The organism is Candidatus Pelagibacter sp. PS_31, assembly GCF_059417865.1.
The window spans coordinates 748,739-805,367 of the sequence record NZ_CM182069.1 but is presented as its reverse complement, the minus strand read 5'-3'; the positions used below and the strand labels follow the sequence as shown (position 1 = coordinate 805,367).

Below are 56,629 nucleotides of genomic sequence, written 5' to 3'. Positions count from 1 at the left end.
ATCTTTTACTGACACCCTCGTTAATTTTTTTAACAAAATTAGTATTATTTTCTTTTGAAATGACCTTAGGTTTGCTTTGCTCAGTAATAATATCTATTTTTTTAGTTTCGGTTACTTTATTATTTGCATCTAAACTTTTTGTTTTTCTTGTATCAAGTTTAACGTCTAAAACTTCAAATTTTCCATCGTCCCGTTTTTCAAGATTTGCCAACTCTGTTTCATTAATATCATCCAGATAATGATTAACTTTAAAGCTACAAGTATAATAAGTTTCTACTAAATATTTTGCCATTTTTCCTTTAATTAATTTTTTATTTTGAATCGTAAGATAATTAATTTATATACAAATCCTTACTTTAGTCTAATTTAAATAATACAATTTAGGATTGAAGAATTAATAAAATAATATGTTGACACTTTTAAAAAAAATTTTCATTTGGTGGAACCAAGAAACTCTAGGTACAAAATTAAAAACTATTTTTTACGGAAAACTTGCTGGAAAAGATTCTAGTGGCAACAAATATTACGAAAGTAAATCTGGAAAACGATGGGTGATTTACAATGATGAAATTGATGCATCGAAAATCCCTAATGAATGGTACTCGTGGATGCATTTCACTAATAATAGAATTGAAAACAATCATGAATTGAAAAAGTATGATTGGCAAAAACCGCATCAATCAAATCAAACGGGTACTGAGAATGCCTATCATCCTAATAAAAATAATGATCCTATTAAAAAAAAATATACAATCTGGAAAAGTTAGCTTCTTATTCCTTTTAATTTATTTTTTTTTAACAAGCATATCATCACCCTTATTAGCTAATGAAAATATTGAGGGAAAATTTGTAGAAATAAAGATTTTAGATAAAGTAAGCTCAAAGACTGATCTTTTAAAATTAAAGATAGGAGAGAAGACAAGATTTAAAAGTTTATTAATAAAAAGTCTCAAATGTAAAAATTCTGAATTTGATGACAACCCAGAAATAACAGCTTATATTCAGGTTAAAGATACGATTAATAAAGATAACAACGAAGTGTTTATATTTAATGGGTGGACCTTTTCATCTAGTCCTGCAGTAAATCCTTTTGATCACCCAGTATATGATATTTGGTTAACAAGATGTTATTAGAATACCTTTTCATTATCTAGCCAGCTAACATTAAAGTCTGACTCAATAAATTTTTTATGATTTAGTAAAATTTTATGAAGAGGTATTGTTGTTGTTATTCCTTCAATGACAAATTCATCTAAAGATCGATTCATTCTTTGTATTGCTTCAGTTCTATTTCTTCCGTGTGTGATAACTTTACAAATCATACTATCGTAAAATGGTGTAACTTTATAACCTTGAAAAATTGCACCATCTACTCTTGTTCTAAAACCTGATGGTTGGTGACACATTCCTATAGTTCCAGGCGAAGGTTGAAAATTTTTACTCGCATCCTCTGCATTAATTCTACATTCTATGGCATGCCCTCTAGGATTAATGTCACTTTGTTTTAAAGCTGTTTCACCAGTGTAAGCTATCCAAATTTGCTCTTTAATAATATCAATACCAGTTACCATTTCAGTTACAGGATGCTCTACTTGTACTCGGGTATTCATTTCTAGAAAATAAAATTTTCCATCTTCATATATAAATTCAACAGTTCCAGCCCCCTCATAACCAATTTTACTAACCATATTTACAGTTCTTTCAAAAAGATCTTTTCTGATCTGATCTGTTAAAACTGGACTAGGAGTTTCTTCTATTAATTTTTGATGTCTTCTTTGAACTGAGCAGTCTCTTTCATGTAAATGTACTGTTCTATTTTTTCCAGATAATACCTGAACTTCAATGTGTCTTGGATTTTGGAAAAATTTCTCAATATAAATTTCATCATTGCCAAAATATTTTTGTGCTTCAGACTTTGCTGTTGAAAACAATGTTTCAAATTCTTCTTCTTTACGAACGATTTTCATTCCCTTGCCACCACCACCTGCGGATGCTTTAATCAGAACTGGAAAGCCTATTTTTTTACAAAGTTCTTTGGCTTCCTTTATGTCTGTTATTCCGCCTTCAGAACCTTCAATAACAGGTAGACCATGTTCTTTAGCAATTTTTTTTGCTTGAATTTTATCTCCCATCATCTCTATAAGTTTTGAAGAAGCACCAATAAATTTAATGTTATTTTCCTCTAGTACTTTAGCAAAATTTGCATTTTCAGATAAAAAACCATATCCAGGGTGAACTGCTTCTGCTTTTGTAAGTTCTATTGCTGACATCAAAGCTGGGATATTTAAATAACTATTTGCAGGTTGGTGTGAGCCAATGCATACACTTTCATCCGCCAGTCTTACATGCATACTATCTTTATCAACATCAGAATGAACAGCAACAGTTGCTATACCCCATTCTTTGCAAGCTCTTATAACTCTGACTGCAATTTCCCCTCGGTTTGCAATTAGAATTTTTTTAAACATTACTCGACGATGATAATAGTTTGCCCGTATTCAACAGGTTGGCCATCTTCTACACAGATTTCTTTTATAATTCCATCTGTTGTTGATGGAACATGGTTCATAGTTTTCATAGCCTCAACTATCATAACCGTTTCACCTTTTTTAATTTTTTTACCAACTTCTACAAACTTTTTACCACCAGGTTCTGCCGCAAGATAAGCTGTACCAATAATAGGAGATTTAACTTCAGTTCCAGACACAACAGTCGACTTAACCGTATCAAGGGTTGGTGTTGAAGCAGCAACACTTACAGTTTGATTTGAACTAGATGGATTCGATTTTGATACTTTGATCTTAGTATCTTTATCAGTGTATTCAATTTCAGTTAAATTGAATTCATTTAAGTAGTCGGTTAATTCTTTAATGATATTTTTATCTATTTTCATTTCTGTAACATGTTTTGCATTGCAATTATGGCTAAAATATAACCATTATCACCTAAACCAAAAATTCCACCAGTAGCAATATCGCTGATTAAAGATTTGTGTCTAAATTCTTCCCTTTTATATATATTTGATATGTGAAGTTCAATAATTGGTTTTTTATAAATATCTAAAGCATCCCTGATAGCTACAGATGTATGTGTAAAACCTGCAGCATTAATAATTATACCATCAAATTTACTTTTAGCCTCTTGGATGGTTGTAACTATTTCACCTTCTATATTTGACTGGGAAAATTCTAAATTAATATTTAAATCTTTAGCTTTACCTAAACAATTTTCTTTTAACTTATCAAAAGTTATTGATCCATATTGTGATTGTTCTCTTTCACCTAATAGATTAAGATTAGGACCATTAATAATTATAATATTATTACTCATCAAATTCTTATACATTATGAAAAAAATAAAAAAAATAAAAATTAAATTAAATGGTAAATTTTCAACAATAAATGAAAATTTAAGCCTCTTAATTTTTTTAAAAGAACTAAAAATACCTCTTAAAAAAGTAGCAATTGAATTAAATCAAGAAATAATAGATAAAAATAATTTAAAAACTATAAAACTAAAAAATAATGACAAAATAGAAATTGTTCATTTTATTGGAGGTGGATAAAATTGGTTAATGATAAATTAATAATTGATAAAAAAAGATTTAATTCCAGATTAATAGTTGGAACTGGAAAATATAAAAGTATGGCAGAATGTGCAAAAGCTATTAAATTATCTGGAGCAGAAATTGTTACTGTTGCTGTGAGAAGAGTAAACATTTCTGATAAAAAAAAACCTTTATTGATGGACTACATTGATCCAAAAAAAATAACTTACTTACCAAACACTGCTGGCTGCTTTAATTCTGAAGAAGCTCTTAGAACTTTACGTTTAGCAAGAGAAATTGGTGGATGGAAACTGGTAAAACTTGAGGTCTTAGGAGATAAAAAAAATTTATTTCCAGATATGATTGAAACATTAAAATCTACAGAAGTTTTAACTAGAGAAGGATTTAGAGTAATGGTTTACTGTAATGATGATCCTTTAATGGCTAAAAGATTAGAGAATGTAGGAGCTTGTGCAATTATGCCTCTCGCAGCACCTATAGGATCTGGACTTGGAATTCAAAATACAACAAATATAAAAATAATAAGAAGCCAAACAAAACTTCCTTTGATAATTGATGCTGGCTTAGGACAAGCGTCAGACGCAGCTATTGCCATGGAGTTAGGTTGTGATGGAGTATTGGCTAATACTGCAATTGCTAAAGCTAAAAAACCATTTCAAATGGCATTGGCATTTAAAAATGGAGTAATTGCAGGAAGACAATCTTATTTAGCAGGTCGTATAGAAAAATCTATTTACGGTAGCGCATCTTCTCCAAAAACTGGAATTATTTAGGCTACTGGTTTTTTAAAAAATTTCTTTTTAAAAAAAGGTTTTTTTTTATAAGGCTTTTTTTTAATAGGACTTTCAAAAGAATTAACTTCTTTTTTTTGCTCTTCTAGATTTTTTAACTTTTCTATATGTTGAACTATTTCTATTGTTTTTTTAGTTTTGTTTTGAAGATCAATTATGTATTCAGGAATAATAAGACTATTATCTGCAATTATATCGATCTTAATTAAGTTTTTTTCTTCAAAATACTTTAAATCTTCAATAAAGTTTTCTTTCATAAAGTCCGATATCTTTTCACAAATCTTAAGTTCTACAAATTTTGCTTTTGTTAAAACAGCTTTAACCTCGACTAATTTAAGAATCTTCATTGCAAAAGACTCATCTGTAAGAGTAACTTTCCATTTTACAGCACTTTCTCTTAATCTTTGTCTGGACATTTCTAAAAGTCCAAATGTACTAATTCTTCCAATTTGAATTCTTGCCCTATCAGTTCTGCATTGTTCTTTAAGTTTTCTCTCAACCAACCTTCTATTTCCAAAACTCAACATATCAATAAAATCAATAATAATTAGACCAGACAGATCTCTTATTTTTATTTGTCGAGATATCTCTTCTGCTGCCTCAAGATTAGTGTCTAAAGCAGTACTTTCTACATTTTTTTGTTTAATAGAGCTTCCTGAATTTATATCAATTGAAACTAGTGCTTCAGTTGGATTTATAACTAGGTAACCTCCTGATTTTAGTTTTATTTCTGAGTCATAAATTTGATTTAATTTTTCTTCAATGTTCTCTTTAAAAAATAAAGGAACTTTTTCTCTATATTTTTTTATTTTTTTTACATGAGAGGGCATCATTAACTTCATAAAGTTTTGGGCTTTTTTGTAACCTTCATTACCTTCAATGACGATACTATTTGTACTTTCATCATACATATCTCTCAAAGTTCTTTTTATAATATCACTTTCTTGATGGATTAATGATGGAGCTATAGAGTTTAATGCATTTTCTTTAATTTCATTCCAAGTTTTAATCAAAGTTTGAAGATCATGATCAATATCATTTTTTGTTTTGTTTGATCCTGCAGTTCTTACAATAAGCCCCATTTCTTTCGGAATAACTATATCGTTTAAAATAGTTCTAATTTTTTTTCTTTCTCCTGGGTTAAATATTTTACGAGATATGCCACCACCTTTTGGTGTATTGGGCATTAGGACAATATATTTACCTGCTATAGAAATAAAAGTACTCAACGCAGCACCTTTTTGTCCTCTTTCATCTTTTAAAACTTGTATTAAAATTACTTGATTAGGTTTTATAACTTCTTGAATCTTATATCTTCTAGATCTAAATCTTGTTTCAGATTTTCTACCGTGTAATACAGGCGAAGGTTGCTCTTTATCTTCATCTACTTGAGTGGTATCTGTAATTGGAGTATCACTCCCTTCTGTTATCTGATCATTTGTTTCAAATTCAGACTCAAGTTTTACTTCAACTGGATCATTAATATCAAGATTACCCTCGTTAATATTTTTTTGTTCTTCTAGCTCACTTTTTTTTAATAGTTCTTCTCTGGCTTTTTCTTCTTCTTCTTTTATTTTTGCTAAATCACTCTGAGGTATTTGATAATAGTCAGATTGAATATCGTTAAAGGATAGAAAACCGTGTCTATCTCTTCCAAAATCAATAAATGCAGCTTGTAAAGATGGCTCTACTCGGCTTACCTTGCCAAGGTAGATATTATTTTTTATTAAATTGTTTTTTAAGCCTTCGTACTCGTAGTCTTCAATGTTTTCACCTGACTTAAGTACAACTCTTGTTTCATTTGGATGCGAAGCATCAATGTATAAATTTTTTTCCATATATTTTTGATTAATTGTTTCATTTTATATTTAAATAATTTTAAATTTTGTTTGAATTCTGATGCCTTAACTTTAACAAATTCTTATATATATTAAACTAAAATGCATCGAATAATTAAAAATATATTTATAGTAGTTTTAAGTGTTGGTTTGTTATCTGCATTTTCTGTATTAGCTGTTTTGTGGGCTTTTTCTAACAATTTACCAGATTATAAATTCCTCAAAAATTATAAACCATCAGTTTCTAGTAAAGTTTACTCAGGGGATGGTGAGTTGGTGAATGATTTTTCATCAGAAAAACGAATATTTGTACCCTATAAATCAATACCAGAAAAAGTGATTAATGCTTTCTTGTCTGCAGAAGATAAAAATTTCTATTCGCATCCAGGAGTAGATGCCAAAGGAGTATTAAGAGCAATAATTAATAACATTTCCAATGTAGTTGCATCAAGAAGATTGGAAGGCGCATCAACGATAACTCAACAAGTGGCAAAAAATTTTTTATTAACAAACGAAGTAAGTTTAAATAGAAAAATTAAAGAGGCAATTCTTGCCTTTAGAATAGAAAGAGCTCTTTCAAAAGAAAGAATATTAGAACTATACTTAAATCAAATATATCTGGGTGAAGGCACTTATGGTGTTGCATCTGCTAGCTTAGAATATTTTGACAAATCAATTAGTGAATTGAATTATGAAGAATCAGCTTTATTAGCAGCTCTGCCAAAGGCTCCAAGTAGATATAACCCGTATAAAAATATAGAACTCGCAAAATTTAGAAGAGATCTCGTTATAAACAATTTGTTTGAAAATAATTATATAAGCAAACAAAATCAAAAAGAACTTTTGTCAAAAAAAATAATATTAAAAAAAAGAAAAAAAATTTTTACAGAAGATACGAGTTACTACGTAGAAGATATTAGAAAAAATGTGGTTGAAAAATTAGGATTTGATAAAGTCTACAAACAAGGATTAAATATAAGTACACCTATTAATATTAGCTTGCAAAAAATTGCAACTGACTCATTGAGACAAGGTCTTATTGAATACGATAAACGAAAAGGGTGGCGTGGTCCATTGACTAACATTAAAAATTTAAAAAAATGGAATAAAGATTTAGATAAATTTAGATTAGAAAGATCAATTAATTGGGGTTTAGCAATAGTTAAAAAGATAGATAAATTTTCAATAGAAATTGAAACGGAATATGAAAAAAAAGGAATTATTAAGTACGAAAACATCTCGTGGATAAAAAAAGATTTTGATGAAATATTGAAAATTGGAGATGTTATTTATACTGAAAACATAAATAAAAATATATTTGCCTTAAGGCAACTGCCAGAAGTTAATGGAGGGATTGTTGTTATGGACCCTTTTACTGGACGGGTATTAGCTCTAAGCGGAGGATTTAGCTTTAAAAAAAGTGAATTTAATAGAGCCACACAAGCACTAAGACAGCCAGGTTCTGCTTTCAAACCTTTTGTTTATGCTTTAGCTCTTGAGAATGGATATACACCATCAACTTTAATTTTAGATGCACCACTAGTTTTAGAGCAAGGATCTGATTTAAAAATGTGGAAACCTGAAAACTACGGTAAAAAATTTTATGGACCATCAACACTTAGAATGGGGTTAGAAAAATCTAGAAACTTGATGACTGTCAGAATTGCACAAGATCTTGGAGTTAAAAAAATTGTTAATTTTTCAAAAAAACTCGGTATTTATGAAAATCCTAGTGAGCTTTTGTCAATTTCATTAGGCTCTGCAGAGACGACTTTATTGAAACTAACATCTGCATACTCTTCATTTATTAATGGAGGAAAATTAGTTAAACCAATAATGATAGATAGAATTCAAGACAGTGAAGGGATTACAATTTTTAATAATGAAATGAGAGAGTGTATAAATTGTGATCAAATATCTCACTTAAGTAACAATTATCCAAATATAAAGGACAGTTTTGAGCAAATATTTTCCCCAGAAACAGCATATCAAATGACCTCGATATTGGAGGGAACTGTTCAAAATGGGACAGGAAAAAATTTAAAAGATTTAAATTTGGATTTGGCCGGAAAAACAGGCACAACAAATGGAAATACAGATACATGGTTTATAGGATTTACTTCAAAATTAGTAATAGGAGTTTATGTAGGTTCAGATAATCCAAGATCACTTGGAAGGTATGAAACAGGAGCAAAAACAGCATTACCAATTTTTAAAAGTTTTGTAAAAAAAGCTGTAAAAAAAGAAGATGCAAGACCGTTTAAAGTTGCAAAAAATATTTTAATGAAAGTTATTAATCCTGTTACAGGAGAAAAAGCTGAAATTGGTACAAGAAGAACAATTATTGAAGCTTATAAAGAAGTGAAAGTAGAAAATTTATCAAATAAAGATATTAATAATAGATTAAAAAATAATAATATATTAAGGTTCTACTAATGGACAACGAATATTTAAATTATAAATCTGAAATAGAAAAAATCAATCAAAGAGTTAAGGAGTACCTTTGAAAAAAATGATATTCATAAAAAATTAGAAAAGAATAACCAAAAAATATTAGAAGCTAATTTTTGGCAAGATAAAGCAAATTCTCAGAAAGTTATTAAAGAAAAAAAATTATATGAAGAATTAATAAATTCATATGAAAATTCATCTAAATCAATAATTGATCTTGATGAATTGAACGAACTTGCTTTAGAAGAAAAAAATCAATCTGTCATAAACGAAGTTCTTGAGAGTATTAAAAATTTAAAAAAATTAGCTAAAAAAAATGAAACTAAATGTTTTTTGTCAAATGAAACTGACAGTTTAGATTGCTATATAGAAATTCATGCCGGTGCTGGTGGAACAGAGAGCCAGGATTGGGCAGAAATGTTAAGAAGAATGTATTTAAAATGGTCAGATATTAAGAATTTTAAATCAGAATTAATTAGCGAACATAAGGGAGAGGAAGCAGGCATAAAATCATCAACTATTAAAATTGAGGGTGATTATGTTTTCGGATGGTTAAAAGCCGAGTCCGGAATTCATAGGTTGGTTAGAATATCTCCTTTTGATTCTGGAGCTAGACGACATACCAGTTTTGCAAGTATCTGGATTTATCCAGTCATAGATGAAAATATTGAAATAGAAATTAATGAAAAAGATTTACGTATTGACACCTATCGATCAAGTGGAGCAGGAGGACAGCATGTGAATACTACAGATAGTGCGGTAAGAATAACCCATCTACCTTCTAAAATAGTAGTTCAATGTCAAAATGAAAGATCTCAACATAAAAATAAAGATACCTGTATGAATATGCTTAAGGCAAGACTATATGATTTTGAATTAAAAAAAAAAGAACAAGAAAGCCAAACAATAGAGTCTTCCAAGTCAGAAATTGGTTGGGGTCATCAAATTAGATCTTATGTACTTCACCCATACAGAATGGTAAAAGATAATAGAACTAACTTTGAAAGCTCAAATCCTGATAAAATCTTAGATGGTGAGATTGATGATTTTTTAGAAAGTTCTTTATATAAAGTGAAATAATGAAAAGAATAGTTAAAATTCTTGCAATATTAATAATAACCCTTGCGGCAATTGTTATTTACTTGAGCATCTATGGAGTAAAAACTGACAAGTTTAATAAAGAAATTATAAAGAATGTTTCAAAAATTAATAAAAAAATTAATCTTTCATTAAATGAGGTTAATTATCTATTAAACCCACTGAATTTTAGTATCAATATTTCAACAAAAAACCCCAAAATATTATTGGAAGATAAAAGTCTAGATTTAAAAGAGATTACTAGCAATATTTCATTAAAATCTTTTATAAGTAATCAGTTTTCTATTGATGATTTAAAAATTTCAACAAAAGAAATTAAAATCAAAGATTTAATCTCATTAACAAGAGCAGTTGAAGGCTCACCACAACTTTTTGTTTTAGATAATATCACTAAAGAGGGATTAATTTCTGCAGATATAAATCTTAAATTTGATTTAGATGGAGAAATAAAAAACAACTATCAAATAACTGGGACTGTCAAAAAAGCAAAATTTAATATTTTTAACAAGGTTGAAATTGATAATTTAAACCTTTCATTTAATATAAGCAACAATCAGCTAACATTAAAAAAGATAGAAACAAATCTTAATAGTATAAAATTAAAATCACCCTTAATCACAATTGAAAAAAAGAAAGATATATTTTTTGTTGATGGAGAGGTGGCAAATAAAGAACAAAATTTTGATATAAACAAATTAAAACCTATACTTGGTAATTTACCAAACAATATAGAGATAGAAAAAATTGACTTTAATTCTGTAAATATTTTTTCTTTCAATGTTAGCAAAAAATTAAGATTAAAAGATTTAAAACTAGAGACCAACTTAAACTTAGAAAATTTTCAAATAGTTAAAAATCCCCTTAATTTAAAAATTTTTTTACCTAATTATGCAGAACAAATTAAATTTAAAGATCATAAAATTAAAATTAAATTAATTAAAGGTATATTGGATATTGTGGGAGATGGAGATATCTATATTGGCAACGAGTTTGAACAATTATCTTACAGCGTTATTAAAGATGCGGGAGAAATAACATTTGATACAAACCTTAATATTAAAAATAATCCATTAACAATAAATTTTTTAGATTATAAGAAGAAAAAAGAAAACAGTTCAGAAATTTTATTAAAAGGTATTTACAAAAAAAATAAAGAATTGATATTAAAAGATATTTCTATAACAGAAAAAAATAATCAAATTTTAATTAAAGATTTAATATTTAGTAAAAATTTTAAAGTTAAAGATTTAAGTTACATTAAACTTAATTATCGAAATAAAAATGATCTTCTTAACAATTTAGAGCTAAAAAAAAATAAATCTAATTTTTCCATAAATGGTAAAAGTTTTGATGCAACACAGTTAATTAGCAACAGCATGAGTGATGATGAAAGTACTACAATTTTTGAAAATTTTAATTCTAAATTTAATATTAAAATAGGCACAACTTATATAAATAAAAACGATTATACTAAAAACTTAGCTGGATACTTCACTTTTAAAAATAATAAATTAGATAAATTAAATCTAGCATCTACTTTTTCTAACAATAAAAAAATGAACTTATCTATTGAAACTAATAACCAAAATGAAACTATTACAAAATTCTTTTCAAACTACCCAAAACCTTTGATTAAAAGATATGATTTCATTAAAGGATTTGAAGAAGGTTATCTAAATTTTAATTCTATAAAAAAAGATGGTGTTTCTAATTCTGTATTAATTATTGATAACTTTAAAGTTAAAGAGGTACCTGTTTTCGCTAAGCTTTTAAGCCTAGCGTCACTTCAAGGTATTGCAGATCTTTTAACGGGTGAGGGAATAAGATTTACCGATTTTGAAATGAGATATTCAAGTCAAAAAGATTTTACTAATATTGAAGAAATGTATGCAATTGGACCTGCTATTTCTATATTAATGGATGGTTATATTGAATCAAAGAAATTGGTTAGCTTGAGAGGAACATTGGTTCCAGCAACAACTATAAATAGATCTATAGCCTCAATTCCACTACTGGGTAAAATACTAATAGGAGAAAAAACGGGTGAAGGTGTTTTTGGTGTAAGTTTTAAAATAAAAGGACCTCCAAAGAATTTATCAACAACAGTTAATCCAATTAAAACACTAACACCTAGATTTATAACAAGAACTTTAGAAAAAATTAAAAAAAACTAAATTAACTCAACTTTAATATGTTTTTTCTTACCAAGTGAGAGTTTAATTAAATTACCCTTAAATAAATCCTCAGTAATTAAAAACTTTTCATCAGAAATAGCCTTACCATTTATTTTAATTCCATTCCCTTTAATTAATCTTCTAATTTCACTTTTAGAAGCTTCTAATTTTGATAAAATTACCAAATCTAGAATACTTATATTATCATCTAACATTTTTTTATTAATTTGAGTGATTGGTAGATTATCACCTAATGAATTTTCAGAAAATGTTCGTTTGGCTGTTTCTTGGCATTTACTTGCTTCATCTTCTCCATGCAACATAGAAGTAGCTTTGTTGGCAAGTAAAATTTTTAACTCATTAATATTGTCATCTTTAATATTTTCAATTTCATCAACATTAATATCTGTAAAAATTTTTAAAAACTTTAAGACATCTCGATCATCAATATTTCTCCAAAATTGCCAGTAGTCATATGATGAAAGAAATTTTTTATCTAGCCAAACAGCTCCAGATTCAGTTTTACCCATTTTTGCACCTGATGCCAATGTAATAAGAGGTGTCGTTAAACCGTAAACATGATTATTTGAATATCTTTTTATAAGATCAACTCCATTAACAATATTACCCCATTGATCAGAGCCACCAATTTGAAGCATACATTTTTCTTTTTTGTTTAATTCTAAAAAATCATATGCTTGTAAAATCATATAGTTAAATTCCATATAACTTAATGACTGCTCTCTCTCTAATCTAATTTTGACACTATCAAAACTCAACATTTTGTTAATTGTAAAATGTTTTCCAACATCTCTTAGAAAAGAAATATAATTTAAATTTTTAAGCCATGTGTAGTTATTAACAAATATAGGTTTTGTCTCTGGATCTTTATCATCTAAAAAATTTTTTAGAATTTTTTCAATATTATTTATATTTTTTTCTATTTCTTTTTCAGATAAAATTGTCCTAGTTTTATCTTTTCCGGATGGATCACCTATTCTAGTAGTACCCCCTCCTAATAAAACAATTGGTTGGTGGCCATGTTTTTGGAGCAATCTAAGACACATAATTTGAAGTAAACTACCAACGTGAAGACTTTCAGCTGTACAATCAAAACCAATATAAGCTCTGATTTTTTCTTTATCTAATAATTGAGATAGATTTTCTTCACCTGTACACTGGTAAAAGAAACCACGATCTTTAAATTCTTTTAAAAATTTATTCATAAATATGCTATCTAGAATATACAATATTTACTTTAAAAATAAGAATGGAAAAATTTTATACTTCTTTAGGGTTAATGAGTGGCACATCTATGGATGGGGTTGATGCGTCAATTATTAAATCAGATGGTGAAAGTAACTATGAGCCTATATTTGATAAATATTTTGAGTATGATGCGGTAATTTATTCAAACTTACTAAATCTCAGAGATAAAATAAATTCAATAAAAGATATAAAAGCTAATTCTTATCAAATTAACGAGCTCGAGAGAAACATTACCTTATTTCATGCAAAAATTAGCAAAGAAATTATAAAGAATGCAGGAGTAGATGTAGATATAGTTGGGTTTCACGGTCAAACAATTTTTCACAATGCTCAGGAAAAAATATCAAAACAAATAGGAGATGGCAATTTACTATCAAGTCTTTTAAAAAAAAATGTAGTTTATAACTTTAGAGAAAATGACATTCATAATGGAGGCCAAGGAGCTCCATTAGCTCCAATCTTTCATAACTTACTTATAAACCAGAATAAAATAGAGAAACCTGCTTGTGTTTTAAACATAGGAGGTATCGCAAATATTACTCTTGTTATCTCAAAAAATAATAAAGATTTAAAAAGTTTTGATGTAGGTCCTGGTAATTGTCTTTTAGATGAATGGGTTAGAAGACACACACAAATGAAATATGATGAAAATGGAAAAGCATCAAATATAGGAAAAACAAGTGAAGTTATTCTAAATCAAGCGATTGATAATTTTGACAATATAAGCAATCAAAAAAAACTTTCATTTGATATAAAAGATTTTGATTTAAGTTTTGTAAAAGGTCTCACATATGAGGATGGCTTATCTACATTAGTAGATTTTACAGCAATAATAATTTATCAATCAATTTTAAAATCAATTAACAGTGAAGAAAATAAAAAGTTATTAATAATAGTTTGTGGTGGTGGAAGAAAAAACCTTTCATTAATGGAGAGCATAAGAAAAAGACTACCAAAAAATATTTCTTTAAAAATAATTGATGATTATAAAATTGATGGTGATTTCATCGAGTCCCAAGCATTTGCTTATCTTGCAATTAGGTCTGCACTTAAAAAAGTAATTTCATTCCCCAATACTACAAATGTCAAAAAACCATCAATAGGTGGAGTTTTAGTTAAAAACTATTAAGATTAAAATAAAGCAGATTCTTTTTTGATATATTTATCTAAACATTTTACTAATACGTCTTCTGTTTTAGTAAAAAAATGATTAGCATCATTTATAGCCTGAAAGTCAACTTTAATACCTTTTTGGGCACTCAATCTTTTATCTAGATCTGCAATATGTTCTAAGGGAACTAACTCATCCTTTTTTCCATAAATCATTAAACCTGAAGTAGGACATGGAGATAAGAATGAAAAGTCATAAACATTTGGTTGTGGCGAAATTGCAATAAATCTATTTATTTCTGGTCTTCTCATTAATAATTGCATTGCAATTAAAGACCCAAAGGAAAATCCTGAAACCCAACATTGTGAGTTATCAAAATTTTCACGCTCTAACCAATCTAGTGCTGCAGCAGCATCAGCCAGTTCACCTTGACCATTATCAAACTCACCATCACTTTTTCCAACACCTCTAAAATTTACTCTACATACAGAAAATCCATTTTCCATAAAAGTATGAAATGTATCAACTACAACTTTATTATTCATTGTTCCTCCATATTGAGGATGAGGTTGTAATACTAACGCTATTGGTGATGTAATTTTTTCACTTTTGTAATACTTGGCCTCCATTCTTCCAGCAGGCCCAGGTATAAAAACTTCAACTATTTTATTGTCCATAAATGATATTGATTATTATTCTCAAAAAAAAATACACATATCATAACTAAGCGACAATATGTTATCTTTTTTATGTATTGTATACTTGACTAATTTAGTCAGGTTTGTATAAAAAGCCCACTTAAATAAGGATAATATGAAATTAACTTCAAAAGGTAGATACGCAGTAATGGCTTTAGCTGATCTTGCTAAGTTCAATAGTGTTAATCCAGTATCTTTAAGAGATATATCGTTAAGACAAGGTATTTCTTTGGATTTTTTAGAACAAATTTTTTCTAAGTTAAAAAAATATAATATCGTAAAAAGTATTAGGGGTACTAATGGAGGTTATATCTTAAACAAAGAACCAGAAGAAATTAAATTAGCAAACATACTTAGTGCCGTAGATGAAGAAGTTAAAACTGTTCAATGCAAGAAGGAATCTAAAAAAGGATGCAATAGTAAGACTACGAAATGTATCACTCATAATTTATGGGACGAACTTGAAGTTCATATCAATCATTTTTTCGAACAAAAAAATTTAAAAGATCTTATAAGCAATTCTTCAGAAAGTAGAAATTAAAATGGATGCAAGAGAAAAAGAAATAGAAAAATTAAAAGATTATAAATATGGATTTTCAACTGATATTGAAAATACTAGAGCACCCAAGGGTTTAAATGAAGAAGTAATTAAGTTTATTTCAAATATTAAAAAAGAACCACAATGGATGCTTGATTGGAGATTGAATGCCTTTGAAAGATTAAAGCAATTAAAAGAACCTAATTGGCAAAAACCTAAATATCCCAAAATAGATTATCAAGACCTTTATTATTATTCAGCACCAAAAAGCATGGATGACAAACCAAAAAGTTTAGACGAGTTAGATCCAAAATTATTAGAAACTTATAATAAACTTGGAATACCTCTTCAAGAACAAGCAAGACTTAATGGAATAGCAGTTGATGCTGTATTTGATTCTGTTTCTGTTGCAACCACGTTTAAGGGTGAGCTAAATAAAAAAGGAATTATTTTTTGTTCTATGTCTGAAGCTATACAAGATCATCCCGAATTAGTAAAAAAATATTTAGGGTCTGTAATTCCAATATCAGATCATTATTTTGCAACACTTAATTCTGCAGTATTTACTGATGGGTCATTTGTATATATTCCTGAAGGTGTAAGATGCCCGATGGAACTCTCAACTTATTTTAGAATTAATGCTACTGAAACAGGTCAATTTGAAAGAACTTTAATCATAGCAGATAAAGGAAGTTATGTAAGTTATCTAGAAGGATGCACAGCACCAATGAGAGATGAAAATCAATTACATGCAGCAAATGTAGAATTAGTTGCACTAGATGATGCTGAAATAAAATATTCAACTGTACAAAATTGGTATCCTGGAGACAAAGATGGAAAAGGTGGAATTTATAATTTTGTAACAAAAAGAGGTTTGTGCAAAGGAAAAAATTCAAAAATATCTTGGACACAAGTTGAAACAGGTTCAGCAATTACATGGAAATATCCAAGCTGTATATTGATGGGTGATAATTCTGTAGGAGAATTTTACTCAATAGCAATAACAAACAATCATCAAAAAGCAGATACAGGTACTAAAATGATTCATTTGGGTAAAAATACAAAAAGCAAAATAATATCAAAAGGTATTTCAGCTGGATTTGCAGATAATACTTATAGAGGCTTAGTGGATATTGCAAAAAATGCTGACAATGCAAGAAATTTTACTCAATGCGACTCTCTTTTGATGGGTAATAAGTGTGGAGCGCATACTGTTCCATACATAAAGAATAAAAATTCTAGCTCAAATATTGAGCATGAAGCAACCACATCTAAAATTAGTGATGAACAATTGTTCTATTGTAATCAAAGAGGTTTAAATCAAGAAGAGGCTGTGAGTTTAATTGTTAATGGTTTTTGTAAAGAGGTTCTTCAACAATTACCAATGGAATTTGCTGTTGAAGCTCAAAAATTAGTAGGAATTAGTTTAGAAGGGAGTGTTGGTTAATGTTAACAATTAAAGATCTTAAAGCGAATATTGATAATAAAGAAATTTTAAAAGGTTTAAATTTAGAAATTAAACCAGGAGAGGTACATGCAATCATGGGACCTAATGGATCTGGAAAAAGCACTCTATCAAATGTTCTTTCAGGGAAAAAAGGATACACTGTAACTGGTGAAGTAAAGTATTTTAATGAAAATCTTTTAGATTTAGAAATTGAAGAAAGAGCTCATAAAGGAATATTTTTAGCATTCCAATATCCATTAGAAATACCAGGGGTTAATACCAATATATTCTTAAAAACATCTTTAAATGCAATTAAAAAAGCTAAAGGTGAAAAAGAATTAGATGCTATTGAATTCTTAAAATTAGTTAAACAAAAAGCTGGAGAATTAAAATTTGATGAAAAAATATTAAGTAGACAATTGAATGTAGGTTTTTCTGGTGGAGAAAAGAAAAAAAATGAAATACTTCAAATGTCTATACTAAATCCTAAGCTATCTATTTTAGATGAAACAGATTCAGGACTTGATATTGATGCTTTAAAAATAGTATCTGAAGGTGTGAATGCATTAAGAAGTAAAGACAGTTCTTTTTTAATTATTACCCACTATCAAAGATTACTTGATTATATTAAACCAGATTTTGTTCATGTTTTAATTGATGGTCAAATTGTTAAATCTGGAGGATCTGAATTGGCAATGGAATTAGAAAGCAAAGGTTACGAAACTCTTAGTTAAATGATTGAACAATTAAAATCAGATTTCAATAAGATGACAGAAAATTTAAAATTATCTGAAAATAATGTTGAGTTTAGAAAAAAAAATTTAACAAGTTTTATTGATAAAGGCTTTCCAAATAAAAGAATTGAAGATTGGAAATTTTCTGATTTAAATCAAATTATCTCATCGAATATTGAAAATTTAATTTTTTATGATGATAAGACTTACGAGACTAAAGATCAAATATCATTAATTAATAAGTTTGAACATAATAAGATAATTTTTATTAATGGAGTTATTTCAAAAGTAGACATCAAGTATGAGGATGACACTAAAGTTTTAATTAATAATGATTTAGATTTAAGCAACAATACTAATGAAATTAATCCATTAGTATCCTTAAATCATGCTCTAGCTAGTGCACATATTGGTATTATTGTTAAGGAGAATTATTCATTAAATAAGCCATTAATTTTATACAATATTACTACTGAGGATGTTAATTCAACAGCACTCAATTTAAGAACAGATATTAAGTTAGAAAAAAATAGTAGCTTGAAATTAGTTACTATATTTGATGATCACTCTCAAAATAATTTCATTAATATTAATCAAAATTTTGATATTGCTCAAGATTCAATCCTTAAAAGCTATAAAATTGATCATAAAACTAATTCTAATATTAAATATTTTTATAATAATATTAATCTTGAAAAAAATAGTATCTCTGAAAATTTTATTTTTTCAACAGGATCTAAATTTATCAAAAATGAAGTAAATTGTAATTTAAATGATCAATACAGTTCAGCATTTATTAATGGTGTGATAAATTTAAAAAACTCACAACATCATGAAATTAAAACGAACATAAATCATTTGGCAGAAAATACAAAAAGCTATCAATTAATCAAAACGGTTTTAAATGATAAATCCAAAGGTATTTATCAAGGTAAAATTTTTGTTGATCAAAAAGCACAGAAAACAAATGGGTACCAACTAAGTAAAGCTTTACTTTTAAATGAAAATACAGAATTCGATGGTAAACCTGAACTTGAAATTTATGCAGATGATGTAAAATGCTCGCATGGATCGACTTCGGGTAACTTAGACGAAGACTCAATATTTTATCTAATGTCTCGAGGTCTAAGTCATCAGCAATCAAAAGAATTATTGATTAATGGTTTTCTAATGGATGCAGTTGAAACAATTACAGATTTAGAAATCAAAAATTTAATCAAAGATATGATGGGAGTTGTAGAGTGAGTATAGAAAATATTAAAAAAGAATTTCCAATATTTAATAATAAAGTTCATAATAATGATCTTGTATATCTTGATAGCGCTAACTCATCTCAAAAACCACAATCTGTAATTGATAGAGTTAATGATTTTTATACAAATGAATTTTCAAACACAGGAAGAAGCGTTCATTACTTAGCAGTAGCTGCAACTAATCTTTATGAAAATACAAGATCTTCTGTTCAAAAATATATTAACGCTAAAGATAAAAATGAAATTGTATTCACTAAAGGCGCAACTGAGGCAATTAATCTTGTAGCTAATACCTATGGTCAAAAATTTTTAAAAGAAGGGGATGAAATACTTATAACAGAACTTGAACATCATTCTAATTACGTACCTTGGCATTTTTTGAGGCAATCTAAAGGTATAAAGATTGAGTTTGCTGAAATTAATGATGATGGAGAAATTACTTTAGAAAGTATTGAAAAAAAAATTACATCAAAAACAAAATTAATTGCTATTACACACTTATCAAATGTAACAGGATCAGTTTTACCAGTTAAAGAAATAACAGAATTTGCTCATTCAAAAGGTATTGCGGTTTTAGTTGATGGATGCCAAGGTGCTCCTCATTTAAAACTTGATATGCAAGACATAGACTGTGATTTTTATGCTATTTCTTGTCACAAAATGTATGGGCCTACTGGTCTTGGTGTTTTATATGCAAAGAAAAAGTGGTTAGAAGAATTACCACCCTATCAAGGTGGAGGTGGAATGATTCAAGATGTAAAAAAAGATTGCATTTCATATGGTGATTTACCTAATAAATATGAAGCTGGCACGATGGCTACAGCACAAGTCATAGCATTTGATCAATCTATAAAATTTTTAGAAAAAATCGGAATTGAAAACATGATTAAACATGAGCAAGAATTAATCCAGTATGGTCAAGAAATTTTAAGAAAAAATAATTCAGTTAAATTAATTGGTAACCCAAAACATAGATCAGCAGTTTTATCTTTTACTATAGAGGGTGTTCATCCACATGATATAGCTACAATATTGGATGAAGATGGTGTCGCTATTAGAGCGGGTCATCATTGTTGTCAAATCCTACATGACAAATTAGGTATACCTGCAAGCGCTCGTGCCTCATTAGGTGTTTACAATACAAAAGATGATTTAGATCAACTTAATAATTCTATCAATAACTGTAAGAAAATTTTTAATATCTAATGAATATAAAAGAACTTTATCAAGAAATAATTTTAGAGCATGGTAAAAACCCGCGCAACTTAAGAAAAACAGAAAATTTTAATAAAGATGCAATGGGCAAGAATCCATTATGTGGTGATAATGTACATGTATTTTTAAAACTTGATGAAAATAAAAAAGTAGAAGATATTTCATTTGAAGGTAGTGGCTGTGCAATTTCAATGGCCTCAGCATCAATTATGACTGATTTAATTAAAGGAAAAGAAGAAGTTGAAGTTAAAGAAATTGTAAATGACTTCTTAGGTATGATTAAGGAAAATCCTGAATTAAAATCAAAAAACCTAGAAGAAGATGAAAAAACTAAATTAATGTGCTTGTCTGGAGTAAAACAATATCCAATGAGAGTAAAATGTGCGACTTTATCATGGCATACTTTAATTTCTGCAATTGACAATACTCAAGAAGAAATTAATACTGAAAAATTAGATTAAATTATGGATTTAAGAGAACAAGTAATAGCTGAAATTAGAAAAATTTATGACCCAGAGATACCGGTCAATATTTATGAATTAGGTTTAATTTATGATGTTAAGGTAAACGAGTCTAAAGCTAAAATAATAATGACCTTGACTACACCAAATTGTCCTGTTGCAGAAAGTTTACCTCAGGAAGTTAAGGATAGTGCAATGCAAGTAGAAGGCATTGAAGAGGTTGATCTAGATTTAGTTTTTGAACCGCCTTGGGAAAAATCAATGATGTCGGAAGCTGCTAAATTGGAGTTAAATCTATAATGAGTCCTATCATTAAATTAAGTGATAATGCTGCAAGTCGTATTAAAGAAATTATGTCTGGAGTTGAGTCGAATTCAATTGGCGTTAGAGTTGCAGTTAAGTCTGGTGGTTGTGCTGGCATGTCTTATGTAATGGAATATGCAAAAGAAATAAATCCTTCAGACGAAATAATTGAAGACAAAGGTGTTAAGGTTTTTGTTGATGCTGCAGCTGTTATGTACTTATTAGGCACTGAAATGGACTATAAAAAAGAGGAATTTTCATCATCATTTGTATTCAATAACCCCAATGAATCTGAACGTTGTGGTTGTGGTGAGTCATTTAAAGTATAACATTACTTAAACGCATATCAGTATTGCAAATATCACATATCTATGGTATTAAATAGTCATGAATAAATTTGAATTTAAAAATCTTGTTAAATCTTTAGAAAAGTCACTTAAAGAAAGAACTTTTTTTAAAACTCTTAGAAAAGAAGTAAACACTGGTGCTAATGGCACACAGGATTACGTTGTTAAAAAAGGAATTAACAAAGATACAATCGCAACAACTAGACAATAATTAGTTTTAGCTGCTGTAATACATCTCAAACTCTACAGGATGAGGTGCGTGTTCAAATCTATGTATCTCTTCAAATTTTAATGCAATGTAAGCATCAATTTGATCGTCAGTAAATACACCACCTTCAGTTAAAAATTCTCTATCTTTATCTAAACTTTCCATTGCTTCTCTTAAGGATCCACAAACAGTTGGAATGTTTTTAACTTCTTCTGGAGGCAATTCATAAAGATCTTTATCAAAAGATTCGCCTGGATGTATTTTATTTTTAATTCCATCTAAACCAGCCATAAGCATAGCAGCAAAAGTTAAATATGGATTTCCTGAAGCATCAGGAAATCTTATTTCACATCTTGCACCATTTTTACTTAATGAAATTGGTATACGACATGAAGCAGATCTATTTCTTGCAGAGTAAGCAAGTAGAACAGGGGCTTCAAAACCTGGAATTAATCTTTTGTAACTATTTGTTGTAGCATTTGAAAAAGCATTAATTGCTTTTGCATGTTTTAAAATACCACCAATATAGTGAAGTGCTGTTTCAGATAACCCTGCATAAGCATCACCAGAAAAAACTGGTTTGTCGTCTTTCCAAATTGATTGATGAATGTGCATACCTGAACCGTTATCTCCCGCAATCGGCTTTGGCATAAAAGTTGCTGTTTTTCCAAATGAATGTGTAACCATTTGAACTACATATTTATATAATTGAACATTATCAGCTTGATCAACAAGCGTTCCAAAGTACATACCAAGCTCATGTTGACTTGGTGCTACTTCGTGGTGATGTTTTTCAACTTTAATACCTACTTCTTTTAAACTTTTTAAATATTCACTTCTCATGTCTTGTTCGCTATCAACTGGAGGAACTGGAAAGTAACCACCTTTTACTGGAGGTCTATGACCCATATTTCCATTTGCATACTCCGTTCCAGAATTATAAGGACCTTCTTTACTATCTATTTTAAAACCAGTATTGTTTGGGTCATTATTAATTCTAACATCGTCAAAAACAAAAAATTCAGGTTCAGGACCAAAAAAAGCTTTATCACCAATGCCAGATTTTTTTAAATATGCCTCTGCCTTTTTAGCTGTTCCTCTTGGGTCTCTCTCATAAGGAGATCTTTTAACGGCATCTAGAATATCACAAAAAAGGATTAGGGTATTATGAGATGTAAAAGGGTCCATAATCATTCTAGAAGTATCAGGTATTAAAATCATGTCAGACTCGTTAATTGCCTTCCAACCGGCAATAGATGAACCATCAAAAAATACACCTTCATTTAACATATCTTCATCAACAATAGTGTGATCCATTGTTAAATGTTGAAGTTTTCCTCGAGGGTCAGTAAACCTTAAATCAACAAACTCAACTTCTTTTTCCTTCATGAATTTTAAAACATTGGCAGCAGTCATAGTTTCTCCTTTTTTAAATTTTGTGGTCAATTAATAACAAATGTTTCTTTAATAATATTGCTTGAATAATAAATATCACCTATGCGTTTTTTACATATGAATTACAACATTATTTGTTAAATTATCAATCAATTATTAGTTGAAATATGAGCTTATTAGATAAAGAACCCGTTAAAAGAGCTGAAAAATTTCTTAAAAACTTCGACCAATCCCTAGAGGTTATAGTTTTAAAAAATTCAGCAAGAACTGCACAGGATGCAGCAACAGCTTTAGCTTGTGATGTAGGTGCAATTGTCAAAAGCTTATTATTTAGAACAGAAAATACCTTCATATTATGTTTAGTGGCAGGTGATAAGAGGTGCTCATTAAATAAATTAAAAAAGATTAAAGATAAAAAAGACATTTCAATGGCATCACCAGAAGAAGTTAAGACACAAACTGGCTATACAATAGGTGGTGTATCGCCCGTTGGTCATTTAGAGAAAATTGAAATTATAATAGACAATTCTTTAGAAAGGTTTAATGAATTGTTTGCAGCAGCAGGACATCCAAACTGTGTATTTAAAACAAACTATAACGATATTCAAAAGATTACGAATGGAAAAGTTGAAGATATAATTGAATGAGACAACCTAGATTAATTGATTATACATTATTAGTAATCTTAGCTTTAATATGGGCATCAGCTTTTTTTAATATCAAAATTGCAACTGAATCTTTTGGACCAATTACAATAGCATTCTTGAGAGTTTTTTTCGGATCTATTCCAGTATTGTTATTATGTTTTTACAAAAAAATAAAAATAGAAGCATTTTCTAAAGATTGGTATTGGTTTGCTATAATAGGATTTGTCAATTTGGTATTACCTTTTTTCTTAATAGCTTACGGTGTAAAATCTGTACAAAGTAATTTAGCTGCAATATTAATGTCTACAACACCATTAAGCTCAACTGTATTAGGTCATTTTTACACAAAAAATGAAAAATTTAATGCCCTTAAAACATTTGGAATTTTAATTGGTTTTTCAGGAATTATTTATCTGTTTTCAGATAATATATTAATCAATGACAATAATTTTATTTCTGCGTTATTAATATTACTTGGGTCAACTTGTTATGTTGTTGGTGGTGTTTTAACTCTTAAAATTAGTAAGAAAAAAAATGAAAACGTAACAGGATCTATATTAATTTGGGCTGTTATAATTTTATTACCATTAGTTTGTTTTATTGAAAAACCATGGAACTCAACTCCTAGTATTCAATCTTCAATCTCTGTTGTATATTTAGGAATGGTTTCAACTGGTATCGCTTGGTTGTTAAGGTTTAAAATTTTAAAAGATAATGGGTTAATATTTCAATCACAAGTTTCTTACTTGATACCTATTTTTGGAATTATTTTAAGTTATATATTTTTAGATGAACTAATCACAGACAAAGTTTTAGTTTCATTATTTGCAGTACTAGTTGGACTTTATTTTGTAAAAAAAGCTGGATTAAAAAAGTCATGAATGAAGATGACCTGAGTAAAATCAAAGAAAATTTTGAAGAAATTGATAATTTCTGTGAAGAATGTAAAAAAGAAGATGAAAGTGTTTCTCAAAATTTAATTTTAACAGGATTTAAAACCTGTAACTCTTGTAAACTTTCAAAAACTATATTTCCAATTTAACTAATATTGCTAATGGGTAGAGCATTCATTTTACTCATCACAAATGATATTGAAAGAAAAGCAATTATTAAAAAAGCTAAAAAGACTATTCCAAAAGATTTAAAATTAGACTTTAGATTTAAAACTTGTTTTGTTGAAATGATTAATCCAGCAAATATCCAAAACTGAGTTAAAAATATTATTGGGATCATTAAATCTGGTGTGACAGCAAAAAATCTTAAAAGCCCCGGTGCATGAGCAAACCCAACAGCTGTTAATACTTTTTTAAATGAAACTTTAGTGTCTTTATCTGGAAATAATTTTACACCGATCACATAAATAAATAATCCCCATACAAACCAAGTAAGAATGGCAGTTAAACCAGACATTGCAATAGCAGTTTTAATAACAGTGTTTGCAGCAACTGCTCCTGCTAACCCGTCTAATATCATGATAAGCCCTGCAAAATATATTGCAGCTTCACCAAAGTTTTTATTATCTTTGTAAAGAGATTTATCTAATTTAATAGACCGAACAACTATATTTAAAAATTGACCAAACATTATTTATTTTTTTTACTATTTTTCTGTGCTTTGTAAGAAACAAATAGTGGAAAGAGTATTAAAGCAATTACTATTATTATGCAAATTACGATTAGGAATGATTTTGTCATTATTAGTGGGGGAGAATTAACCTCCCCCAAATAATTAATTTAACCTTTAACGACTTCTCTTGTGTTTGCGTTAAAAGATTCTGTAAATGGAATATCTACTACCACAGCATCAACAGGCGTTCCTGGTGTGTCAGAATATTTAGCGGGTAAGTGAACTTTGTACTTAGTTCCAACTTTACCTTTAGGGAAACCATTAGCATTTAATGTTCCATCAAATGGCACATATCCCATTGCTATATTTTGACCTTTTTCAGGGTGATACCAAGGTGATGTGATAAATCCTACAGGATCTCCACCACTCTCAGGTGACACTAACCAAAAGTCAGGAGCATATTCTTCAATTGGTTTTCCACCCAACTCAAGACCTACTAACTGAAGTTTGTAAGGTTTTTGACCAGCCTTAAGATCCGCACCCATTTTCTCTAATGCAGCTTTTCCAACATAGTCAGCTTTTTTATTCCACTCACCTTTGCCAGATAGTGAAACTTGGTAACCAAGGTTACACTGGAAAGGATTGTGTTGATGATCCATATCTTGTCCCCAAGAAAGAATTCCAGCTTGAATTCTTCTGTGGTGAGCAGGGGCGATAACCATTAGGCTATGTTTTTTTCCAGCTTCAAGAACAGCATTCCACATATCATCAGCGTATTTAGTTGCTTCTCTTAAGTAGATTTCATACCCAGCTTCACCTGAGAAACCAGATTGTGAAATAACACAACTTCTGCCACCAACTTTTGCTTCAGCTAAACCATAGAAAGGCATGTTATCTAGATCCACTTGATCTCCAATAAGATCCTTCATTAAAGCTTTTGATTTAGGTCCTTGAATTTGCACTGGGCAAACATCAATTTCCTCAATAGCACAATCAAATCTTCTATCAGCGTTAACACCTTGAAGATACATTCCAATATCAGAGTCCGATAGTGAGAACCAAAATTCATCTTTTGAAATTCTAAGAAGAATAGGATCATTTAAAACACCACCATAAGCATTACATAAAATTACATATCTTGCTCTCATGGGTGAGATTTTAGTTGCATCTCTAGTTATAACGTAGTCAGTAAACTTTTCTGCATCCGGACCTTTAACTCTAATTTGTCTTTCAACAGCAACGTTCCACATTGTAACGTGATTTTTAATTGCCTCATATTCAACCATCGCTCCACCATCTTCGGGTTTTACATATCCTCTTGGGTGATAAATACGATTGTATACAGTTGCTCTCCAACAACCTGCTTGCATTGATAAATGCCAATACGGAGATTTTCTTACTCTTGTTGAAATTAACATTTCAACTTTTGTAGGCCCACTCTGTCTTAAGTTGTATGGTACTTCACGATCTGATTGATCAACTGAAGTTACATGATTTAGTTTAGTATAGTCAAATTCATTAGACATAACCGTTCTCCTTCAACCACTTGTTTGTTTCCTTCAAGCCGCCGAATGTATAAATGTGGAAGTTACCAGTAAACTCTTTCACTTTCCCAATTAATTCATTAGGGTCTTTAGGTTTCAATAAATCTAATGCCTTACTAAAATTAGACTTAAGAAAATTTATAGAATTTTTCGCCCCGACAATATTAGCAAATTTAATTAAGCTAGTTATTTTCATTGGCCCAGTAATTCCTACATGCACTGGTACTGACTGCTTAGAAATGAAATCTACGATAGGTTGACTTTCTAATAACCACTGGGTCACTATATAGTCGGCGTAAGGTTTTTTATCTATCATAGCCTTTTCTAATTCTTTATCAGAAATATCCTGACTTCCCTCTGGATGTCCTGCTATTCCTATTTTAATTCCATCAAAAAATCCTGTTTCTAAAATTTGAATTGAACTATCAAATTTTCCAACTGGCTCTCTACTTCCTCCAATAACTAAAGCTTGTTTAGCACCCACATCTTTACATCTTGCAATGTAATCTTTAAGCTGAGCATCATCCGTAATTGATCTTGCTGGAAAATGTGGAACTGGATTAAATCCTTTTTTAACTAACGCCGCTGTTTGGTTAGCTGTCTCTTTATAGTCTCCTCCTGGGAGCATAGTTACATAAACATCCTTAACAGGTGGCAGTGTATCAAGATCTGTTTGAGGCCCAACCTCAAGTGAAAAATTCATTTTTTCTGATGATTATCTTTTTTGTATATGCTGTCAAAGAAATTCATCTTGTGGATAAAAATATTTGTTGCCAAAAATTGTGCTGGTGATAATTTTTTTTAATGTCTGAAAATCTTAAAAATCCTGAACTTTCAAAAATCTTGGACTTGGAAAAAATTAGAGTGGTTGGGAACCCCATCGATAAAGCCCATGGCCTACCAAATGAGTGCTACACTAGCTTCGACTATCTAAACATTGAAAGAGAGAGGATTTTCAAGGATAAATGGACGGTGATTGGCGTTGGAAGTTCTGTACCAAATGTAGGAGACGCTCAACCTTATAATTTACTAGGCATCCCTCTTATTATTTTAAGAGATAAAGAGAAAAAAATAAGGGTATTTCACAATGTCTGCAGCCATAGAGGCTTCAAGCTTTTAGATGAGCCTTGTGCTTTGAAAAATGTCTTAAGATGTCCATACCACTCCTGGTCCTACGATTTTGATGGAAAGTTAGTTGCGACACCTCACATAGGAGGCCTAAATATTCATGAGACAGAAAAATTCGATAAATCATCAAGTAATTTAAAAGAGGTTAAAACCAAAATTTGGATGGATATAATATTTATCAATATAAATGGTAATGAATTAGAGTTTGATGAATATATTAAGCCTCTCGAAGAAAGATGGTCAAAATTTATATCTAAGGAAGATCAAAAATTACTTAAGCACTCAAAAGATCATGGATACTTCAGTCTTGATGTTAAGTGTAATTGGAAGTTTGCAATAGAGAATTACTGTGAAAGTTATCACTTGCCTTGGATACATCCTGAATTAAATAAAGTTTCAAATATTAGTGATCATTACCATATTCAAGGTTTACCAAATAGATTTGCTGGCCAAGGAACAAATAAATATGATCAACCTGTTAAAGGAAATCAAAGTTTCAATAATTTTCCAAATTGGCCTAAAGACTTATTCAAAAAGGCTGAGTATATTGCTTTATTTCCAAACGTAATGATTGGTCTTCATGTAGACCATTTTTATGTTTTTTGGTTAGAGCCAAAGTCTATTAGTGAGACTAAAGAGCATTTAATGATGTATTATGTTGGCGATGATAGTGCAAATGGATCTGAGTTTGCTGAGATGAGAAAAAAAAATTCAGAATTTTGGAAAGAAGTAATGATTGAGGATATAAAAGCTATTGAGGGTATGCAAGAAGGTAGAAATTCACCAGTATATAATGGCGGGAATTTTTCACCCATAATGGATAACCCTACACATGAATTTCATAAATGGGTTGCAACAAACTTAGTTTAAAATGAAAATAATATTAATTATGGGTCTTCCAGGATCTGGCAAAACAACTTTAGCAAATGAAATTGCTCCATTACTAAATGCTAAAAGACTTAATGCTGATGAAGTTAGAAAAGAAGCTAATGATTGGGATTTTTCAGAAGAAGGCAGAACAAGACAAGCAAGTAGAATGGCAGATTTTGCAAAAAAATTAAAAGATGATGGAAATTATGTTGTAGCAGACTTTGTTTGCCCAACACCAGAGGCAAGAAACTTGTTTCCTGCAGATTATATAGTTTGGGTAAATACAATAAAAGAAGGACGTTTTGACGATACTAACAAGATGTTTGTAAAGCCTGAAAAATTTGATTGTCAGGTTACAACTCAAGATGCTAAACATTGGGCACCGATAATAATAAAGGAGATAAAATAATGGTTTACGAATGGGATAATAAAAAACCAACAGCACAAATGCTTGGCAGATGGCAACCATTTCATGATGGTCACTATGCTTTATTTCAAGAAATTATTAAAAAAACAGGTCAAGTTTGCATTCAAATAAGAGACGTTCAAGGTGTTGACGATAATCCATTTGATTTTGACACAGTTAAAAAAAATATTGAAGAAAAGTTAAACTCAGAATTTGAAGGAAGATTTAAAATAATGATGGTTCCTAATATTACTAATATTTGTTACGGAAGAGGAGTTGGTTACAAAATAGAAGAAGTTGTTTTGTCAGAAGAAATTCAACAAATCTCTGCAACAAAAATTAGAGCCAAAATGAGAGAAGATGGCAAACTTAAGTAATATTAAAATTAAACTTTTAAATAAAGATATTGCCTCAATCATAATTAGTGAGCCGAAAACATATAATGCTCTTTCATTAAAAAATTTAGGAGATTTAATTAAAGCTTTTAAAAAATTATATGAAGACAAAAATATTAAGGTAATAATTATTGAAGGGTCTGGAAAAGGTTTTAGTGCGGGTCACAATTTAAAAGAAGTAAGTGGATTAAAGAAAAGAGAAAAATATCAAAAACTTTTTAATCTTTGTTCAAAGTTGATGCTTCAAATAGTTGAAGGAAAAAAACCAGTTATTGCAAAAGTTCATGGAGCAGCATTTGCAGCAGGTTGCCAGTTAGTTGCAAGTTGTGATCTAGCTTATAGTTCTAATGATGCAATTTTTGCAACACCAGGTGTAAATATCGGTTTATTTTGCAGCACGCCGATGGTTGCTGTTAGTAGAAAGGTTAATAGAAAAAGAATGATGCATATGCTGTTAACGGGAGATCCTATTAAAGCAAATTATGCAAAAGAAATTGGACTAATTAATAATCATTTTTCTAAATCAAAATTAAACAATGAAGTGCTAAAAGTTGCAAAAACTATTGCTTCAAAATCAAGTCTTACAATTAAAATTGGAAAACAAACTTTTTATAATCAATTAGAAATGCCATTGAGAAAAGCTTACGCGTACACTAGTAAAATGATGACTAAAAATATGATGGCAATGGATGCTAAAGAAGGCATATCAGCGTTTCTACAAAAGAGAAAACCTAAGTGGAAACATAAGTAGTGAACGATAAAATAAAAGAAATTCTCTCAAAGTATAAAACAATAGCGATGGTGGGTGTTAGTAAAGATGATAAAAAGCCATCAACAATAGTGATGAAGTACATGCAAAAATATGGCTTTAAAGTTATTCCAGTTAATCCAAGTGCAAAAGGTCAAAAGATTTTAGGAGAAGAAGTTTTTGAAAAACTTGAAGATATTAATATACCTATTGATATCGTAGATGTATTTAGACCATCTGCAGAAGCTAACAAGTATGCTGAAGAGAGTGTTAAAATTGGAGCTAAAGTTCTTTGGTTACAACTTGGAATTAGAAGCATTGATGCTAAAGAATTAGTGGAGAGTAATGATATTGAGTATATTGAAAATAGATGTACAAAAATGGAATATCAAAAGCTTTTTTTAAATATAAACCCAGCTTTTCCAGTATTACAAAGTTAAATGAATATAGTTAATTTTACTCCAATCTCTGCATTTCTAGGTGGATCCTTAATTGGTTTAGCAGTAGTTATTTTTTTTGTATTTAATGGTCGATTAATTGGAATAAGTGGAATTGCCAGTAATTTTTTAACTTCAAAAGATAATAGATTTGATAATTTTTTATTTTTAATTGGATTAATTATCGGACCTATTGTTTATAAAATATTTACTCAACAGGAAATCAATATCACAATTTCAAACTCATTTTATTTATTAACAATTGCAGGCTTATTGGTTGGAGCTGGTACAAGAATAGGGGGAGGCTGTACTAGTGGACACGGCATCAGTGGAATTGGAAGATTTTCTTTAAGATCAATTATTGCAACAGTAACATTTATGATTGTTGGAATTTTAACTGTTTTGCTAAAAAATTTAATATGAATAAGATTATGTCTTTAATTTGTGGAATAATTTTTGGAATAGGTCTTACTGTTTCACAGATGATAGATCCCGCTAAAGTCTTAGGTTTTTTAAATATTTTTGGAGAATGGGACCCATCACTAGCATTTGTTATGATTGGAGCTTTAATAATATCTTCACCATTTTTTCATTTATTTAAAAATAATAAGAAACCAATTTTTGCTGATAAATTTTCTTATTCAGATAATAAAGAACTAAATAAGAAATTAATTATAGGTTCATCACTTTTTGGTGCAGGCTGGGGCTTAGCTGGATTATGTCCAGGACCTGCAATAGCTTCACTGGCTTTATTAAATTTAAATTCTGTAAGTTTTGTAATCTTTATGTTTGTTGGGTTTTATTTGGTTAAATTATTAGATTTAACAACCCAAGCACGATGATAAAAATCATCTATATTTTTTTGAATTAAACTCTTAGCTAAATTATTAGCTTCAATCTCCTCAAAAGGTCCAAATTTTTTTTCTGTATCTTTAATGATAGTTTCAATTTTATTTGGATCTTTATGAATACCAGCAACTACGTAAAAATTTTTCATAGATTTTTAATTTTTCTAGTCTATACACCCTTAATGTAATGAAAAAAATATTTCTTTTATATGGGCACTATAATGAAAAGTCTTTTAATGCAGCTATTAGAGATACATTTATTAAAACAGCAGAAAAAAACGGTAATACAGTTGATTGTGTAGATTTATATAAAGATAGATTCAACCCAGTTTTTGCTGGTGAACAAGCTGGAGAAGACGTTCTAGATCATAGAAGACGTATTGAGAAATGTGATACTATTGTTCTAATTGCACCTATTTGGAACTTTAGAATGCCAGCTATTGTAGAAGGCTGGATAGATAAAGTTTTGTCACCCCCATGGGCTTACACATTTAAAAAATTAGTTGGAAATTATGGTTATCCAATGGGAAACTTAAAAGATAAAAAAGCTATAATCTTTTGTACCTATGGATCCCCAAGGTTAGCGGTTACAACATTTTTTTTAAATTTACCTATTAGAAGGCTAAAAAGAGGTGTGTTTCATATGTGTGGCATTTATAATATTGTATACAGAAGATATTTTGCAGTACCGTTTGTAACAGATGAAAAACGAAAAGAATTTCTTGAGGACGTTAAAAAGACAGCAAATAATATATAAAACCTTATTAATTTACTTTCTAAGTCTTACAATTTCACAAGCAGAATTAATAAAGCCTAATAGTAATATTGAGCCATACCAGGTTGTGGAAATTCAGTTGAAAAGTTTACAAAAAAACAACTCTCCCACCATAGATAATGGCATTGAACAAACCTGGGAATTTGCTCATCCTAGTAATAGAAAAAGCACAGGACCTTTAGATAGATTTAAGACCATGCTGAAGGGCAAGTCATATAAAATATTATTAGATCATTTAGATCATGAAATTGTTCAAGAAAACCTTAACAATTCAGTAGCCTTGTTTGAAGTTAGTGTTCTTGGAAAAGACAAATCCTATTACAAATTTAAATGGCAGGTTGAAAAGTATAAAATAGATGGTCCCTTCAAAGATTGCTGGTTGACCACAATGGTGTCCGCTCCAATGCCCCTAGGATCTTCAATTTAATTTAGAGGGTAAACGAATTTTGTTTCGTTCGTAATGAAAATTTAGTAGGAATCGTGTTAATGAAATCTAAAGCTAAAGTTGTTGTAGTTGGTGGTGGTGTAGTAGGAGTTAGTGCTCTTTATCACTTAGCAAAAAAAGGCTGGTCTGATGTTGTTTTAATTGAGAGAAAAGAATTAACATCTGGATCTACTTGGCATGCAGCAGGTCTACTTCCATTATTTAATATGAGTTATTCGGTTGGACAGCTTCATAAGTATGCAGTGGATCTTTATAAAAAATTAGAAGAAGAGACAGGACAAAATGTTGGTTTCAGTGTCGTATCAAATATTCGTTTAGCAAGCACTAAAGATAGAATGGATGAGTATCATCAATATGCAGGTGTTGCTCAAACAATTGGTGTGGATGTAAAATTTTTAACACCAGATCAAGTAAAAGAAATTTGGCCATTGTGCCGTACAGAAGATTTACTTGGAGCAATCCAACACCCTGAAGATGGATACATTCAGCCAGCTGACTTAACACAAGCAATGGCAACAGGTGCTAGAAATTTAGGTGCAGAGATTTATAGAAACACAGCTGTAGTTGGAATGAAACAAACTAAAGATGGCTGGATTGTTGAAACAGATAAAGGTGCTATTGAATGCGAACATGTAATTTCTTGTTCTGGAAACTTTGCTAGACAAACTGGAAAAATGGTTGGATTAGATATTCCAGTAATACCAGTTGAACACCAATATATTGTAACAGAACCTCATCCAGATATCGTAAAAAGAAAAAAAGATGGCTTACCTGAAATGGGAGTTTTAAGAGATAGCGACAGCAGATGGTATATGAGAGAAGAAGCAGGTGGATTAATATTAGGACCATACGAAGATGGTGCACCAGCTTGTTATGTTGATGGGCCATCAAAAGATTCAGAGTATGAATTATTTCAAGAAGATTTAGATAGATTAGCACCGCATATAGAAGGAGCTATTCACCGTGTACCAGCTTTTGGAGAAGTTGGAGTTAAGAAAGTTTATAATGGTGCAATTTGTTATACACCAGATGGAAACCCAATTGTTGGACCTGCATGGGGATTGAAAAATTTTTGGATTAATGAAGGACATAGTTTTGGAATAACTGCAGCAGGAGGAGCGGGTTGGCAACTTGCAGAATGGATAATTGATGGTGAGCCTACAATAGATATGCTTGGTGTTGAACCAAGAAGGTTTGGTGATTATGCAACAAAATCTTATTTAAAAGAAAAAAACGAAGAAGCTTACAATCATGTATTTAAAGTTCACTATCCAGATGAAGAAAGAGAGGCTGCTAGAGAATTAAGAACATCACCTTGTTATGATAGAATGAAAGCATTAGGCGCAGTATTTGGTCAAAAATTTGGTTGGGAAAGACCCAACTTCTTCGCAATTGACGGGATGGAGCAAAAAGATGACTGGTCATTTAGAAGATCAAAATGGTTTAAAGCAATTGAGCAAGAATGCAAAAATGTAAAAGAGAATGTTGGTCTTTTAGATATGACGGCATTTGCTAAATGTAGAATTAAAGGACCTGGTGCTGAAGAGTTTTTAGATTATTTAGTTGCAAACAAACTTCCTAAAAAAATTGGAAGAATTGGATTATGTCATGCACTTAATACTAAGGGTGGAGTGCACTCTGAATTTACAATCATGAAAGAAGCTGAGGGAAGTTACTATTTAGTTTCTGCAGGAGCAAACCAAAGATTAGATCATGACTGGATTCAAAAGTGGATGCCAACTGATGGTAGTGTTCAATTTGAAAATTTAACAAACAGTATGGGAGTTCTAGTTGTATCTGGTCCTAAAGCTAGAGAACTAATGAAAAGAGTTTCAAGAGATGATTTTTCAAATGAAAATTTTAAATGGTTGAGTGCAAAAAATATTGATGTTGGTAATGCACCAGTTAACGCTATGAGAGTAAACTTTGTAGGTGAGCTTGGCTGGGAATTGCATCATCCAATTGAATATCAAAATCACATCTTTGATAGATTAATGGAAGCTGGAAAAGATTTAGGTCTTAAGCCTTATGGAATTAGAGCAATGAATAGTTTGAGACTTGAAAAATCTTATAAACTTGTTGGCACAGAATTATCAATTGAATATTCACCTTACGAATCTGGGTTAGATAGATTTATTCATCCCAACAAAGGAAATTTTATAGGACTAGATGCTTTGAATAAATGGAGAGAAAAAGGATTTTCAAATCAATTGGTTACCTTAGAAGTTCACAATATAGAAGATGCAGATGTTTTAGGAAATAATCCAATTTATAATAGTGGAAAAGTTATAGGACGTGCAACTGGTGGAGATTTTGGATTTAGACTTGGAAAATCAATCGCATTAGGAATGGTCAAACCAGAGATTGCGACACCAGGGCAAAAATTGAAAATTGATATTCTTGGTAAAATGTACGATTGTACAATTTTAGAAGAAAGCCCATATGATCCTGAAAACAACTTATTAAGAGCATAATGAAAATATTAGTCGCTGTAAAAAGAGTTATTGATTACAATGTTCAAATCAGAGTTAAAGAAGATGGCACAGGAATTGTTACGGATAATGTTAAGATGTCAACCAACCCACCTGATGATAATGCAATTGAAGAGGCTGTAAAAATTAAAGAAGCAGGTAAAGCAACAGAAATAGTTGCGGTTACTATTGGTGAAGAAAAAGCACAAGAAACAGTTAGAAAAGCATTAGCTGTTGGTGCTGATCGAGGAATTCATGTTAAAGTAGATGGCGTAGTCGAACCCTTAGCAGTAGCTAAAATATTACAAAAAATTGTTGATAAAGAAAAACCTGATCTAGTATTTATGGGTAAACAAGCAATTGATGATGATTGCAACCAAACAGGACAAATGTTGAGTGCTTTATTGAACTGGCCTCAAGCAACTTTTGCATCAAAAATTGACATTAAAGACAATAAATTAGAAATAATTAGAGAAATTGATGAAGGCTTAGAAACTATTGAAGTTAATGTTCCAGCGGTAGTTACTTGTGATTTAAGATTAAATGAACCGCGTTATGCATCTCTACCAAATATTATGAAAGCTAAGAAGAAACCAATAGATCAAATGACAACTGCAGATTTAGGTGTTGATGCAACACCAAGAGTTCAACAAATTAAAGTTGAAGAGCCACCAAAAAGAAAAGCTGGAATTAAAGTATCAAGTGTAGCTGAACTTGTGCAAAAGCTTAAAAATGAGGCGAAAGTTATATAATGTCAATTTTATTAATTGCTGAACATAATAATAAAGAATTAAGACCTTTTACTCTTAACGCTATTACAGCCGCATCACAAATTGATGGTGATGTTCATGCATTACTAATAGGAAACAATTGCTCTGATGTTGCAAAAGTTTTATCTGAAATACCCTTGGTTAAAAAAGTAATACAAGTTGAAGCCACTCATTATGAAAATTTTCTACCCGAAAATTTTGCACCATTGATTGTTAAAGTTTCTGAAAATTATTCACATGTAATTAGTTCGGCTAATACATTTGGTAAAAACTTAATGCCAAGAATAGCAGCTTTAATGGACACATCACAAGTTAGTGACATAATCAAAGTGGTATCTCCAGATACATTTATCAGACCTATTTATGCGGGAAATGCATTTGCAACTGTAAAAAGCACTGATAAAAAAAAATGTGTAACTATTAGACCAACTTCATTTGAACCTTGTGAAACTTCAGGTGGATCAGCACCCATTGAAGAAATGGATTCGATAAAAGAGTTTACGTTATCTAAATTTATTAAAAGAGAAGAAGTTAAATCAGACAGACCAGAACTTGGAACTGCAAGAATTGTGATCTCAGGTGGAAGAGGTATGCAAAATGGTGACAATTTTAAATTAATTACTGATATTGCAGATAAATTAAATGCTGCAATAGGAGCTTCGCGTGCAGCAGTGGATGCAGGTTACATAAGTAACGAACATCAAGTTGGTCAAACGGGTAAAGTTGTAGTGCCAGATCTATATATTGCAGTTGGTATTTCTGGAGCAATTCAACATTTAGCTGGTATGAAAGAAAGTAAAATTATTGTCGCAATAAACAAAGATGGAGAGGCACCTATTTTTAGTGTTGCTGATTACGGTTTAGAGGCTGATTTGTTTGAAGCTCTCCCTCAATTCCTAGAAGAATTGAATAAATTAAACACTATACAAAAATAACAAATAATATAAAAAATTACCATATGCCTAGAGAAGCAATGGAGTATGACGTGGTAATTGTTGGTGGTGGCCCATCAGGACTATCGACTGCTATTAAACTCAAACAATTAGATCCAGAATTAAATATTTGCCTACTTGAAAAAGCATCCGAAATAGGAGCTCATATTTTAAGTGGCAATGTTTTTGAAACTAGAGCTTTAGATGAGCTATTACCAAACTGGAAAGAACTTAATTCACCTATAAAAACTAAGGTTTCTAAAGAAAAATTCTTATTTTTAGGAAAATCTAAATCATTAAGCTGGCCGACATGGCTACTGCCATCAGTTCAACAAAATCATAATAATTATATAATCAGTTTAGCAAACTTATGTAGATGGCTTGCAGAACAAGCAGAAGCCTTAGGTGTTGAAATATTTCCAGGCTTTCCTGCAAGTGAAATTTTATACAATGAAGAGGGGTCAGTTAAGGGAGTTGCAACTCAAGACATGGGAGTTGATAAAAATGGCAACAAAAAAGATGGCTTTGAACCAGGCATAGAACTTTTAGGAAAAGTTACGGTTTTTGCAGAAGGATGCAGAGGACATCTTGGAAAACAATTAATTGAAAAATTTAATTTATCAGAAGGTAAAGACCCTCAACAATATGGAATTGGTTTTAAAGAAATTTGGGAAATCAGTGAACAAAATCATGATGAGGGAATGGTAATGCATACAGCAGGGTGGCCATTAGATAACAATACTTATGGTGGTAGCTTTATGTATCATGCAGAAAACAAACAAGTTTTTTTAGGCTATGTAATTGGTCTTGATTATAAAAACCCACATCTTTCACCGTTTGATGAATTTCAAAGATTTAAAACTCACCCTGCAATTAAAAAGATAATTGAAGGTGGAAAACGTATTTCTTATGGTGCACGTGCTTTAATTGAAGGTGGATTTCAAAGTTTACCAAAAATGTTTATGCCTGGTGCTTTATTAATTGGTTGTGATGCAGGAACTTTAAATATGCCTAAGATTAAAGGGTCTCATACTGCAATGAAAAGTGGAATGATTGCTGCTGAAACTATAAATGAACATTTAAAAGAAAAACAAGATTTATCAATTTATGAAGATAAATTTAAAAAAAGTTGGATTTATGAAGAATTACATAGCGCACGAAACGTTAAGCCAAGTTTTAGTTGGGGCTTAATCTTAGGAATAATATTTACAGGAATTGATCAAATTTTGTTTAGAGGTAAATTACCATTTACACTAAAACACAAACATGCTGATCATGAAACTTTAAAACCAGCAAATGAAATGCCAAAAATAGATTATCCCAAACCAGATAACGTGATCACATTTGATAAAACAAGTTCAGTTTATTTAACAGGAACAAATCATACCGACAATCAACCCGTACACTTACAACTAAAAGATCCAAATTTACCAATTAGTTATACTTTAGAAAAATTTGATGAACCGGCACAAAGATATTGTCCTGCAGGTGTTTATGAAGTTCAAAATGAAAACGGTGTAAATAAATTTGTTATAAATTCACAAAATTGTATTCATTGCAAAACTTGTGATATTAAAGAACCTTCTCAAAATATTACTTGGGTAACACCTGAAGGAAGTGGTGGGCCTAAATACGGAAATATGTAGTTAAAAGGATAAGATAATACCGGCAACAATAATTAGGCAAGACGTTAATCCAACAAAAACTAGGTTTGTTAGATTTTCTTTTTCTTTAACTTTTCTAGCTCTATTTAAAAGAATATTAATATCTACTCTTCCAGATGACGAAACTTCCTCACTTTTTTCGGGGGTCGCCAAAGAAGAAGGATTATTAATTTCAGTACTAATTATTTTTTCTGTACTCATGCAATTAATAAACCATCAAACTACAAACAACACAATTCACCTGATGTTCATTTTGGGTTGACTTTAATCTTAATTATGTTCATTTTGGGTTATAATATAATTTTATGTCTAAATCACTTCCTGAAATATCAAAGCAAATTCGGAGTGAGAATATAAGAGAAGTAATTGAGAAAAACTTTGTTTCGATAATGCCTGTTTGGGCACCACTACAATTAGCTTGGGTTAATAATGTTTACAGAACTTTTCATGATTATGAAAAATTTATGATCATTATGCATTTATTGATGAACACATTTGAAGCTTATTCAAAGAATTTTGTGAAGTTAAATTATGAGGAGTATTTTGATCAAAATGAGGTTGAAATAGAAACAATAAATGTAATAGAGATATCCAAATCACTTAATATACCAAAAGAAACTGCTAGAAGAAAAATTAATGAATTAGAAGAAATCGGCGTAATAAAAAGAGTAAATAGAAAGATTATAATTGATAGAAACACTTGGCCAAGCATTAAACCTGAAGAAACAATAAAAAGAATGACGAGATTTTTATCAACTCTTTCAAATGTATGTGTTGAAGAAGGGATAATATCAGAACCATTCAGCAGTGAACGTTTAACAGAAACAAGCAAGGAATATTTTTCATTTGTTTGGAAACTTTATTATGAAATGCAAATGCCTATGTTATTAGGATTTAAAAAAGTTTATGGCGATCTAGAATCCTTTCATATTCATGGCATTTGTTTAGTCAATCACGCTTTGCACTCAAAAAAAAATGATAATAGTGAAATGAATAAAGAATTTTACTTAGAAAAGTACTTCTTTGCTGAGCAAAAGGAGGAAGTAGGTGTTAACGCAATGTCTATCTCAGATATTACAGGCATTCCAAGAGCTACAGTTTTTAGAAAATTAAATATATTATTAAAAGAAAAATTTTTAACAATAAACAGTAAAAAACATTATTCTATAACAGGAGTTCACCAAAAAAAAATATTAAACGTACAAAAAAATACCCTAAACAACTTATCTAAATTTTCTTCACGTATTTATAATTTAAGTTTAATGAAAGATAATTAAATTAATTAAGATAAATCAATAGCATTTTTCTTTAAAACCTCCATTGAAACAAGCTTTAAAGTTTTTTCATGTGTTCTTTTTAAATAAACAGGGCATGGTTTTCCAGCATCGGCAGCTCTTGCATACCAACTAGCACATACACACCAACCATCTCCAGCTTTTAGACCTGGAAACCCAAATTCAGGATGAGGAGTTATTAAATCATTCCCAGCTTCTTTACACCACTCTAAAAATTCTGTTGTAACTTTTGCACAAACTGTATGCACACCGTGATCATTTTCATCAGTACTACAACAACCATCTCTATGCCATCCAGTTAAAGGGTCGTTAGAACACTCTTCTAGATCTTCACCAAGAACATTTTTTTGATTGTCACTCATTTAAATTTTTGTAGGATTAGGTTGGCCTTTGTAGACAACCTCTGGATCAAATGATTTTTCTTTTTCTTCAAATTTCATTTCAATTTCTCTACCATTTTCAATTGGGCCCAGTGGAATTGATCTATAAAAACATGATCTAAACCCAACATGACAGCTTGAACCATCTCCAATATCAACCGTTAACCAAATAGAGTCTTGATCATCATCAATTCTAATTTCAGTTACTTTTTGAGTAAAGCCACTAGTTTTGCCTTTGTGCCAAATTTGCTGTCTAGATCTACTAAAATAATGAGCTTCTTTAGTCTCAATGGTTTTTTTAAAAGCTTCAACATTCATGTAACCATGCATCAAAACATCTTTAGTTTTTGAACACATTGTAATAACTGGAATTAATCCATCATTATCAAATTTTGGTGAAAGGAGTTTGCCCTCTTCGATTTCAACTATATTTTCTCTTTTTTTAAACATAATTAGGTAATTATGTAGCATATTGTTAGATATATTAAATATTTTAAAAACAATGATTTACTGTATAAAGTTGCCTTATGAAATTAGTCGAAGACACAGATAGCAAGATTTTAGATACCAAAAAAGTTTCTGACAAAGAAGCTGAAGAGGCTTTTAAAACTATTTTAGCTTGGATGGGTGAAGATCCTAGTAGAGAAGGATTATTAGAAACTCCAAAAAGAGTTGTTAAAGCATTTAAAGAATATTTTGGTGGATACACTGAAGATGCTGAAAAAATTTTAGAGAAAACTTTTGGTGATGTTGAAGGTTATGATGACATGGTTGTTGAAAAAAATATTTCAGTATCAAGTCATTGTGAGCACCACATGGCACCAATAGTTGGTACAGCACATGTTGCTTATATTCCAAATGAAAGAGTTGTAGGTTTAAGTAAACTTGCAAGAGTAGTAGAAGTTTTTTCAAAAAGATTACAGACACAAGAAAGATTAACAATGCAAGTTGCTCAAGCTTTAATGACTTCATTAGATGCAAAAGGAGTTGCTGTTACAATTGATGCAGCACACCAATGTATGACGATGAGAGGCATTAAAAAAGAAAATGCAACAACCGTTACAAATTATTTCTTAGGAGAGTTTAAAAAAGATTTAAGTATTCAGAATAGATATTTAAGATTTATTAGTAAGTAACCTTCCTAAGGGAGAAAAACATGTCGGATAATTTTAAAGCACTAATTGTTAATCAAGAAAGTGAAAATTTTACACGAGAAGTAAAATCAATAGATAAATCATTTTTAAAACATGGAGATGTACTTGTTCAAGTAGATTATTCAGACTTAAACTATAAAGATGCACTTATTTTAAATAATGGGGCAAAATTAGTAAAAGAATTTCCACATATCCCAGGAATTGATTTTGCAGGCACTGTTTTAGAAAGTGATAATTCAAAATTTGTAAAAGGGGATGAAGTGATCCTTACAGGTTGGAGAGTGGGTGAAATTTACTTTGGTGGTTATTCTCAGTTAGCAAAAGTTAATGGAGATTACTTAGTTAAAAAACCAAAAGACATTACATCTAAACAGGCAATGATCTTAGGGACTGCTGGACTAACAGCATTATTATGCTCTTTTGCAATCAAAGCACGAGAAGAACTTCTATTAGGTGAAAAAGTTAAAGATGTTTTAGTTACTGGTGCATCTGGCGGTGTTGGAAGTATAGCAGTGATGATTTTAAATAAATTTGGTTATGATGTTACAGCTGTTACTGGAAAAGCTGAAAATGAAGAATACTTAAGATCATTAGGTGCTAAAAACATAATAAATAAAGCAGATTTAGATAAAGACGCTAGACCATTAGACAAAGGTTTGTGGGACGGTGTTGTTGATACAGTTGGTGGAAAGATACTTGCTAATGCACTTGCTCAAACTAGAGACAATGGAATTGTTGCAGCTTGTGGAAACGCTTCTGATTATAAATTAAATACAACAGTTATGCCTTTTATTATTAGAGGTGTTAAACTTTGGGGAATTAATTCTGTTACAGCATCTATTAAAAGAAGAGAGTTTGTTTGGAGTGAAGTTAAAAGTCTTATTGATTTTGAACAATTAGAAAAATCAATAAAGACAGTAAGCTTAGAAGATTTAATAGACATATATCCAAAAATGTTAAAAGGTGAAACATCTGGAAGATATATAGTTGATCTTAATAAATAATGGATTGGGATAAATTAAAAATATTTCATGCAGTTGCAGAAGCGGGAAGCTTCACTAACGCAACAATAAACCTAAACTTAAGTCAATCAGCAATTAGTAGACAAATCCAATCGTTAGAACAAGATCTTAAAGTGCAACTCTTTGAAAGGCACGCTAGAGGTCTTACATTAACTGAAAATGGTGAATATTTATTTAAAACAGCCCATGATGTAATTAGTAAATTAAAAGAAGTTGAGTCAACCTTAGGAGATCAAAAAAATAAACCAACAGGTAAATTAACCATTACAACAGTTAGAAGTTTTGGTACCCACTGGTTAACACCTCGTATTCAAGAATTTATGACTTTAAACCCTGAAATAGAAATTGAATTAATTTTTGAAGATAAGGAATTGGATTTAAGTACGAGACAAGCAGATATAGGTATTTTCATGAGAAGACCTAAGCAGCTCAATTATATTCAAAAAAAATTAGTGGATTTAAAATATTATATTTATGGCTCTAATAAATATTTAGAAAAACATGGGATGCCGAAAACCATTTCAGATCTTAATAAACATAAATTTATTTCATTTGGAAAAGGAGCACCATCTCCCGTCTATGATCCAGATTGGGCTTTAAAGCTTGGAATTAAAGATGGTAAAAAAAGAAAACCAGTAATGAAAGTTAATAGTGTTATGGGTTTACTTTTGGCAGTTGAAGCAGGCGTAGGTCTTGCAGCACTTCCAGAGTATTTAGTTTCAAATTCAAATAATATAATAAAAGTACTTCCTAATTCAGAAGGACCTATAACAGAGGCTCACTTTGTCTATCCTCAATCACTTAAAAACACAGCAAGAATAACCGCTTTTAGGAACTTTTTGTTTAGTAAAATTGGTGATTGGAAGTCTTAATTAACTAGACTTGTCATTAACATAAACTGAAACACCTCTAGAATTGATATCTACATCAAATTTTTTGTGTAAAGGTGGAAAGGCTCTTTGTGGACAATCCAATCTATCACAAGTTCTGCAAGATACACCAATGGGAATTTCTGTAGTTTTATCACTTACATTAATGTTTTCAGTATAGACAAAGTCTTTTGCATATTTGGCATCACAACCTAGTCCAATTGATAAAATACTTTTTGATTGACCAAATCGTCCGACACCTTTTTCAACTGTTCTTGCAATACACACATATTTTTCACCATTAGTCATTTTACTTACTGCTGCTTGAATAACACCGGGTCTTGTGAAGGCTGAATAAACATTCCATCTAGGACATGCACCACCATATCTTGGTATATCAATTCCTGATAATGAAAATCTTTTTGAAATATTTCCAGCCATATCAACTCTTAACATGTGAAAAGGAATTCCAGGTAATTTTGGATCTTGTAAACATGTTACACGATGAGCAACTTGCTCAAAAGAAGTTGCAAATGTATTTTGTAAAAGTTCCAAGTCATACTTTAATTTTTTACATTCAGCATGAAAGGGCTTGTAGGGCATTAAAATTGCAGCACCACAATAATTTAATAAAGCAACTTTAGTTAATTTTTTAGACTCATCTGATGGAAAAGAAAATTTCGATAAATAATTATCAATATCTTTCATTGCACCTTCTTGTGCAATTTGAGCAGCAGCATGAAGTTTTTTTGTTTCTAGGGAACTATAATCACTTAACAAAAGTTCTTTTTTGCTCTTATTATAGATTTTAGAAAAAGGCTTTCCTTCTTCAGGTAAAATATCTTTTACTGTAATTGAATATTCTTTATTTAAATACTCACATAACGCAATATATCGAGTTCTGTTATTTTTTTGAATTTTATCAAAAACTTTATTTGCAAATTCTTCTAATTTCGGAAAATAGTTTTTATGTTGTTGAAGAAAATCAGATATTACTTCTCCAGGAAAAGAGTTTTTTCTATTATCCACTATCTTACCTGAAATTTTTTCTATTTTATTAATTAGTTCGTGATCTTTCTTTTTAAGAATATCTCCTAATCTAACAAGAGCTCTACCGATCTTAGGGTTTGTGCCAACAAGATCTTTAACTTCAGGACCCAGAATATCTAAGTCTTCAAATAATTTATCATCTAAAATTTCTGAAATTGTATTTTCTAAATTAATATCTGATTTTGAAGTTAAATCTGAAAGTTGGATATTTAATTTATCACAAACCTTAAGTAATAAATCTCCATCTATTTTTCTTTTTCCACTTTCAATTAAATTCAAATAGCTTGGAGAAATTCCCAGATCCTCTGAAAGCTTATTAGCTTGCAGCCCTAACTGCCTTCTAAAAGCTTTTATTTTTGGACCTATTTTAATATCTAATTGACTCATATTAGTTATTTGTAAATTTTGTAAATTTAAATTTACAATAAATTATGTTGTTTTACAAGGCTTTTAACGATTTTGTTGGAATTTGTAAATTTAGTAAATTATAAAGTTTACATGGACGATAAAATAAAAAACACTGAAAATGAAGCTCAAATCATAAGAGAAGAAGACATTTCTCAATATAATGCAAAAGGCATCTATATGAGAGATGATTACTGTGATTGGGGTTCAAGTGGAATGGATGCTTTAGTTGATCAAATCAACGACAGTAATTAATTCGTTCACTTAAATATTTTCACAACACAACAGTAAAGGACTAAATGAGTGCTGAGAACATCTCATACGATTTAAAAAGATTTGCAGGAATTAAAAGAGACTATACCCAAGAAGAGGTTGAGAGATTAAGAGGTTCAATCAAAATTGAATATTCTATGTGTAAACACCAATCCAAAAAATTATGGGATTTGTTAAATTCTGAAAATTATATTAATACATTGGGATCTCTATCGGGAAACCATGCTATTCAACATGCGAAAGCTGGATTAAAAGCAATTTATTTAAGTGGATGGCAAGTAGCAGCTGATGCAAATACAGCTGGTGAAATGTATCCTGATCAATCTTTATATCCATATGATAGTGCACCAAAATTAGTTGAGTCTATGAATAATGCATTAATTAGAGCAGATCAAATTCAGCATATGGAATTACAAGATGGTGAAATGAAATCAAAAGATAGAACAGATTATATGTTGCCGATTATTGCAGATGGTGAGGCAGGTTTTGGTGGTCCATTAAATGTTTTTGAATTAGCAAAAAAATTTATTAAAGCAGGTGCGGCTGGAGTTCACTTTGAAGATCAATTAGCTAGCGAAAAAAAATGTGGCCATATGGGTGGAAAAGTTTTAGTTCCAACTGGCACTATGATTAAAAACTTAAAAGCTGCAAGACTTGCAGCGGATATTGCAGATGTACCCTTAATAATTTTAGCAAGGACTGATGCTAATGCTGCAAAATTAATTACGAATGATTTTGATGAAAATGATAAACCATTTTTAACTGGTGAAAGATCACCAGAAGGTTTTTATTATGTTAAACATGGAATTGATCAAGCAATCTCCAGAGGTTTAGCTTATGCTCCTTATTCAGATTTAATCTGGTGTGAAACTGCAACACCAAATCTTGAGGAAGCAAAAAAGTTTGCAGATGCAATTCATGAAAAGTTTCCTGGTAAATTATTAGCTTACAACTGTTCTCCCTCGTTCAATTGGAAAAAGCATTTATCAGATGCTGAGATTGCAACATTTCAGCAAAAAATTAGTGAGATGGGTTATAAATTTCAGTTCATTACTCTTGCAGGATTTCATACTCAAAATATTGCAATTTTTGAACTTGCTGAAAGATATAAAACAGAAGGAATGACGGCTTATTCTAAAATCCAAGAGCTTGAATTTGCTAGAGAAAAAGATGGTTACACAAGTGTTAAACACCAACGAGAAGTTGGAACGTCTTATTTTGATGCAGTTTCAAATACCATAAGTAGTGGAAAAAGTTCTACAACTGCTATGGCAGGATCAACAGAATCTGAACAGTTTTAATTAGTCTTTAATAAGCTTTCTAAATATGATTATATATTTAGATGCTTATAAGTAGTTTACTTTTAATTATTCTCTATATTTCTCACAGATACATTGTTGCTTGGATTATCTATTACAATAATACAGATGAACGTTTTGGTAATTCTGTATGGCGTTGGTCATATGACTATCAAGTAATTGGAGAAAGAGATGTTTCAGACCTTGATGATAAGCCATTTGTAAGAAAAAGAAGAGTTAGAAACCGGGCTGTCTCAATAATGTACTGCAATTTCTTTATAGGGTTTTATGCATTCATGTCTTTCTTAAGTAATCTGCTTATCCGGATATTAACTTAATTAACCATTGTAAACTGCGTCAATAAATGCGATTGATAATCATTCGCAATGTTAATAATAAGCATTCTAAACTAATCAAGGGTAAAAAATAAAGGAAAAAATGAAAAAAATTATACTTATTATATTAACCTTGAGTTTTTTTAAAAGCATGACATTAGCTAATGAAGTTAATGTTTTTAGTGCAAGACATTACGATTCAGATATCCAGCTTTACAATAAATTTACATCTCAAACTGGAATTAAAGTGAATGTCATATCCGGCAAAGATAAATCTCTTCAAAAAAGAATTATAGAAGAAGGAAAAGATTCAAAAGCTGATCTTTATATTACAGCTGATGCTGGAAAGTTAGGACTTTTCGATTTAAAAGGGATGTTTCAAAACTCTATGTCGCCAGCAATTAAATCTGCAGTACCGGCAAACTTTAGATCTAAAAATTGGACAGGAATAGCTAAAAGAGCACGAATAATTTATTACTCTCCAGAGAGAGTAAGTGACAATGATCTTAATGGATTGACTTATGAAGGTCTTGCTGATCCTAAGTGGAAAGGTAGAATTGTTATAAGACAATCTAATAATATTTATAATCAATCTCTAGTAGCTTCATTAATAGATAATAATGGAAAAGAGAGAACTACTATTTGGGCAGAAAATTTGGTTAAGAATATGGCTAGAGACTCAAAGGGAAATGATAGAGCTCAGATTTTAGCTGTAGCAGCTGGCGAAGCTGATATTGCTGTTGCAAATACTTATTATTACGCACTTATGCTTTCTGGTAGTAAAGGTGCAGAGCAACAAGAGGCTGCAAAAAAAGTATTACCATTTTTCCCAAATCAGGGTGATAGAGGAACACATATGAATATTAGTGGAGGTGGAATATTAAAATATGCTCCAAATAAAGATAACGCAATTAAACTGTTAGAGTTTTTATTAACTAAAGATGCTCAACAACATATTGTTAATAATACGTATGAATATCCAATGATTGAAGGTGTTGAGCCTCATGGATTAATTACACAAATGGGGTTTAATTTTAAACAAGACCTTAAAACTAAAGTAGCTAATTACGGAAAAAATCAAGCTATCGCATTAGAGATAATGCTTAACGCGAAGTGGAAATAAAGAGGTTATAACACAGCGCGCTTTTAATATTAAGTTAATTACCCTGCTTGATGTTATTAGTGCGTTGTTAAAAAATGGGTAATAAGATTAACATTTGGTATTTTAGTTCTTTTGTCATATCCATAATTGTAGCTGTACCCATTATAACTGTATTCAGTAGTTTCTTTGAAACAACTGGAGGCTATGTAACAGTTTTAAAAAATACTTTTCTTTTAGATTATATTTACAATTCATTAATACTTTTAATAGGTGTTTTAACCTTAACTTTTATTATAGGAGTTGGTTGTGCTTATTTAGTTTCATTTTACAAATTTCCAGGAGTTAATTTTTTTAAATGGGCTTTAATTTTATCATTTGCTGTACCAGCCTATATTTATGCATATTCATTAACTGCTTTTTTTGAAAACTATGGAACGGCTTTTTCAATTTTAAAAAACTTATTGGGCGAGGGAAATTACAACGCTCATATTCCAAAGTTTGATGGAATGTTAGGTGCAATAATTTCAATATCATTTTCACTATTTGGTTATGTTTATGTATTAACTAGAGCATCATTTCATTATCAGTCACAAAACTTACTAGAACTTGGAAAAAACCTTGGTTTTTCAAAACAAAAATCGTTTTTTAAGATAATCTTACCTTCAGCAAGACCTGCAATAGTTGCTGGTCTTTCTTTGGTTGCAATGGAAGCTTTATCTGATTTTGGTTCAGTTTCATTTTTTGGAGTGTCCACTTTAACAACAGGTATTTATAATGCTTGGATATCTTTTGACGATCTCACTTTGGCAAACAGGTTATCCTCTTACTTGTTAATTTTTATACTTGGGTTGTTTGTCTTAGAAAATTTATCTAGAAAGAAAGCTCAATATCACACATCTTCAAAAGGAGGATTTAAATCAAAATCTGTAATTCATTTATATAATTATAAATCAATTTTAGCGTTTTTATTTTGTACGTTAGTATTTTTCTTAAGTTTTTTATTCCCAGTTTTTCAAATGTTATATTGGACAATTATTTTTCCCAAACATTTATTAGATTTAAATTTAATTCAATTATTTTCAAATACGATATTGCTAGTTTTTTTAGCATGCTGTGTATTGATATTATTGGCCTTTATTTCAAACTATGGAAGTAGAGTTTCAAAAAGTAAATTTTTAGAAGCATTAAATACATTTTCTATTTCTGGATATGCAATACCTGGAATTATTTTAGCTGTTGCTTTTATAACATTTATTTCATGGCTAGATCTAAATATGATTAATTACCTTGGAACAGAATCGATAAAATCTATTTTCATTGGATCTATTTTAGGATTGGTTATAATTTATTTTATAAGATTTTATTCCTTAGCTAATAACGGAATTAAATCTGGCTATCTAAAAATTAATTATTCTATAGATGAGAGCGCATATCTTCTTGGTTATTCAAAATTTAAAACATTTAGAAATATTCACCTTCCTTATTTAAAGAATTCAGTTTTATTAATAGGTATTTTGTTAACTATAGAGATAATTAAGGAATTACCCATTACTCTAATTATGAGACCATTTAATTTTGAAACCTTTGCAACAAAAGCATACATTTATGCTTCCCAAGATTTACTTGAAGCTGCAGCGGCCCCATCATTACTGCTTATTCTTATTGCAAGTTGCTTTATTTTAATTACATCTAGATATATCCTTAAGGATTAAAATTATGACAAAAAATTTTTTAGAAATAAATAATGTAACATTTGCAGCAAGTGCTCAGAGCAAAGTAAATAATGTGTCTCTTACAATCGAAAATCAAGGAGACATTGTTTGTTTATTAGGCCCATCAGGTATTGGTAAAACTACTATTCTTAGAACAATTGCAGGTTTGGAAAAAATACAATCAGGAAAGATTATCTTAAAAAATAAAATCTTATCATCTGATAAAACTCATATTGAACCTGAAAATAGAAATATTTCTATGGGGTTTCAAGACAATTCACTTTTTCCCCATTATACGGTTTTAGAAAATATAAAATTTGGTGCTGATAGAAATAAAAAGAAGAAGAAAGGCTTAAATTTAAATGAAATAAATAAGCTTCTTCATATCGAACACATTGCTGATAAATATCCACATCAGATAAGTTCTGGAGAAGCTCAAAGAGCTTCATTAGCAAGGTCTTTGCTATCTAATCCTGATTTATTGTTATTAGATGAACCTCTTTCAAATGTTGATCAGAACTTTAAAGAAGAAATACAGGTTAAATTAAAGCAAATTTTAACAGAACATAAAATTACAACAATTATTGTAACGCACGACTCATACGAAGCTTTTTATTTGGGAACAAAATGTGGAATAATTTTAGATGGTCAACTTAAACAATACGATGATCCGTATAATGTTTACCATTTTCCAAACTCAATAGAGGTGGTTAATTTTTTAAATCGAGGCATATTAATCCCAGCAAAAGTTACAGGTGAAAATAGTTTAGAAAATGATGATCTTGGAACAATAACTGGAGATTTTATAAAACATTATCCAAAAGGGTCTGAAGTTCAACTTTTATTGCAGCCTGAAGATCTAGAACATGATGATCAAAGTAACTTAAAATTAGAAGTAGTAGATAGAAAATTTAGGGGAACAAATTTTATCTACACCCTTAAAACTACAAGTAATAAATTAATACCAGTGTTTGTCCATTCCCACCATATTCATCAACATGAAGTAGATGAAAAATTTGGTATCAAGCGTCCTATTAATATTGATCATATAGTTTGTTTCTAATACAAAATCTTAAATTAAAATGAATAATAGATTAAAAACATTATCCAAAGGGATTATTGATGTAAGTCCTTTAATGATACCGGTAGTTCCATTTGGAATTATATATGGTGTTATTGGAATGGAGCTAGGTTTGAGCGCGTATATGACATTTGGTATGTCTATTATAATTTTTGGTGGAGCCTCTCAAATTGTCTTATTGCAATTATTTTCTGGAGGTGCATCATCATTAGTTGCAATAACATCAGTTACGGCAGTAAACTCTAGACATTTGTTGTACGGTGCAGTTTTTTCTGAATATCTATCTCACTTAAGGCTTACTTGGAAAATTATATTATCCTATGTATTAATTGATCAAGCATTTGCTGTTTCAAATATTTATTTTAAAAAAAATAAAGAAAATAAATTTAAACATTACCACTTATTAGGAGCTGGTTTTACCTGTTGGACTATTTGGCAGATATCAACAATTTTAGGTATAGTTCTTGGATCAGTAGTACCTGAAGAGTTAGGTTTAAGTTTTACTATTTCTTTAACATTTTTAGCTTTGTTAATTGATGATTTTAGAAAGTATAAAAATATTATTGTAATGTTAGTCTCAGGAATTGTTGCAACTGTTGGGTATAATTCAATACCATTTCAAGCTTACATTATTATAGCAACACTCACAGCTTTATCGGTTGCTACTATAATCACATTAATTGACCAGAAGAAAAAATAATGCATTGGACGACAATTATTTATTGTGGAATTTTGACTTACTTAACAAGATTTTCTATGATTTTTTTCTTAAAGAAAGATATTCTAAACGAAAAGACAAAAAAAGTTTTGTCTTACGTTCCATCAGCCATTTTTCCGGCAATAATATTCCCTCCTATATTTCTTAATGCTACAGGGTCTATAGACATTGATAGTAATCCTAAGATACTAGCAGCTATAATTGCGATAATTATTGGATATTTTAGTAGAAGTATTATTGCAACTATTCTTGTTGGACTAGCCTCATATTGGTTCTTGATTTTTGTATATTACCAATAAAAAAGCCTATATTTACTCACAAAATGTTTCCTAAAGTTAAAATTAACAATGAGTTATTGGGCATACTTTATATGCTTTTATGTCAGTTTTCATTTGCAACAAATGATGCTTTTGTAAAAAACATATATGAACATTTCGATGAAATATTTGTTTTAAATCAAATAATTTTTATAAGAGGGATTTTTACACTACTATTTATAGTATTATTTCTTTACATAAAAAAACAATTAAATTTTAAGTTAATTTTTTCTTCGACAGAACTAAAGATAAGAGGGCTTCTTGAATCTTTAGCCGCATTATTTTTTTTTATTGGTATTGCCTTACTACCGTTTGCAAAAGTTTATATTCTATTAAGTATGGCACCAATTATCTTAACTGCATTTGGGGCAATCTTTATGAATGAAAAAGTAAGATGGAGAAGATGGAGTGCTGTAATTTTAGGTTTTATTGGAGTGGTTGTAGTTGTTAATCCAGGGAAATTAGAGTTTGGTTATTATTTTATATTTCCAATCTTAGCTGCAATCATGCTTTCAATTAGAGACATGTACACAAAAAATTTTAAAAAAGATTATCACAGTCTTCAAACTGCATTTATGACATGTTTTGTTGTGACTATTTTTTTTGGAATATTAAGTATTTACAAATTTTATGATTTTACGTTAAAAGATATTTTTATTTTATTTATTTCTGCTTTTTTTTTAGCAATGGGTTATATTTTTTCAATTGCAACTATCAAGATTGCACTTGTGTCTGTTACATCAACTTTTAGATATTCAGTGATTTTATGGGGCATTATTTATGGATATTTTTTATTTGATGAAGTTCCTTCGACTAATAGTTATATTGGAGCATTAATTATTATAATTAGTGGTTTAATTATCATATCAAGACAGAAACAAATTGGGGTTATAAAATAAAACAATGAGTTGTTAATTAACCATGTATCTTATACATTAAGACTATGAAAAAAATATTCATCATAATTTTTACACTGATTTCATTTAACTCATTTGCTGTAGATAAAAGTACTACTTTTAATAATGAAATTTTTGAAAAAGCGCAACTTGATGGAAAAATAGTTGTTATAAATTCTTGGAATGAAACATGCACAACATGTAAGGCTCAAATTAAGATCCTGAATCAAGCCGAAAAAGACTTTGAGGACATCCTCTTTTTAAGCTTTGAGCAAGAAAAGGATAAGACTATTGCAAAACAATTAGGAATTGACTATTGGACAACAATTGTAATTTACCAAAATAACAAAGAGGTCTATAGAAGCATCGGTCAAATGAATAAAGACAAAATTTATTTTGCTATTCAATCTCTTTAATCTTTAAATAACATCATCATAATAAAGTTAAAAACATTCGTATTTTTAAAGATTTTATTATCTTGTATATTCCAGTTTTAGTAGTAGATAGTCAGAAATTATACGCATTTAATAACACTTATTTACATATTCTATAAAAATGAAAAAAAAGAAAATCGTTAAAGATAGCTACATTGTGAGAACAAAAAAAAGAATACTTAGAGACACAATAGAGTCTGAGAAAAAATATAATACTAATTTTAAAGACATTAGAAATTATTTTAAGATTTTTAATAAATCTTTATTTAATAACAAACTCAATCCTTTTAACGATGTAATGATTAAAAGAATAGTAAGAGGATCAGGGCAATGTGTTGAATATATCTCTTATAGAAAAGGTACAAATAAATTTGTACTCGAGATGATGCCTAAATATAAAAATAAAATGGAATTTTTAAATACCTTGTCACATGAAATGGTTCACTTATGGCAACAAACAATTAAAAAAGATACTGGTAATCATAATAAATTATTTTTTAGTTTTAGAAATAAATTTAAAAGATTAAATTTAAAGTTAAGTTATTAAATTCTAATTTTATAAATCTAAACCTTCTTTTTTCCAATTCTTAAGACCACCAATTAAGTGAAAACAATTGGTAAATTGATAAGATTTTGATAATTGAACTGCGAGTGTTGATCTATGACCATGTGCACAATAAAATAAAATTCTTTTATCTTTTAAAGTATTTTTATTTTGTTGTAGATACTCGTTAATTTCTGGAAAACGAACCACTTTACTATTTTTAATCATACCATCTTTATCTATTTCATTTTGCTCTCTAAGATCAATTAAAATTGACTGAGCATCATTTTTAATTTCATTAAATTTTTCTGGTTCGACACCGTTATTTACTTTTTGTCTATTAAAATCTATTCCTAATTGTAAATTACTAGGAACTGCAACATCCATCATACTTGGATTAGGCAAATTCAAATTATTCATAATTTCGATATATTGATCTGCAGAACTTACCTGCAGTCTTGGGTTGAATTTTTTTTCTTCTATTATGGTACTGACCATCTCTCCTTTATAATCATGAGCAGGGTAAACTAATGTTTCATCTGGAAGTTTTAAAAGTTTATTAAAAATAGAATTATACGAATCTCTTGCATTTCCATTTTGAAAATCTGTTCTACCAGTTCCTCTAATTAATAATGCATCTCCAGTGAAAACCCTATCATTCAATAAGAAGCTAAAACTTTCTATGGTGTGACCTGGGGTATAAATTGCCTGTAATTCTAAGCCATCAATTTTAATTGTCTCTTCATCGGCAACTTGCATTGCAACCACATCAGCAGGGGTTTTGTCACCCATTACTGTAACGCAATTTGTTTTATCTCTTAGTTCGGCAATACCTGAGATATGGTCAGCATGGATATGAGTATCAATAACTTTTACTAACTTTAAATCTAGTTCTTTAAGAAGTTTAATATATTGTGGAACATTTTCTAACACAGGATCAATAATAAGTGCCTCTCTGCCTTTTGCAGAAGCTATTAGGTATGTAAATGTGCTTGAAGCTTTATCAAAGAGTTGTCGAAATAACATTTATTTATAATATCATCATATTGGTGCTAGTTAAATTTATTAAACTTTACGAAATCTTAAATAAATTCTGTCTAAGTAATAAAATAAAGATAAAGCTCTTAGCACCATAAATAAGCATAAAGATATCCAGATACCAGTATTACCCATTAATTTTGTTAAATATAAAGACATTAATAGATAAGAAAATACAGAAAAAATCATGGCATTTCTAAGCTCTTTTGTTTGTGATGCGCCAATAAATATTCCATCAAATTGATAGCAAAATGATGAAATTAAAGGCATTAGTATTAGCCATACTGCATAAGAAGAACTTAGATTTCTAATAGTTACAATATCAGACATTAGTATAATGACGTGTTTGTTAATAAAAAAATAAATTATTGAAATGATTAATCCAGTAAGAGTGCTTAAAATAAAAGAGTTTTTAACAATTTTTTTAAATAAGTTTATATCTTTTTTACCCAAGGAATAACCAACCATACCTTCAGTTGAAAATGCGTAAGCATCAAGAATGAAAGCAGACAAAAAGACCAAGTTAATAAGAATTGCATTTGCTGCAATGTAGTCTTCACCAATTTGACTGCCAAGGTAAGTAAACCAAAAAAATGAAAAGGTTAATAATATAGTTCTAACAAATATATTTAGATTAATATTAAAAATGTTTTTAAGTTTATTTAGATCTATTAATTCATTAATATTGATATTGATTTTAGACATTTTATTTAGATACCAAAATGTATAAATTAGAAAAGTGGTTGAAATTATAAGTGCTGAGATTAAAGTTCCATAAGCAACCCCTTTAATATTTAAATCAAATTTTGAAACTAAGATAATACTTAAAATTATATTTAAAATCGAAAAAAGACCAACAGCTAAACTTGAAATTTTAGTTTTCTGTAATCCAACAAATAAACCAGTTATAATGTAAAGTGTTAACTCACCAGGCGCTGAATAAATCCTTATTTGAAAGTAATCCTGATAAAATTGCCTAGTAGTATCTGATAAATTAAAAATACCCACACTTAGATTAAATATATAACTTTGTAATAAAATTAAGATCAATGAAATTAATAAAACAAAGAATAAATTTCGAACAATAATATTAAATACTTCTGTATAATCCCCTTTACCATACGCTTGTGAAACCAGACCCACAGTTCCCATCCTTAAAAACCCAAAGCTCCAAAAAATCATAGAAAATAAATTAGCAGCAACAGAAGTTGCTGATAAGTATGACAAGTTACCAAGATTACCCATTAAACCAGTATCAATAATACCAACTAATGGAATGGCCAAATTTGCAAAGAAAATTGGAATAGATAATTTTAAAATGTATTTAATTGAAGGGTTTTGCATTTAAGCAATAAATTTCAGTATAGATTTTGCAGGATTTGTTTTTTTAATCCAATCTTGAGGAATACCTTTTAAACCTTTATAAGCTGCAAAATAAGCACCGACAAAATTAGCACGTGAACAATTGCATCCACCAGCTTTAATTGTTTTAATAACTGCAGTTTTAAAACTTTTAGAGGTTATGATTGCATGTATTCCTCCATTAAAAGTGCCTGGATAACTACATGCTTTACCAAATTTCTTTACAACGAAATTGTGGGGTTTTGATTTTACCTTTTTAACTTTTTTGATGTTTTCAATGACATTTTTAAAGTATTTATTTTTTATATTTTTTCTTAAAAAGCTATTAACTGGATCCTTGTCCCCCTTATCAGCTAAATCAATAATCTTAAGTTTTGCCAATGCAAATTGTTCGCTAATTTTGCCATTAGCAACCGTTTTTATAACTTGTTTTGTTTTCTGCTCCGAATTATTTGAAAAATAAAAGGGTAGGCTTGCACAATACCCATCAGACTCGTTAACTTTAGTCCCACCTGTGATAGTTTTTTTTAATTTAATATTTTTGATAGTTTCTAAAATATTTTGATGGATCCATGGACCTTTCATGGCTGTTTTCCACTTAATTTTTTTGTATTTTTTTCTTAAAGATAAATTTTTCCAATATTTTGACCCTGGTCCAAAATTTTTGACAATATTCTTTTTAAAAAGTTTAATAACCTCTTTATGATTAGTGGTCTTAGTTAATGTTTTAAACATTACTTGACCCACATCATTGTAACCAGAAACTTCTCCTGTTTTTATAGAGTAGAACGGAGATCTA

Annotated in this window: 66 protein-coding genes (2 of these 66 cut by a window edge); 47 read left to right on the top strand and 19 right to left on the bottom strand. The window is 29.8% G+C overall.

Annotated elements, in window-relative coordinates; all coding sequences use genetic code 11:
• Positions 1-292 carry the 5' portion of a TSCPD domain-containing protein gene (locus tag AC5SLN_RS04335; RefSeq protein WP_006997190.1) on the bottom strand. It extends 530 nt beyond the left edge of the window, so the window shows 292 of its 822 coding nt (coding positions 1-292); its start codon is at positions 290-292; the stop codon falls past the left edge of the window.
• A 115-nt stretch (positions 293-407) separates the two neighbouring features.
• Here AC5SLN_RS04335 and AC5SLN_RS04330 point away from each other — a divergent pair, with 115 nt between their 5' ends.
• The gene (locus AC5SLN_RS04330) at positions 408-767 is read left to right on the top strand and encodes an NADH-ubiquinone oxidoreductase subunit NDUFA12 family protein (protein WP_006997189.1); all 360 of its coding nucleotides are present in this window, start codon (positions 408-410) and stop codon (positions 765-767) included.
• Complete coding sequence (locus AC5SLN_RS04325) at positions 727-1,134, top strand: DUF2155 domain-containing protein (RefSeq protein ID WP_494592890.1); 408 nt, start codon at positions 727-729, stop codon at positions 1,132-1,134. The genes AC5SLN_RS04330 and AC5SLN_RS04325 overlap by 41 nt, the downstream gene beginning before the upstream one ends.
• Here the strand turns inward: AC5SLN_RS04325 and accC are convergent.
• From accC to aroQ, 3 genes are read right to left on the bottom strand one after another with little or no spacing between them, the layout of a single operon-like run.
• Positions 1,131-2,468 (bottom strand): acetyl-CoA carboxylase biotin carboxylase subunit, encoded by a 1,338-nt coding sequence (gene accC, locus AC5SLN_RS04320; RefSeq protein WP_271615961.1) that lies wholly within the window; start codon positions 2,466-2,468, stop codon positions 1,131-1,133. The two genes, AC5SLN_RS04325 and accC, sit on opposite strands and share 4 nt — an antisense overlap.
• Positions 2,468-2,893, bottom strand: coding sequence for an acetyl-CoA carboxylase biotin carboxyl carrier protein (locus AC5SLN_RS04315; RefSeq protein ID WP_494592888.1), 426 nt, complete (start codon positions 2,891-2,893; stop codon positions 2,468-2,470). The genes accC and AC5SLN_RS04315 overlap by 1 nt, the downstream gene beginning before the upstream one ends.
• On the bottom strand, positions 2,890-3,330 hold the full coding sequence (gene aroQ, locus AC5SLN_RS04310) for a type II 3-dehydroquinate dehydratase (protein ID WP_494576347.1): 441 nt from the start codon (positions 3,328-3,330) through the stop codon (positions 2,890-2,892). Before aroQ ends, AC5SLN_RS04315 begins: the two co-directional genes overlap by 4 nt.
• Before the next feature lie 16 nt (positions 3,331-3,346).
• On the opposite strand from aroQ, the gene thiS reads away from it, so the two are divergent.
• Positions 3,347-3,565 (top strand): sulfur carrier protein ThiS, encoded by a 219-nt coding sequence (gene thiS / locus AC5SLN_RS04305; RefSeq protein ID WP_006997184.1) that lies wholly within the window; start codon positions 3,347-3,349, stop codon positions 3,563-3,565.
• Between the two features lie 2 nt (positions 3,566-3,567).
• Positions 3,568-4,341, top strand: coding sequence for a thiazole synthase (locus tag AC5SLN_RS04300; RefSeq protein WP_494592886.1), 774 nt, complete (start codon positions 3,568-3,570; stop codon positions 4,339-4,341).
• Here AC5SLN_RS04300 and AC5SLN_RS04295 read toward each other — a convergent pair.
• A complete protein-coding gene (locus AC5SLN_RS04295; protein ID WP_494592884.1) occupies positions 4,338-6,197 on the bottom strand; it encodes an Rne/Rng family ribonuclease in 1,860 nt (619 codons plus the stop codon). The two genes, AC5SLN_RS04300 and AC5SLN_RS04295, sit on opposite strands and share 4 nt — an antisense overlap.
• 102 nt (positions 6,198-6,299) lie before the next feature.
• Here AC5SLN_RS04295 and AC5SLN_RS04290 point away from each other — a divergent pair, with 102 nt between their 5' ends.
• Genes AC5SLN_RS04290 through AC5SLN_RS04280 form a run of 3 tightly spaced genes read left to right on the top strand, consistent with a single transcriptional unit; the run spans position 6,300 to position 11,920 of the window.
• Complete coding sequence (locus AC5SLN_RS04290) at positions 6,300-8,633, top strand: penicillin-binding protein 1A (protein ID WP_494592883.1); 2,334 nt, start codon at positions 6,300-6,302, stop codon at positions 8,631-8,633.
• Between the two features lie 45 nt (positions 8,634-8,678).
• Entirely contained in the window at positions 8,679-9,728 is a 1,050-nt protein-coding gene (gene prfB / locus AC5SLN_RS04285) for a peptide chain release factor 2 (RefSeq protein ID WP_494594195.1), read from the top strand.
• A complete protein-coding gene (locus AC5SLN_RS04280) occupies positions 9,728-11,920 on the top strand; it encodes an RNA polymerase beta'' subunit family protein (protein WP_494592881.1) in 2,193 nt (730 codons plus the stop codon). The genes prfB and AC5SLN_RS04280 overlap by 1 nt, the downstream gene beginning before the upstream one ends.
• Here AC5SLN_RS04280 and tyrS read toward each other — a convergent pair.
• Positions 11,917-13,146, bottom strand: coding sequence for a tyrosine--tRNA ligase (gene tyrS, locus AC5SLN_RS04275; protein WP_494592879.1), 1,230 nt, complete (start codon positions 13,144-13,146; stop codon positions 11,917-11,919). The genes AC5SLN_RS04280 and tyrS overlap by 4 nt on opposite strands.
• Positions 13,147-13,190: 44 nt before the next feature.
• On the opposite strand from tyrS, the gene AC5SLN_RS04270 reads away from it, so the two are divergent.
• Complete coding sequence (locus tag AC5SLN_RS04270) at positions 13,191-14,318, top strand: anhydro-N-acetylmuramic acid kinase (RefSeq protein ID WP_494592877.1); 1,128 nt, start codon at positions 13,191-13,193, stop codon at positions 14,316-14,318.
• A 2-nt stretch (positions 14,319-14,320) separates the two neighbouring features.
• Here AC5SLN_RS04270 and AC5SLN_RS04265 read toward each other — a convergent pair whose 3' ends face one another.
• Positions 14,321-14,977 carry an alpha/beta hydrolase gene (locus AC5SLN_RS04265; RefSeq protein ID WP_494592875.1) on the bottom strand — a complete coding sequence of 219 codons (657 nt, stop codon included), beginning with the start codon at positions 14,975-14,977 and terminating at the stop codon, positions 14,321-14,323.
• 136 nt (positions 14,978-15,113) lie between these two features.
• On the opposite strand from AC5SLN_RS04265, the gene AC5SLN_RS04260 reads away from it, so the two are divergent.
• The 9 genes from AC5SLN_RS04260 to AC5SLN_RS04220 are packed head-to-tail and all read left to right on the top strand — an operon-like array spanning position 15,114 to position 21,507.
• Positions 15,114-15,539, top strand: a complete 426-nt coding sequence (locus AC5SLN_RS04260) for an RrF2 family transcriptional regulator (RefSeq protein ID WP_006997175.1) — start codon at positions 15,114-15,116, stop codon at positions 15,537-15,539.
• A gap of 1 nt (position 15,540) precedes the next feature.
• Positions 15,541-16,983 carry a Fe-S cluster assembly protein SufB gene (gene sufB / locus AC5SLN_RS04255; RefSeq protein ID WP_494592873.1) on the top strand — a complete coding sequence of 481 codons (1,443 nt, stop codon included), beginning with the start codon at positions 15,541-15,543 and terminating at the stop codon, positions 16,981-16,983.
• On the top strand, positions 16,983-17,717 hold the full coding sequence (gene sufC, locus AC5SLN_RS04250; RefSeq protein ID WP_494577623.1) for a Fe-S cluster assembly ATPase SufC: 735 nt from the start codon (positions 16,983-16,985) through the stop codon (positions 17,715-17,717). The genes sufB and sufC overlap by 1 nt, the downstream gene beginning before the upstream one ends.
• Complete coding sequence (locus AC5SLN_RS04245) at positions 17,718-18,962, top strand: SufB/SufD family protein (protein WP_494592871.1); 1,245 nt, start codon at positions 17,718-17,720, stop codon at positions 18,960-18,962.
• The gene (locus AC5SLN_RS04240) at positions 18,959-20,176 is read left to right on the top strand and encodes an aminotransferase class V-fold PLP-dependent enzyme (protein ID WP_494591297.1); all 1,218 of its coding nucleotides are present in this window, start codon (positions 18,959-18,961) and stop codon (positions 20,174-20,176) included. The genes AC5SLN_RS04245 and AC5SLN_RS04240 overlap by 4 nt, the downstream gene beginning before the upstream one ends.
• Positions 20,176-20,646: a Fe-S cluster assembly sulfur transfer protein SufU gene (gene sufU / locus AC5SLN_RS04235; RefSeq protein ID WP_018413975.1), complete on the top strand. Its 471-nt coding sequence runs from the start codon at positions 20,176-20,178 to the stop codon at positions 20,644-20,646. The genes AC5SLN_RS04240 and sufU overlap by 1 nt, the downstream gene beginning before the upstream one ends.
• 3 nt (positions 20,647-20,649) lie before the next feature.
• Entirely contained in the window at positions 20,650-20,946 is a 297-nt protein-coding gene (locus tag AC5SLN_RS04230) for an iron-sulfur cluster assembly protein (protein WP_011281910.1), read from the top strand.
• On the top strand, positions 20,946-21,278 hold the full coding sequence (locus tag AC5SLN_RS04225) for a HesB/IscA family protein (RefSeq protein WP_006997168.1): 333 nt from the start codon (positions 20,946-20,948) through the stop codon (positions 21,276-21,278). The genes AC5SLN_RS04230 and AC5SLN_RS04225 overlap by 1 nt, the downstream gene beginning before the upstream one ends.
• Positions 21,279-21,336: 58 nt before the next feature.
• The gene (locus AC5SLN_RS04220) at positions 21,337-21,507 is read left to right on the top strand and encodes a hypothetical protein (RefSeq protein ID WP_006997167.1); all 171 of its coding nucleotides are present in this window, start codon (positions 21,337-21,339) and stop codon (positions 21,505-21,507) included.
• Between the two features lie 6 nt (positions 21,508-21,513).
• Here the strand turns inward: AC5SLN_RS04220 and glnA are convergent, their stop codons facing one another.
• A complete protein-coding gene (glnA, locus tag AC5SLN_RS04215) occupies positions 21,514-22,920 on the bottom strand; it encodes a type I glutamate--ammonia ligase (protein WP_494577400.1) in 1,407 nt (468 codons plus the stop codon).
• Between the two features lie 146 nt (positions 22,921-23,066).
• On the opposite strand from glnA, the gene AC5SLN_RS04210 reads away from it, so the two are divergent.
• The 3 genes from AC5SLN_RS04210 to AC5SLN_RS04200 are packed head-to-tail and all read left to right on the top strand — an operon-like array spanning position 23,067 to position 24,588.
• Positions 23,067-23,546 carry a YbaK/EbsC family protein gene (locus AC5SLN_RS04210; RefSeq protein WP_494591295.1) on the top strand — a complete coding sequence of 160 codons (480 nt, stop codon included), beginning with the start codon at positions 23,067-23,069 and terminating at the stop codon, positions 23,544-23,546.
• On the top strand, positions 23,543-24,427 hold the full coding sequence (locus AC5SLN_RS04205) for a DMT family transporter (RefSeq protein ID WP_271498882.1): 885 nt from the start codon (positions 23,543-23,545) through the stop codon (positions 24,425-24,427). Before AC5SLN_RS04210 ends, AC5SLN_RS04205 begins: the two co-directional genes overlap by 4 nt.
• A complete protein-coding gene (locus tag AC5SLN_RS04200) occupies positions 24,424-24,588 on the top strand; it encodes a hypothetical protein (RefSeq protein WP_494576323.1) in 165 nt (54 codons plus the stop codon). Before AC5SLN_RS04205 ends, AC5SLN_RS04200 begins: the two co-directional genes overlap by 4 nt.
• Here AC5SLN_RS04200 and AC5SLN_RS04195 read toward each other — a convergent pair.
• The 3 genes from AC5SLN_RS04195 to AC5SLN_RS04185 form a co-directional block, all read right to left on the bottom strand.
• Positions 24,585-25,130, bottom strand: coding sequence for a hypothetical protein (locus tag AC5SLN_RS04195; protein ID WP_271498877.1), 546 nt, complete (start codon positions 25,128-25,130; stop codon positions 24,585-24,587). The genes AC5SLN_RS04200 and AC5SLN_RS04195 overlap by 4 nt on opposite strands.
• A gap of 149 nt (positions 25,131-25,279) precedes the next feature.
• Positions 25,280-26,638, bottom strand: coding sequence for a glycine cleavage T C-terminal barrel domain-containing protein (locus AC5SLN_RS04190; RefSeq protein WP_494591293.1), 1,359 nt, complete (start codon positions 26,636-26,638; stop codon positions 25,280-25,282).
• Complete coding sequence (locus tag AC5SLN_RS04185; protein WP_494577615.1) at positions 26,631-27,359, bottom strand: methylenetetrahydrofolate reductase; 729 nt, start codon at positions 27,357-27,359, stop codon at positions 26,631-26,633. The genes AC5SLN_RS04190 and AC5SLN_RS04185 overlap by 8 nt, the downstream gene beginning before the upstream one ends.
• A gap of 101 nt (positions 27,360-27,460) precedes the next feature.
• Here AC5SLN_RS04185 and AC5SLN_RS04180 point away from each other — a divergent pair, with 101 nt between their 5' ends.
• Genes AC5SLN_RS04180 through AC5SLN_RS04150 form a run of 7 tightly spaced genes read left to right on the top strand, consistent with a single transcriptional unit; the run spans position 27,461 to position 31,482 of the window.
• Positions 27,461-28,654, top strand: a complete 1,194-nt coding sequence (locus tag AC5SLN_RS04180; RefSeq protein WP_494591291.1) for an aromatic ring-hydroxylating oxygenase subunit alpha — start codon at positions 27,461-27,463, stop codon at positions 28,652-28,654.
• A gap of 1 nt (position 28,655) precedes the next feature.
• Positions 28,656-29,063, top strand: a complete 408-nt coding sequence (locus tag AC5SLN_RS04175; protein ID WP_494576315.1) for a P-loop nucleotide/nucleoside kinase family protein — start codon at positions 28,656-28,658, stop codon at positions 29,061-29,063.
• Positions 29,063-29,437: a cytidyltransferase gene (locus tag AC5SLN_RS04170; RefSeq protein WP_494592869.1), complete on the top strand. Its 375-nt coding sequence runs from the start codon at positions 29,063-29,065 to the stop codon at positions 29,435-29,437. The genes AC5SLN_RS04175 and AC5SLN_RS04170 overlap by 1 nt, the downstream gene beginning before the upstream one ends.
• Entirely contained in the window at positions 29,421-30,206 is a 786-nt protein-coding gene (locus AC5SLN_RS04165) for an enoyl-CoA hydratase (RefSeq protein WP_494592868.1), read from the top strand. Before AC5SLN_RS04170 ends, AC5SLN_RS04165 begins: the two co-directional genes overlap by 17 nt.
• Positions 30,206-30,643: a CoA-binding protein gene (locus AC5SLN_RS04160; protein WP_494577609.1), complete on the top strand. Its 438-nt coding sequence runs from the start codon at positions 30,206-30,208 to the stop codon at positions 30,641-30,643. The genes AC5SLN_RS04165 and AC5SLN_RS04160 overlap by 1 nt, the downstream gene beginning before the upstream one ends.
• Positions 30,644-31,063, top strand: coding sequence for a YeeE/YedE family protein (locus AC5SLN_RS04155; protein WP_494592866.1), 420 nt, complete (start codon positions 30,644-30,646; stop codon positions 31,061-31,063).
• Positions 31,060-31,482: a DUF6691 family protein gene (locus AC5SLN_RS04150; RefSeq protein ID WP_271626195.1), complete on the top strand. Its 423-nt coding sequence runs from the start codon at positions 31,060-31,062 to the stop codon at positions 31,480-31,482. The genes AC5SLN_RS04155 and AC5SLN_RS04150 overlap by 4 nt, the downstream gene beginning before the upstream one ends.
• On the opposite strand, the gene AC5SLN_RS04145 is transcribed toward AC5SLN_RS04150, so the two are convergent.
• On the bottom strand, positions 31,440-31,637 hold the full coding sequence (locus AC5SLN_RS04145; RefSeq protein ID WP_006998027.1) for a hypothetical protein: 198 nt from the start codon (positions 31,635-31,637) through the stop codon (positions 31,440-31,442). The two genes, AC5SLN_RS04150 and AC5SLN_RS04145, sit on opposite strands and share 43 nt — an antisense overlap.
• Positions 31,638-31,675: 38 nt before the next feature.
• Between AC5SLN_RS04145 and AC5SLN_RS04140 the strand changes: the two genes are divergently transcribed.
• The 6 genes from AC5SLN_RS04140 (at position 31,676) to AC5SLN_RS04115 (ending at position 38,527) form a co-directional block, all read left to right on the top strand.
• Complete coding sequence (locus AC5SLN_RS04140) at positions 31,676-32,245, top strand: NAD(P)H-dependent oxidoreductase (RefSeq protein WP_494591286.1); 570 nt, start codon at positions 31,676-31,678, stop codon at positions 32,243-32,245.
• An 85-nt stretch (positions 32,246-32,330) separates the two neighbouring features.
• Entirely contained in the window at positions 32,331-32,690 is a 360-nt protein-coding gene (locus AC5SLN_RS04135; protein WP_271579849.1) for a hypothetical protein, read from the top strand.
• A gap of 59 nt (positions 32,691-32,749) precedes the next feature.
• Complete coding sequence (locus tag AC5SLN_RS04130; RefSeq protein ID WP_494591284.1) at positions 32,750-35,182, top strand: GcvT family protein; 2,433 nt, start codon at positions 32,750-32,752, stop codon at positions 35,180-35,182.
• Positions 35,182-35,931, top strand: coding sequence for an electron transfer flavoprotein subunit beta/FixA family protein (locus tag AC5SLN_RS04125; RefSeq protein ID WP_494592864.1), 750 nt, complete (start codon positions 35,182-35,184; stop codon positions 35,929-35,931). Before AC5SLN_RS04130 ends, AC5SLN_RS04125 begins: the two co-directional genes overlap by 1 nt.
• Entirely contained in the window at positions 35,931-36,884 is a 954-nt protein-coding gene (locus AC5SLN_RS04120) for an electron transfer flavoprotein subunit alpha/FixB family protein (protein WP_494591282.1), read from the top strand. Before AC5SLN_RS04125 ends, AC5SLN_RS04120 begins: the two co-directional genes overlap by 1 nt.
• 23 nt (positions 36,885-36,907) lie before the next feature.
• Positions 36,908-38,527, top strand: coding sequence for an electron transfer flavoprotein-ubiquinone oxidoreductase (locus tag AC5SLN_RS04115; protein ID WP_494592862.1), 1,620 nt, complete (start codon positions 36,908-36,910; stop codon positions 38,525-38,527).
• Here the strand turns inward: AC5SLN_RS04115 and AC5SLN_RS04110 are convergent, their stop codons facing one another.
• The gene (locus tag AC5SLN_RS04110; protein ID WP_494592861.1) at positions 38,528-38,746 is read right to left on the bottom strand and encodes a hypothetical protein; all 219 of its coding nucleotides are present in this window, start codon (positions 38,744-38,746) and stop codon (positions 38,528-38,530) included. It abuts the gene before it with no gap.
• A 104-nt stretch (positions 38,747-38,850) separates the two neighbouring features.
• Between AC5SLN_RS04110 and AC5SLN_RS04105 the strand changes: the two genes are divergently transcribed.
• The gene (locus AC5SLN_RS04105; protein ID WP_494592859.1) at positions 38,851-39,822 is read left to right on the top strand and encodes a DeoR family transcriptional regulator; all 972 of its coding nucleotides are present in this window, start codon (positions 38,851-38,853) and stop codon (positions 39,820-39,822) included.
• Positions 39,823-39,827: 5 nt separating this feature from the next.
• Here the strand turns inward: AC5SLN_RS04105 and AC5SLN_RS04100 are convergent, their stop codons facing one another.
• On the bottom strand, positions 39,828-40,202 hold the full coding sequence (locus tag AC5SLN_RS04100; protein ID WP_011282250.1) for a DUF2237 family protein: 375 nt from the start codon (positions 40,200-40,202) through the stop codon (positions 39,828-39,830).
• Positions 40,203-40,670 (bottom strand): phosphoribosyl-AMP cyclohydrolase, encoded by a 468-nt coding sequence (gene hisI / locus AC5SLN_RS04095; protein WP_494591278.1) that lies wholly within the window; start codon positions 40,668-40,670, stop codon positions 40,203-40,205.
• A gap of 77 nt (positions 40,671-40,747) precedes the next feature.
• Here hisI and folE point away from each other — a divergent pair, with 77 nt between their 5' ends.
• From folE to AC5SLN_RS04080, 3 genes are read left to right on the top strand one after another with little or no spacing between them, the layout of a single operon-like run.
• Entirely contained in the window at positions 40,748-41,356 is a 609-nt protein-coding gene (gene folE / locus AC5SLN_RS04090) for a GTP cyclohydrolase I FolE (RefSeq protein ID WP_494592857.1), read from the top strand.
• 20 nt (positions 41,357-41,376) lie between these two features.
• Complete coding sequence (locus AC5SLN_RS04085; protein ID WP_494592855.1) at positions 41,377-42,378, top strand: oxidoreductase; 1,002 nt, start codon at positions 41,377-41,379, stop codon at positions 42,376-42,378.
• Positions 42,378-43,268 carry a LysR family transcriptional regulator gene (locus AC5SLN_RS04080; RefSeq protein WP_271479778.1) on the top strand — a complete coding sequence of 297 codons (891 nt, stop codon included), beginning with the start codon at positions 42,378-42,380 and terminating at the stop codon, positions 43,266-43,268. The genes AC5SLN_RS04085 and AC5SLN_RS04080 overlap by 1 nt, the downstream gene beginning before the upstream one ends.
• Here AC5SLN_RS04080 and AC5SLN_RS04075 read toward each other — a convergent pair whose 3' ends face one another.
• Positions 43,269-44,702, bottom strand: a complete 1,434-nt coding sequence (locus AC5SLN_RS04075; protein ID WP_494576291.1) for a helix-turn-helix domain-containing protein — start codon at positions 44,700-44,702, stop codon at positions 43,269-43,271.
• 111 nt (positions 44,703-44,813) lie between these two features.
• On the opposite strand from AC5SLN_RS04075, the gene AC5SLN_RS04070 reads away from it, so the two are divergent.
• The 10 genes from AC5SLN_RS04070 to AC5SLN_RS04025 all read left to right on the top strand — a co-directional run bounded on the left by AC5SLN_RS04070 (position 44,814) and on the right by AC5SLN_RS04025 (position 53,433).
• Entirely contained in the window at positions 44,814-44,975 is a 162-nt protein-coding gene (locus AC5SLN_RS04070; protein ID WP_271626206.1) for a hypothetical protein, read from the top strand.
• Between the two features lie 44 nt (positions 44,976-45,019).
• The gene (gene aceA, locus AC5SLN_RS04065; RefSeq protein WP_020169557.1) at positions 45,020-46,294 is read left to right on the top strand and encodes an isocitrate lyase; all 1,275 of its coding nucleotides are present in this window, start codon (positions 45,020-45,022) and stop codon (positions 46,292-46,294) included.
• A gap of 435 nt (positions 46,295-46,729) precedes the next feature.
• Positions 46,730-47,749 (top strand): Fe(3+) ABC transporter substrate-binding protein, encoded by a 1,020-nt coding sequence (locus AC5SLN_RS04060; RefSeq protein WP_011282242.1) that lies wholly within the window; start codon positions 46,730-46,732, stop codon positions 47,747-47,749.
• A 74-nt stretch (positions 47,750-47,823) separates the two neighbouring features.
• Entirely contained in the window at positions 47,824-49,440 is a 1,617-nt protein-coding gene (locus AC5SLN_RS04055) for an ABC transporter permease (RefSeq protein WP_494592853.1), read from the top strand.
• Between the two features lie 4 nt (positions 49,441-49,444).
• On the top strand, positions 49,445-50,503 hold the full coding sequence (locus AC5SLN_RS04050; RefSeq protein ID WP_018414277.1) for an ABC transporter ATP-binding protein: 1,059 nt from the start codon (positions 49,445-49,447) through the stop codon (positions 50,501-50,503).
• Between the two features lie 19 nt (positions 50,504-50,522).
• Positions 50,523-51,221 carry an AzlC family ABC transporter permease gene (locus AC5SLN_RS04045; protein WP_494592851.1) on the top strand — a complete coding sequence of 233 codons (699 nt, stop codon included), beginning with the start codon at positions 50,523-50,525 and terminating at the stop codon, positions 51,219-51,221.
• A complete protein-coding gene (locus AC5SLN_RS04040) occupies positions 51,221-51,538 on the top strand; it encodes an AzlD domain-containing protein (protein WP_494592849.1) in 318 nt (105 codons plus the stop codon). The genes AC5SLN_RS04045 and AC5SLN_RS04040 overlap by 1 nt, the downstream gene beginning before the upstream one ends.
• Positions 51,508-52,455: a DMT family transporter gene (locus AC5SLN_RS04035; RefSeq protein ID WP_027307050.1), complete on the top strand. Its 948-nt coding sequence runs from the start codon at positions 51,508-51,510 to the stop codon at positions 52,453-52,455. Before AC5SLN_RS04040 ends, AC5SLN_RS04035 begins: the two co-directional genes overlap by 31 nt.
• Positions 52,456-52,499: 44 nt before the next feature.
• Positions 52,500-52,868 carry a TlpA family protein disulfide reductase gene (locus tag AC5SLN_RS04030; protein ID WP_494592847.1) on the top strand — a complete coding sequence of 123 codons (369 nt, stop codon included), beginning with the start codon at positions 52,500-52,502 and terminating at the stop codon, positions 52,866-52,868.
• A 139-nt stretch (positions 52,869-53,007) separates the two neighbouring features.
• Positions 53,008-53,433 (top strand): SprT-like family protein, encoded by a 426-nt coding sequence (locus AC5SLN_RS04025; RefSeq protein ID WP_494592845.1) that lies wholly within the window; start codon positions 53,008-53,010, stop codon positions 53,431-53,433.
• 9 nt (positions 53,434-53,442) lie between these two features.
• Here AC5SLN_RS04025 and AC5SLN_RS04020 read toward each other — a convergent pair whose 3' ends face one another.
• The 3 genes in view from AC5SLN_RS04020 to AC5SLN_RS04010 are tightly spaced (at most 39 nt apart) and all read right to left on the bottom strand, a layout consistent with a single transcriptional unit that may run on beyond the window.
• Entirely contained in the window at positions 53,443-54,456 is a 1,014-nt protein-coding gene (locus AC5SLN_RS04020; RefSeq protein ID WP_494592843.1) for an MBL fold metallo-hydrolase, read from the bottom strand.
• Positions 54,457-54,495: 39 nt separating this feature from the next.
• A complete protein-coding gene (locus tag AC5SLN_RS04015; protein WP_494592842.1) occupies positions 54,496-55,812 on the bottom strand; it encodes an MATE family efflux transporter in 1,317 nt (438 codons plus the stop codon).
• Positions 55,813-56,629, bottom strand: partial view of an ADP-ribosylglycohydrolase family protein gene (locus tag AC5SLN_RS04010; protein ID WP_494592841.1) — the 3' portion only. It continues 137 nt past the right edge of the window; the window shows 817 of its 954 coding nt (coding positions 138-954); its start codon lies beyond the right edge, outside the window; the stop codon is at positions 55,813-55,815.

Coding starts and splice junctions, on each gene's coding strand:
- AC5SLN_RS04330 (WP_006997189.1), top strand. CDS start 408: ATGTTGACACTTTTAAAAAAAATTTTCATTTGGTGGAACCAAGAAACT.
- AC5SLN_RS04325 (WP_494592890.1), top strand. CDS start 727: ATGATCCTATTAAAAAAAAATATACAATCTGGAAAAGTTAGCTTCTTA.
- accC (WP_271615961.1), bottom strand. CDS start 2,468: ATGTTTAAAAAAATTCTAATTGCAAACCGAGGGGAAATTGCAGTCAGA.
- AC5SLN_RS04315 (WP_494592888.1), bottom strand. CDS start 2,893: ATGAAAATAGATAAAAATATCATTAAAGAATTAACCGACTACTTAAAT.
- aroQ (WP_494576347.1), bottom strand. CDS start 3,330: ATGAGTAATAATATTATAATTATTAATGGTCCTAATCTTAATCTATTA.
- thiS (WP_006997184.1), top strand. CDS start 3,347: ATGAAAAAAATAAAAAAAATAAAAATTAAATTAAATGGTAAATTTTCA.
- AC5SLN_RS04295 (WP_494592884.1), bottom strand. CDS start 6,197: ATGGAAAAAAATTTATACATTGATGCTTCGCATCCAAATGAAACAAGA.
- AC5SLN_RS04290 (WP_494592883.1), top strand. CDS start 6,300: ATGCATCGAATAATTAAAAATATATTTATAGTAGTTTTAAGTGTTGGT.
- AC5SLN_RS04280 (WP_494592881.1), top strand. CDS start 9,728: ATGAAAAGAATAGTTAAAATTCTTGCAATATTAATAATAACCCTTGCG.
- tyrS (WP_494592879.1), bottom strand. CDS start 13,146: ATGAATAAATTTTTAAAAGAATTTAAAGATCGTGGTTTCTTTTACCAG.
- AC5SLN_RS04270 (WP_494592877.1), top strand. CDS start 13,191: ATGGAAAAATTTTATACTTCTTTAGGGTTAATGAGTGGCACATCTATG.
- AC5SLN_RS04265 (WP_494592875.1), bottom strand. CDS start 14,977: ATGGACAATAAAATAGTTGAAGTTTTTATACCTGGGCCTGCTGGAAGA.
- AC5SLN_RS04260 (WP_006997175.1), top strand. CDS start 15,114: ATGAAATTAACTTCAAAAGGTAGATACGCAGTAATGGCTTTAGCTGAT.
- sufB (WP_494592873.1), top strand. CDS start 15,541: ATGGATGCAAGAGAAAAAGAAATAGAAAAATTAAAAGATTATAAATAT.
- sufC (WP_494577623.1), top strand. CDS start 16,983: ATGTTAACAATTAAAGATCTTAAAGCGAATATTGATAATAAAGAAATT.
- AC5SLN_RS04245 (WP_494592871.1), top strand. CDS start 17,718: ATGATTGAACAATTAAAATCAGATTTCAATAAGATGACAGAAAATTTA.
- sufU (WP_018413975.1), top strand. CDS start 20,176: ATGAATATAAAAGAACTTTATCAAGAAATAATTTTAGAGCATGGTAAA.
- AC5SLN_RS04230 (WP_011281910.1), top strand. CDS start 20,650: ATGGATTTAAGAGAACAAGTAATAGCTGAAATTAGAAAAATTTATGAC.
- AC5SLN_RS04225 (WP_006997168.1), top strand. CDS start 20,946: ATGAGTCCTATCATTAAATTAAGTGATAATGCTGCAAGTCGTATTAAA.
- AC5SLN_RS04220 (WP_006997167.1), top strand. CDS start 21,337: ATGAATAAATTTGAATTTAAAAATCTTGTTAAATCTTTAGAAAAGTCA.
- glnA (WP_494577400.1), bottom strand. CDS start 22,920: ATGACTGCTGCCAATGTTTTAAAATTCATGAAGGAAAAAGAAGTTGAG.
- AC5SLN_RS04210 (WP_494591295.1), top strand. CDS start 23,067: ATGAGCTTATTAGATAAAGAACCCGTTAAAAGAGCTGAAAAATTTCTT.
- AC5SLN_RS04205 (WP_271498882.1), top strand. CDS start 23,543: ATGAGACAACCTAGATTAATTGATTATACATTATTAGTAATCTTAGCT.
- AC5SLN_RS04200 (WP_494576323.1), top strand. CDS start 24,424: ATGAATGAAGATGACCTGAGTAAAATCAAAGAAAATTTTGAAGAAATT.
- AC5SLN_RS04195 (WP_271498877.1), bottom strand. CDS start 25,130: ATGTTTGGTCAATTTTTAAATATAGTTGTTCGGTCTATTAAATTAGAT.
- AC5SLN_RS04190 (WP_494591293.1), bottom strand. CDS start 26,638: ATGTCTAATGAATTTGACTATACTAAACTAAATCATGTAACTTCAGTT.
- AC5SLN_RS04185 (WP_494577615.1), bottom strand. CDS start 27,359: ATGAATTTTTCACTTGAGGTTGGGCCTCAAACAGATCTTGATACACTG.
- AC5SLN_RS04180 (WP_494591291.1), top strand. CDS start 27,461: ATGTCTGAAAATCTTAAAAATCCTGAACTTTCAAAAATCTTGGACTTG.
- AC5SLN_RS04175 (WP_494576315.1), top strand. CDS start 28,656: ATGAAAATAATATTAATTATGGGTCTTCCAGGATCTGGCAAAACAACT.
- AC5SLN_RS04170 (WP_494592869.1), top strand. CDS start 29,063: ATGGTTTACGAATGGGATAATAAAAAACCAACAGCACAAATGCTTGGC.
- AC5SLN_RS04165 (WP_494592868.1), top strand. CDS start 29,421: ATGGCAAACTTAAGTAATATTAAAATTAAACTTTTAAATAAAGATATT.
- AC5SLN_RS04155 (WP_494592866.1), top strand. CDS start 30,644: ATGAATATAGTTAATTTTACTCCAATCTCTGCATTTCTAGGTGGATCC.
- AC5SLN_RS04150 (WP_271626195.1), top strand. CDS start 31,060: ATGAATAAGATTATGTCTTTAATTTGTGGAATAATTTTTGGAATAGGT.
- AC5SLN_RS04145 (WP_006998027.1), bottom strand. CDS start 31,637: ATGAAAAATTTTTACGTAGTTGCTGGTATTCATAAAGATCCAAATAAA.
- AC5SLN_RS04140 (WP_494591286.1), top strand. CDS start 31,676: ATGAAAAAAATATTTCTTTTATATGGGCACTATAATGAAAAGTCTTTT.
- AC5SLN_RS04130 (WP_494591284.1), top strand. CDS start 32,750: ATGAAATCTAAAGCTAAAGTTGTTGTAGTTGGTGGTGGTGTAGTAGGA.
- AC5SLN_RS04125 (WP_494592864.1), top strand. CDS start 35,182: ATGAAAATATTAGTCGCTGTAAAAAGAGTTATTGATTACAATGTTCAA.
- AC5SLN_RS04120 (WP_494591282.1), top strand. CDS start 35,931: ATGTCAATTTTATTAATTGCTGAACATAATAATAAAGAATTAAGACCT.
- AC5SLN_RS04115 (WP_494592862.1), top strand. CDS start 36,908: ATGCCTAGAGAAGCAATGGAGTATGACGTGGTAATTGTTGGTGGTGGC.
- AC5SLN_RS04110 (WP_494592861.1), bottom strand. CDS start 38,746: ATGAGTACAGAAAAAATAATTAGTACTGAAATTAATAATCCTTCTTCT.
- AC5SLN_RS04105 (WP_494592859.1), top strand. CDS start 38,851: ATGTCTAAATCACTTCCTGAAATATCAAAGCAAATTCGGAGTGAGAAT.
- AC5SLN_RS04100 (WP_011282250.1), bottom strand. CDS start 40,202: ATGAGTGACAATCAAAAAAATGTTCTTGGTGAAGATCTAGAAGAGTGT.
- hisI (WP_494591278.1), bottom strand. CDS start 40,670: ATGTTTAAAAAAAGAGAAAATATAGTTGAAATCGAAGAGGGCAAACTC.
- folE (WP_494592857.1), top strand. CDS start 40,748: ATGAAATTAGTCGAAGACACAGATAGCAAGATTTTAGATACCAAAAAA.
- AC5SLN_RS04085 (WP_494592855.1), top strand. CDS start 41,377: ATGTCGGATAATTTTAAAGCACTAATTGTTAATCAAGAAAGTGAAAAT.
- AC5SLN_RS04080 (WP_271479778.1), top strand. CDS start 42,378: ATGGATTGGGATAAATTAAAAATATTTCATGCAGTTGCAGAAGCGGGA.
- AC5SLN_RS04075 (WP_494576291.1), bottom strand. CDS start 44,702: ATGAGTCAATTAGATATTAAAATAGGTCCAAAAATAAAAGCTTTTAGA.
- AC5SLN_RS04070 (WP_271626206.1), top strand. CDS start 44,814: ATGGACGATAAAATAAAAAACACTGAAAATGAAGCTCAAATCATAAGA.
- aceA (WP_020169557.1), top strand. CDS start 45,020: ATGAGTGCTGAGAACATCTCATACGATTTAAAAAGATTTGCAGGAATT.
- AC5SLN_RS04060 (WP_011282242.1), top strand. CDS start 46,730: ATGAAAAAAATTATACTTATTATATTAACCTTGAGTTTTTTTAAAAGC.
- AC5SLN_RS04055 (WP_494592853.1), top strand. CDS start 47,824: ATGGGTAATAAGATTAACATTTGGTATTTTAGTTCTTTTGTCATATCC.
- AC5SLN_RS04050 (WP_018414277.1), top strand. CDS start 49,445: ATGACAAAAAATTTTTTAGAAATAAATAATGTAACATTTGCAGCAAGT.
- AC5SLN_RS04045 (WP_494592851.1), top strand. CDS start 50,523: ATGAATAATAGATTAAAAACATTATCCAAAGGGATTATTGATGTAAGT.
- AC5SLN_RS04040 (WP_494592849.1), top strand. CDS start 51,221: ATGCATTGGACGACAATTATTTATTGTGGAATTTTGACTTACTTAACA.
- AC5SLN_RS04030 (WP_494592847.1), top strand. CDS start 52,500: ATGAAAAAAATATTCATCATAATTTTTACACTGATTTCATTTAACTCA.
- AC5SLN_RS04025 (WP_494592845.1), top strand. CDS start 53,008: ATGAAAAAAAAGAAAATCGTTAAAGATAGCTACATTGTGAGAACAAAA.
- AC5SLN_RS04020 (WP_494592843.1), bottom strand. CDS start 54,456: ATGTTATTTCGACAACTCTTTGATAAAGCTTCAAGCACATTTACATAC.
- AC5SLN_RS04015 (WP_494592842.1), bottom strand. CDS start 55,812: ATGCAAAACCCTTCAATTAAATACATTTTAAAATTATCTATTCCAATT.